Origin of the sequence: Gordonia amicalis NBRC 100051 = JCM 11271 (assembly GCF_000332995.1) — a bacterium.
GTDB lineage: Bacteria > Actinomycetota > Actinomycetes > Mycobacteriales > Mycobacteriaceae > Gordonia > Gordonia amicalis.
In genome coordinates, this window is the sequence record NZ_BANS01000027.1 from 56,942 (window position 1) to 102,258 (window position 45,317).

48 protein-coding genes, 2 tRNA genes and 2 pseudogenes (1 of these 52 cut by a window edge) are annotated in these 45,317 nt (G+C 67.1%); 35 read left to right on the forward strand and 17 right to left on the reverse strand.

Translation table 11 applies throughout. The features are described 5' to 3' along the window. The 8 genes from GOAMI_RS13885 to GOAMI_RS13920 form a co-directional block, all read right to left on the reverse strand. Positions 1–270 carry the beginning of an SDR family NAD(P)-dependent oxidoreductase gene (locus GOAMI_RS13885; protein WP_006437173.1) on the reverse strand. It extends 561 nt beyond the left edge of the window, so 270 of the gene's 831 nt are visible here — the first part of the coding sequence; it begins with the start codon at positions 268–270; its stop codon lies off the left edge, out of view. A gap of 87 nt (positions 271–357) precedes the next feature. Then, the gene (locus GOAMI_RS13890) at positions 358–1,356 is read right to left on the reverse strand and encodes a PDR/VanB family oxidoreductase (protein WP_006437174.1); all 999 of its coding nucleotides are present in this window, start codon (positions 1,354–1,356) and stop codon (positions 358–360) included. A 63-nt stretch (positions 1,357–1,419) separates the two neighbouring features. Further along, positions 1,420–2,640: a cytochrome P450 gene (locus GOAMI_RS13895; RefSeq protein ID WP_006437175.1), complete on the reverse strand. Its 1,221-nt coding sequence runs from the start codon at positions 2,638–2,640 to the stop codon at positions 1,420–1,422. A 623-nt stretch (positions 2,641–3,263) separates the two neighbouring features. Then, entirely contained in the window at positions 3,264–4,055 is a 792-nt protein-coding gene (locus GOAMI_RS13900; RefSeq protein WP_006437176.1) for an SDR family NAD(P)-dependent oxidoreductase, read from the reverse strand. Between the two features lie 31 nt (positions 4,056–4,086). Then, positions 4,087–5,316, reverse strand: a complete 1,230-nt coding sequence (locus GOAMI_RS13905; protein ID WP_006437177.1) for a TetR/AcrR family transcriptional regulator — start codon at positions 5,314–5,316, stop codon at positions 4,087–4,089. A 95-nt stretch (positions 5,317–5,411) separates the two neighbouring features. Further along, complete coding sequence (locus GOAMI_RS13910) at positions 5,412–5,816, reverse strand: MaoC/PaaZ C-terminal domain-containing protein (protein ID WP_006437178.1); 405 nt, start codon at positions 5,814–5,816, stop codon at positions 5,412–5,414. Then, the gene (locus tag GOAMI_RS13915; protein WP_006437179.1) at positions 5,813–6,268 is read right to left on the reverse strand and encodes a MaoC family dehydratase N-terminal domain-containing protein; all 456 of its coding nucleotides are present in this window, start codon (positions 6,266–6,268) and stop codon (positions 5,813–5,815) included. Before GOAMI_RS13915 ends, GOAMI_RS13910 begins: the two co-directional genes overlap by 4 nt. Beyond that, complete coding sequence (locus tag GOAMI_RS13920) at positions 6,268–7,452, reverse strand: lipid-transfer protein (protein ID WP_006437180.1); 1,185 nt, start codon at positions 7,450–7,452, stop codon at positions 6,268–6,270. The genes GOAMI_RS13915 and GOAMI_RS13920 overlap by 1 nt, the downstream gene beginning before the upstream one ends. A gap of 284 nt (positions 7,453–7,736) precedes the next feature. Between GOAMI_RS13920 and GOAMI_RS13925 the strand changes: the two genes are divergently transcribed. The 5 genes and pseudogenes from GOAMI_RS13925 to GOAMI_RS22960 all read left to right on the forward strand — a co-directional run bounded on the left by GOAMI_RS13925 (position 7,737) and on the right by GOAMI_RS22960 (position 10,650). Next, positions 7,737–8,561: an SDR family NAD(P)-dependent oxidoreductase gene (locus GOAMI_RS13925; protein ID WP_006437181.1), complete on the forward strand. Its 825-nt coding sequence runs from the start codon at positions 7,737–7,739 to the stop codon at positions 8,559–8,561. 101 nt (positions 8,562–8,662) lie between these two features. Further along, a pseudogene (locus tag GOAMI_RS23495) lies at positions 8,663–8,734 on the forward strand (hypothetical protein); the annotation flags it as partial. Between the two features lie 218 nt (positions 8,735–8,952). Next, positions 8,953–9,459, forward strand: a complete 507-nt coding sequence (locus GOAMI_RS23500) for an enoyl-CoA hydratase-related protein (RefSeq protein ID WP_255219195.1) — start codon at positions 8,953–8,955, stop codon at positions 9,457–9,459. Further along, positions 9,456–10,055: pseudogene (locus tag GOAMI_RS23960) on the forward strand (DUF7064 domain-containing protein); the annotation flags it as partial. The gene GOAMI_RS23500 and the pseudogene GOAMI_RS23960, both read left to right, overlap by 4 nt. A 46-nt stretch (positions 10,056–10,101) precedes the next feature. Beyond that, positions 10,102–10,650, forward strand: coding sequence for a 3,4-dihydroxy-2-butanone-4-phosphate synthase (locus GOAMI_RS22960; RefSeq protein WP_006437185.1), 549 nt, complete (start codon positions 10,102–10,104; stop codon positions 10,648–10,650). Positions 10,651–10,662: 12 nt separating this feature from the next. Here GOAMI_RS22960 and GOAMI_RS13945 read toward each other — a convergent pair whose 3' ends face one another. Next, positions 10,663–11,688 (reverse strand): M48 family metallopeptidase, encoded by a 1,026-nt coding sequence (locus tag GOAMI_RS13945; protein ID WP_040004839.1) that lies wholly within the window; start codon positions 11,686–11,688, stop codon positions 10,663–10,665. 22 nt (positions 11,689–11,710) lie between these two features. Between GOAMI_RS13945 and GOAMI_RS13950 the strand changes: the two genes are divergently transcribed. The 4 genes from GOAMI_RS13950 to GOAMI_RS13965 all read left to right on the forward strand — a co-directional run bounded on the left by GOAMI_RS13950 (position 11,711) and on the right by GOAMI_RS13965 (position 14,563). Next, on the forward strand, positions 11,711–12,190 hold the full coding sequence (locus GOAMI_RS13950; protein WP_006437187.1) for a ribose-5-phosphate isomerase: 480 nt from the start codon (positions 11,711–11,713) through the stop codon (positions 12,188–12,190). Between the two features lie 3 nt (positions 12,191–12,193). Continuing rightward, positions 12,194–12,997, forward strand: a complete 804-nt coding sequence (locus tag GOAMI_RS13955; RefSeq protein ID WP_006437188.1) for an Fpg/Nei family DNA glycosylase — start codon at positions 12,194–12,196, stop codon at positions 12,995–12,997. An 88-nt stretch (positions 12,998–13,085) separates the two neighbouring features. Continuing rightward, positions 13,086–13,523 (forward strand): cupin domain-containing protein, encoded by a 438-nt coding sequence (locus GOAMI_RS13960; protein ID WP_006437189.1) that lies wholly within the window; start codon positions 13,086–13,088, stop codon positions 13,521–13,523. Positions 13,524–13,606: 83 nt separating this feature from the next. Next, the gene (locus tag GOAMI_RS13965) at positions 13,607–14,563 is read left to right on the forward strand and encodes a PE-PPE domain-containing protein (RefSeq protein ID WP_006437190.1); all 957 of its coding nucleotides are present in this window, start codon (positions 13,607–13,609) and stop codon (positions 14,561–14,563) included. Positions 14,564–14,639: 76 nt separating this feature from the next. Here GOAMI_RS13965 and GOAMI_RS13970 read toward each other — a convergent pair whose 3' ends face one another. Then, positions 14,640–15,374, reverse strand: a complete 735-nt coding sequence (locus GOAMI_RS13970; protein WP_006437191.1) for a L,D-transpeptidase — start codon at positions 15,372–15,374, stop codon at positions 14,640–14,642. Positions 15,375–15,629: 255 nt separating this feature from the next. Next, a complete protein-coding gene (locus GOAMI_RS13975; protein ID WP_006437192.1) occupies positions 15,630–15,815 on the reverse strand; it encodes a hypothetical protein in 186 nt (61 codons plus the stop codon). Positions 15,816–16,013: 198 nt separating this feature from the next. Between GOAMI_RS13975 and GOAMI_RS13980 the strand changes: the two genes are divergently transcribed. Beyond that, entirely contained in the window at positions 16,014–16,304 is a 291-nt protein-coding gene (locus GOAMI_RS13980; RefSeq protein ID WP_081598249.1) for a hypothetical protein, read from the forward strand. 89 nt (positions 16,305–16,393) lie between these two features. Here GOAMI_RS13980 and GOAMI_RS13985 read toward each other — a convergent pair. Continuing rightward, positions 16,394–16,467: transfer RNA gene (locus GOAMI_RS13985), tRNA-Gly, on the reverse strand. Positions 16,468–16,663: 196 nt separating this feature from the next. Between GOAMI_RS13985 and GOAMI_RS13990 the strand changes: the two genes are divergently transcribed. The 6 genes from GOAMI_RS13990 to mobA all read left to right on the forward strand — a co-directional run bounded on the left by GOAMI_RS13990 (position 16,664) and on the right by mobA (position 22,044). Next, positions 16,664–16,737, forward strand: a tRNA-Pro gene (locus GOAMI_RS13990). A gap of 85 nt (positions 16,738–16,822) precedes the next feature. Continuing rightward, a complete protein-coding gene (gene tig / locus GOAMI_RS13995; protein ID WP_006437194.1) occupies positions 16,823–18,187 on the forward strand; it encodes a trigger factor in 1,365 nt (454 codons plus the stop codon). 259 nt (positions 18,188–18,446) lie between these two features. After that, the gene (locus GOAMI_RS14000) at positions 18,447–19,046 is read left to right on the forward strand and encodes an ATP-dependent Clp protease proteolytic subunit (protein WP_006437195.1); all 600 of its coding nucleotides are present in this window, start codon (positions 18,447–18,449) and stop codon (positions 19,044–19,046) included. A 55-nt stretch (positions 19,047–19,101) separates the two neighbouring features. After that, complete coding sequence (locus tag GOAMI_RS14005; protein ID WP_006437196.1) at positions 19,102–19,800, forward strand: ATP-dependent Clp protease proteolytic subunit; 699 nt, start codon at positions 19,102–19,104, stop codon at positions 19,798–19,800. A 196-nt stretch (positions 19,801–19,996) separates the two neighbouring features. Further along, positions 19,997–21,277 carry an ATP-dependent Clp protease ATP-binding subunit ClpX gene (gene clpX, locus GOAMI_RS14010; protein ID WP_006437197.1) on the forward strand — a complete coding sequence of 427 codons (1,281 nt, stop codon included), beginning with the start codon at positions 19,997–19,999 and terminating at the stop codon, positions 21,275–21,277. A gap of 119 nt (positions 21,278–21,396) precedes the next feature. After that, positions 21,397–22,044 (forward strand): molybdenum cofactor guanylyltransferase, encoded by a 648-nt coding sequence (gene mobA, locus GOAMI_RS14015; protein WP_006437198.1) that lies wholly within the window; start codon positions 21,397–21,399, stop codon positions 22,042–22,044. Between the two features lie 26 nt (positions 22,045–22,070). Here the strand turns inward: mobA and GOAMI_RS14020 are convergent, their stop codons facing one another. Then, entirely contained in the window at positions 22,071–22,715 is a 645-nt protein-coding gene (locus tag GOAMI_RS14020; RefSeq protein WP_006437199.1) for a TetR/AcrR family transcriptional regulator, read from the reverse strand. Positions 22,716–22,856: 141 nt separating this feature from the next. Between GOAMI_RS14020 and GOAMI_RS14025 the strand changes: the two genes are divergently transcribed. The 12 genes from GOAMI_RS14025 to proB all read left to right on the forward strand — a co-directional run bounded on the left by GOAMI_RS14025 (position 22,857) and on the right by proB (position 36,794). Next, positions 22,857–23,522 (forward strand): SDR family NAD(P)-dependent oxidoreductase, encoded by a 666-nt coding sequence (locus GOAMI_RS14025; RefSeq protein WP_006437200.1) that lies wholly within the window; start codon positions 22,857–22,859, stop codon positions 23,520–23,522. Beyond that, entirely contained in the window at positions 23,519–23,635 is a 117-nt protein-coding gene (locus tag GOAMI_RS23300) for a hypothetical protein (RefSeq protein WP_217996149.1), read from the forward strand. Before GOAMI_RS14025 ends, GOAMI_RS23300 begins: the two co-directional genes overlap by 4 nt. Positions 23,636–23,702: 67 nt before the next feature. After that, the gene (locus GOAMI_RS14030) at positions 23,703–26,375 is read left to right on the forward strand and encodes a valine--tRNA ligase (RefSeq protein ID WP_006437201.1); all 2,673 of its coding nucleotides are present in this window, start codon (positions 23,703–23,705) and stop codon (positions 26,373–26,375) included. Continuing rightward, entirely contained in the window at positions 26,372–27,898 is a 1,527-nt protein-coding gene (folC, locus tag GOAMI_RS14035; protein WP_006437202.1) for a bifunctional tetrahydrofolate synthase/dihydrofolate synthase, read from the forward strand. Before GOAMI_RS14030 ends, folC begins: the two co-directional genes overlap by 4 nt. After that, positions 27,895–28,284, forward strand: coding sequence for a DUF4233 domain-containing protein (locus GOAMI_RS14040; RefSeq protein WP_006437203.1), 390 nt, complete (start codon positions 27,895–27,897; stop codon positions 28,282–28,284). The genes folC and GOAMI_RS14040 overlap by 4 nt, the downstream gene beginning before the upstream one ends. 204 nt (positions 28,285–28,488) lie before the next feature. Then, a complete protein-coding gene (locus GOAMI_RS14045; protein ID WP_051995420.1) occupies positions 28,489–28,965 on the forward strand; it encodes a hypothetical protein in 477 nt (158 codons plus the stop codon). A 38-nt stretch (positions 28,966–29,003) separates the two neighbouring features. Then, a complete protein-coding gene (ndk, locus tag GOAMI_RS14050; protein ID WP_006437205.1) occupies positions 29,004–29,420 on the forward strand; it encodes a nucleoside-diphosphate kinase in 417 nt (138 codons plus the stop codon). 425 nt (positions 29,421–29,845) lie between these two features. Further along, on the forward strand, positions 29,846–33,196 hold the full coding sequence (locus GOAMI_RS14055) for a translation initiation factor IF-2 N-terminal domain-containing protein (RefSeq protein WP_040004841.1): 3,351 nt from the start codon (positions 29,846–29,848) through the stop codon (positions 33,194–33,196). Between the two features lie 279 nt (positions 33,197–33,475). Next, positions 33,476–33,787, forward strand: a complete 312-nt coding sequence (rplU, locus tag GOAMI_RS14060) for a 50S ribosomal protein L21 (RefSeq protein WP_006437207.1) — start codon at positions 33,476–33,478, stop codon at positions 33,785–33,787. Positions 33,788–33,825: 38 nt separating this feature from the next. Beyond that, positions 33,826–34,089 carry a 50S ribosomal protein L27 gene (rpmA, locus tag GOAMI_RS14065; RefSeq protein ID WP_005198946.1) on the forward strand — a complete coding sequence of 88 codons (264 nt, stop codon included), beginning with the start codon at positions 33,826–33,828 and terminating at the stop codon, positions 34,087–34,089. A gap of 96 nt (positions 34,090–34,185) precedes the next feature. Further along, positions 34,186–35,652, forward strand: coding sequence for a GTPase ObgE (gene obgE, locus GOAMI_RS14070; RefSeq protein WP_006437208.1), 1,467 nt, complete (start codon positions 34,186–34,188; stop codon positions 35,650–35,652). Continuing rightward, a complete protein-coding gene (gene proB / locus GOAMI_RS14075) occupies positions 35,649–36,794 on the forward strand; it encodes a glutamate 5-kinase (RefSeq protein ID WP_006437209.1) in 1,146 nt (381 codons plus the stop codon). The genes obgE and proB overlap by 4 nt, the downstream gene beginning before the upstream one ends. Positions 36,795–36,798: 4 nt before the next feature. Here proB and GOAMI_RS14080 read toward each other — a convergent pair whose 3' ends face one another. From GOAMI_RS14080 to ectA, 4 genes are all read right to left on the reverse strand, one after another. Next, positions 36,799–37,677, reverse strand: a complete 879-nt coding sequence (locus GOAMI_RS14080; protein ID WP_006437210.1) for a Sir2 family NAD-dependent protein deacetylase — start codon at positions 37,675–37,677, stop codon at positions 36,799–36,801. A gap of 55 nt (positions 37,678–37,732) precedes the next feature. Then, the gene (locus GOAMI_RS14085; RefSeq protein WP_006437211.1) at positions 37,733–38,167 is read right to left on the reverse strand and encodes an ectoine synthase; all 435 of its coding nucleotides are present in this window, start codon (positions 38,165–38,167) and stop codon (positions 37,733–37,735) included. Continuing rightward, positions 38,164–39,453: a diaminobutyrate--2-oxoglutarate transaminase gene (gene ectB, locus GOAMI_RS14090; protein ID WP_006437212.1), complete on the reverse strand. Its 1,290-nt coding sequence runs from the start codon at positions 39,451–39,453 to the stop codon at positions 38,164–38,166. Before ectB ends, GOAMI_RS14085 begins: the two co-directional genes overlap by 4 nt. A gap of 186 nt (positions 39,454–39,639) precedes the next feature. Continuing rightward, positions 39,640–40,167: a diaminobutyrate acetyltransferase gene (gene ectA, locus GOAMI_RS14095; RefSeq protein WP_006437213.1), complete on the reverse strand. Its 528-nt coding sequence runs from the start codon at positions 40,165–40,167 to the stop codon at positions 39,640–39,642. A gap of 164 nt (positions 40,168–40,331) precedes the next feature. Between ectA and rsmD the strand changes: the two genes are divergently transcribed. The 7 genes from rsmD to GOAMI_RS14130 form a co-directional block, all read left to right on the forward strand. Then, positions 40,332–40,892 (forward strand): 16S rRNA (guanine(966)-N(2))-methyltransferase RsmD, encoded by a 561-nt coding sequence (gene rsmD / locus GOAMI_RS14100; RefSeq protein WP_006437214.1) that lies wholly within the window; start codon positions 40,332–40,334, stop codon positions 40,890–40,892. Positions 40,893–40,952: 60 nt separating this feature from the next. Beyond that, positions 40,953–41,441, forward strand: coding sequence for a pantetheine-phosphate adenylyltransferase (gene coaD, locus GOAMI_RS14105; RefSeq protein WP_006437215.1), 489 nt, complete (start codon positions 40,953–40,955; stop codon positions 41,439–41,441). 124 nt (positions 41,442–41,565) lie between these two features. Further along, entirely contained in the window at positions 41,566–42,414 is an 849-nt protein-coding gene (locus tag GOAMI_RS14110) for a DivIVA domain-containing protein (RefSeq protein WP_006437216.1), read from the forward strand. A 42-nt stretch (positions 42,415–42,456) separates the two neighbouring features. Then, entirely contained in the window at positions 42,457–43,128 is a 672-nt protein-coding gene (locus GOAMI_RS14115; RefSeq protein ID WP_006437217.1) for a YceD family protein, read from the forward strand. Further along, a complete protein-coding gene (rnc, locus tag GOAMI_RS14120) occupies positions 43,121–43,849 on the forward strand; it encodes a ribonuclease III (RefSeq protein ID WP_006437218.1) in 729 nt (242 codons plus the stop codon). The genes GOAMI_RS14115 and rnc overlap by 8 nt, the downstream gene beginning before the upstream one ends. A 12-nt stretch (positions 43,850–43,861) precedes the next feature. Next, positions 43,862–44,737, forward strand: coding sequence for a bifunctional DNA-formamidopyrimidine glycosylase/DNA-(apurinic or apyrimidinic site) lyase (mutM, locus tag GOAMI_RS14125; protein ID WP_006437219.1), 876 nt, complete (start codon positions 43,862–43,864; stop codon positions 44,735–44,737). Positions 44,738–44,922: 185 nt separating this feature from the next. Beyond that, positions 44,923–45,317, forward strand: a 395-nt coding sequence (locus GOAMI_RS14130) for a DUF222 domain-containing protein (RefSeq protein WP_157228324.1), incomplete at its 3' end; no start/stop codon positions are given.

Below are 45,317 nucleotides of genomic sequence, written 5' to 3' on the forward strand. Positions count from 1 at the left end.
CCCGAAGGTCGAGACGGTCTGGGCGATCAGGGCCTCGATCTCGGACTCGTTGCGGAGGTCGAGTCCGTAAGGGAGAACGGTGTTCTCGCCGAACTTGTCGTTGAGGATCTTCGCGAGTGCCTCGGCGCCCGCGACGTTGATGTCGGCGACGACGACCTTCGCACCCTCGGCGGCGAGCTCGGTGGCGGTGGCACCTCCGATGTTCAGACCGCCCGCGTCGACATACGTCGCGCCGGTGACGATCGCGACCTTCCCCTGCACACGTCCCATGGTGATTCTCCTTCGGATGGTTGTTCTCTGTGGTGGCGGTCCGGCCCGGTGTCCGGGTCCGGAGGTCCGGTTTTCAGTGGTCCGGCGTCACAGGTCGATGACCAGACGGTCTCCGACACAGCGTGATACGCAGATGAGCATGAACTCGTTGGTGGCCCGCTCCTCGAGGGTGAGGATCGAGTCACGGTGATCGGGGATGCCGTCGAGGACATCGACCTCGCACCGTCCGCACATGCCCTGGTGGCAGGAGGACAGGGCGTCGATCCCGTTGGACTCCAGGGTGCCGAGGATGCTCTCGCCGGGTTTGATGGTGAAGCTCTTGCCCTGCCTGGCGAGTACCACCTCGAACTCGTGGTCGTCTGCCGACGATGCGTTGCCGCCGGCGAACCGTTCGGTGTGCAGCGACGCGACGACACCGTCCTTGTGAAGACGCTCGATCGCCTCCAGCAATCCCGCGGGCCCGCAGCAGTAGACGGCGGTGCCGTCCGCGAGGCCGGTGAGCTCACGCTCGAGATCGATCGGTCCGTCGCCGTCGTCGGTGTAGATCGCGACCTTCGGGCCGTACACCTCGAGCTCGTCGCGGAACGCCATGGTCTCGGCGCTCCGGCCGCCGTAGACCAGTCGCCAGGGGACCCCGCGCCGCTGTGCATCGGCGATCATCGGCAGGATCGGTGTGATCCCGATCCCGCCCGCGACGAAGACGAACGCCGGCGCATCGACGAGCTCGAAATTGTTGCGCGGCAACCCGACCCGTAGTTCGTTGCCGGTGTGGACGTCGGTGTGGATGTACTCCGAGCCGCCGCGGCCGCGGCCGATGGCCTCCCGGAGCACCGCGATGCGCCACGAGTGGTTGTCTTCGGGGTCGCCGCACAGCGAGTACTGACGCACGGCTCCCGACGGAAGGATGACGTCGACATGGGCGCCCGGCTGCCACGCGGGCAGCGGAGCCCCGTCGGCGGACTGCAGGGTCAGTGCCTTGATGTCCTTGGCGACGGTGATGGACTGTGCCACGACGACGTCGAGGTCGTCGGCGAGGTCCTCACCGAGACGGGTTCCGCCCGTGCGGGTTCCATCCGCCCGTGTCACATCATGCCTTTCGTCGAAATCCGTTGTCTTCTCAGGTGATCAGCGCGACCGGTGGCGCGGTGATCAGGCTCGATCCCAGGTGACCGGCACCGAGTGGGCACCTCGGATCCGCGCGTCGCCCTTGATCTGGACCTGATCGGCGGGAACCGCCAGGCGCAGCGTCGGGATGCGCTCGAGGAGCGTCGTGAAGACGACGTCGAGCTCGAGGCGGGCCAGCGGCGCGCCGAGGCAGGTGTGGATTCCGTGACCGAAGGTCAGGTGCCGGCTGGCGTCGCGGTGGATGTCGAAACGGTCCGGGTCCTCGAAGACCGCGGGGTCGCGGTTGCCGGCCTCGGTGGAGACCATCACCAGCGAACCGGCGGGAACGGTCTGTCCTTCGATCTCGATGTCCTCGGTCGCCATCCGCGGGAGGTTGCTGATGATGTCGAGGTGACGCAGCAGTTCCTCGATGGCCTGCGGCATCAGGGACGGGTCCTCGCGCAGTGCAGCCAGCTGGTCAGGGTGTTCGAGCAGCGCGAAGGTGCCCAGGCCGATCATGTTCGCGGTGGTCTCGTGGCCGGCCATGAGCAGCAGGCTCGCCATGCCGACGACGTCGGGCACGGAGACGGCGCCGGACTCGATGTGCTTGGTGAGCAGGCTCAACAGGTCGTCACCGGGCTCGGTCATCTTGATGGTGACGAGCTCACCGAGGTAGCCCATGACGGCACCGATCGCGGCGGCGATGTCCTCGGGGGTGCTGCCGCTGGCGAGGACCGCGCGGGTCTGCTCCTGGAAGAAGTCGTGCTTGTCGTAGGGGACGCCGAGCAGCTCACAGATGACCAGTGACGGCAGCGGAAGAGCAAGGGATTCCACCAGATCGACCGGTTCGGTCGAGGTGAGCATCTCGTCGATGAGCTCGTTGGCGATCCGCTCGACGTTCTCGCGCATGGCCTTCATGCGGCGGGGGGTGAACTCGCGGGCCAGGACCCGGCGGAGATCGTCGTGCTCCGGCGGGTCCATGGCGACGAAGAAGCCCGGCACTGCCGCTTCGCCGGCATCGCCGCGCGAGGCGTCGTCGATGCCGCGCACGCTCATGCGGGGGTCGCCCAGAACCGAGCGGACGTTGTTGTAGCCGGTGACGAGAGTGGCAGGGGTGCCGTTGAAGTCGACCTTGCGGAGGCGATCATCGGAGAAGTCCTGGTACTCCTCGGCGAGGCTGAACGGACACTTCTTGCGGCCGAACGGGTACGAGGGGAGTTCGCCGGATTCGTCGGGGGCGTACACGGTCTCGGGCTGAGTCGTCATGAGTTCTCCTGAATCGGGATGGGGACGTCGTCGTATCGACGGAGGTCCGTGAGAGGACCTGGAACTGACTGCAGTCGACTCACGGGGGAGTAGCTCACCCTCGTGATCTGCTGTGCGATGGGTCACACGTTGTGTTAACGGTCATATCGTCGCATGCTCGACGTGGATCGTCAATGAGTTTGGGCCATCTTGATTGCTGAGATTTGCGGCGCCGGTGTGTCGCACGGTCGGTACGGAAGCAGAAAAATGCGTCTGAACTTGGTTAACGGAAGTTTGTGCACGTTGCGGACGGGGCGATTCGGGCTGTCACGACCCGGCCCCGTGGACCGCCGGAGACGTTTGGAGAGGCGCTGAAGTTAGTAACAATTGTGAAAGTGTGCGGGGATGGGTGCCGCGGCCGTGCGGCCGGAGCCGGGAGCGCGGGCGAGTCGACCAGGTACGACGAAATGCCCGTCACACCCACCTCGGTGCCGTGGCCGGCCTGCCGGCCGTCGTGGAGGACGCCGCGAGTGGGGACGGGCGAAGCAACCCGACCCTTCGACGAGGTGCGAGTGCAGCAGGGGTTGGCCGTGCCGGTTCTCTCGGATCAGGGTGGGGCGGAACGGGTCCGGATGCGGCCGCCGTCAGACGGCGGCGCGGGTGAGGTGACCGAGGAGGTCGGGATAACACTTCAGATGTGCGCCACCGTTGAGATCGAGGGTGACGCCGGTGAGCCACGATGCGCCGGCCACATAAACCGCGGCCTCGGCGATGTCCTCCGGCGTGCCGGGGCGGCCGAGGGGCGTGTTGTCGAGGTAATCCTCTTCGAGTCCGGGGACGGACATGGAGGGGTTGGTCAGCGGTGTGTGGACGAGTCCCGGAGCGATTGCGTTGACACGGATTCCGCGCTCGGCGAGCTCGAGCGCGGCGATCTCGGTGAGCATCCCGAGGCCGGCCTTCGCGGAGCCGTACGCGGCCATCCCGGTGGCTGGCTGCCGCGCGTTCAGCGACGACAGCGAGATGATCGACCCGCCCTCGTCGAGGACCCGCCCGGCGTGCTTGATGACGAGGAAGGCGCCGTTCAGGCAGACGTCGACGACACGACGGAAGCGCTCGGCGTCGAGGTCGGTGACGGCGCCCGCCGCGGTGATGCCGGCGCTGTTCACCACTATGTCGAGACGTCCGTGGGATTCGCGCGCGGTCTCGAGGAGCGCGGCGACCGAGGCCTCGTCGGTGACGTTCACCGCGGCGGCATCATGAAGAGGTCCGAGATCGGAGGCGACCTCTTGCGCCAGAGCGGAATTGCGGTCGGCGACGGTGACGCTGACGCCGATCGAGGCGAACGCGCGGGCGATCGCGGCGCCGATTCCCGACGCTCCGCCGATGACAACCGCGTGGCGTCCGTCGCTCCGGTGGCGTCCTTCGTCGAGTGACATCTGTCAGTACCCTTCTATGTCTGTGTCCTGCTCATGAATCGATGAGTTCGGTCGGTAGTGCGATGGCATGCGCGAGGGCGACGAGCTCGTCGCCGATTCCCGGTCGTGCACGGAGATCCGGTGCCTGGGTGACATCGGTCAGGACGCCGATGACGGCGTGGGCCAGGGCTCTGGCCTCCGGTCCCGAGAGATTTCCCGAGAGCGTCCGGATGGCATCCACCCATTCGGCGACGTACTCGCGCTGCGTCTCGCGGAGAGAGACCTGCTCGTCCTCGGAGAGGTAGAGCAGGTCGCGTGTCAGGATGTGCATGATCCGTCCGTGGATGCCGAGTGCCTGCCGGACGTACACGCGGATGAGTGCGTCGAGTGCCTCGTGTGCATTCCCCGCCATCGCCAGTGCATCGGCCGAGACGTACAGCAGGCCTTCGGCTCCGCGCTCGAGGATGGCGCGAAGGACCTGTGCCTTGCCCGACACGTGCTGGTACAGGGTGGCCACCGACATCTCCGCGGCCCGGGCGATGTCGTCGATGCGGACATCGTAGAAGCCGCGCTCGTCGAACAACTGCGTCGAGACCTCGATGATCCTCTCCCGCCGCCCGGCCGGTCGCCAGGGGACCGGTTTCCGCTCCGGCTGCGCGTCCGGAGCGGGCTCGGGCAACGGGCAGGAGATGATCGCGTGGAAGACCGCCTTCTGCAATTGGATCAGTCTGTCCGGCTGGAGATTTCCGCGGATCGTCGACGTATTGGAGAACACCGTCAGGACCGCGAAACCGAGTAGCTCGGCGCGATCGGGGGTGACGGTGGGATCCGCGGCGACGATCTTGCCGGCGATGTAGTCGCGGAATCCGCGGAAGTAGTCGACCATCTCGTGTTGCTCGGCGACCTCCAGATGGCGTTGCTCGCGGCGCCACAGCGTCGACTCGTCGCCGTTGGCGGTGATGTCGGCGAGTCCGTCCAGGAACAGCTCGAGTTGCTGTGCGGGGGTCTCCCCGGTGGTGTCGGCGTGCAACGTCAACTGCTCCACCAGGTCGACCTGATCGCGCAGTGCGCGTACGAGGATTCCGTACTTGCCCTTGAAATGGCGGTACACCGCAGGCCCGGTCAACCCGACCGCGGCACCGATCTGGTCGATGCTCACGTTCTGGTATCCGGTCTCCTGGAAGAGGAACGCCGCGGCCCGGACGATCTGTTCGGACCGCTGCTGACCACGCGTGGTGGTGGGAACGGGGATCGTCCCTCCTCTGTTCGGCCGTGAGGTCACGGTTGCTCTGTCTGTTCCGTCATGCGGGCTCGCCATGTGTCAAGTCTCGCATCCGGAGGTACGGGCCGGGCACAACGAGGTCTAACAATCGGCCCTCACAGTGCGACGACCGCGGTGCCCTTGAGCGTCGTCGTCCCATCGGCGAGTTCGACCTCGAGGTCGAGCCGGGCACGTTCCTGGCCGTCGACGACCTCGGTGTCCCGGATCTCGGCGCGCAGGACCGGCTCGGCGTGGACCGGGGTGATCGCGGTGAACCTGGTGGTCAGCTCCAGAATCCGGGACTGCGGGATCCAGTCGGTGAGGAGCCGGCCGAGGTAGGCCATCGAGAGCATCCCGTGTGCGAACACATCGTCCATCCCCGATGCCTTCGCGGAGTCGATGTCGATGTGGATCGGGTTGTGGTCCCCAGAGGCGCCCGCGAACAGCGCGAGAGTGGTCCGGGTGATGGCACCCGGCCGCAGCTCGCTGATCGACGAGGGAACACTTGTCGGTGCGTTCATGAGGGACTCCCGGGATTCTTGATGACGCTGACGCTTTCGAGCTCCGCGACGACGTCGTCGCCGCGCGACACCGTCGTGCGACGCACCAGGAAGTCCAGTGCGCCACCGGCCTTGGAGTAGGCATCGACGTAGGCGGTCTCGAAGCGCACCCGGTCGCCGGCATGCACCGGCGCGAAGTACCGGAAACGCTGCTCGCCGTGGAGAACGTTGCCCAGGTCGACGCCGTGCGCGGCGAGATCGCCGAAGACGTCGGAATTCTCGAGTTCGAGGCCGAAGAGGAAGGTCGGCGGTGCGAGGACGTCCGGATGGCCGGCGGCGATCGCCGCCTCGCGGTCGGAGTAGATCGGGTTCGTCTCGCCGATCGCGTGTGCGAACTGCCGGATACGTCCGCGCTCCACGTCGACGGTGGCAACGGGAGGGGTCAGATCGAGGATGGCGTGGTCGAGTCCCATCACGACACCTTCTCGTACATGGTGACCACGCAGGCGCCGCCGAGTCCGAGATTGTGCTGCAACGCGATTCGGGCGTCGGTGACCTGGCGGTCGCCGGCCTGGCCGCGCAGCTGCCAGACCAGTTCGGCGCACTGTGCCAGACCGGTGGCGCCGAGCGGATGTCCCTTGGACAGCAGACCGCCGGAGGGGTTGGTCACCACACGTCCGCCGTAGGTGTTGTCGCCGTCGAGGATGAACTTCTCGGCCGTGCCCTCGGGGGTGAGGCCCAGCCCCTCGTAGGTGATGACCTCGTTGGTGCTGAAGCAGTCGTGCAGTTCGACCACGGGGATGTCGGTGGGCTCGACGCCGGACTGCTCGTAGACCTCCGCGGCGGCCTTGGCCGTCATGTCGTAGCCGGCGACACGCATCATGTCGGTGGTGTCGTAGGTGCCGGGCAGATCGGTGACCAGCGACTGGGCGCGGATACGAATGGTGGAGTCGATGCCGCGCGCACGTGCGAACTCTTCGCTGCACACGATCGCGGCGGCGGCGCCGTTGGTCGGCGGGCAGCACATGAGGAGGGTGAGCGGGCCCCAGATCTGCTTGGAGTTCATCACCGTGTCGAGATCGATGGGGTCACGGAACACCGCGTGCGGGTTGCGGCCGGCGTGCGTGCGGGCCTTCACCGACACCCGGCCGAAGATCTCGTTGGTGACGCCGTAACGGGACATGTACTCCACGCCCGCCCCACCGAACATCTTTGCGGCCATCGGAGCAGGCTGGTCACCGTTCGGGCGGGAGGCGGCGATGTTCTCCCCGCGTTCGGTGGGACTGGGCCGGTCGCCGTAACCGTTGACGAGGGCGCCGGGCTGCATCTGTTCGAAACCGAGGGCCAGCACGCAGTCGGCCTGACCGGAGGCGACTGCCTGCCGTGCGAGCCAGAGCGCCGAGGAACCCGTCGAACAGTTGTTGTTGACGTTCACGACCGGGATGCCGGTCATGCCGACCTCGTAGAGGGCGTTCTGGCCCGACGTCGAGTCGCCGTACACGTAGCCGACGTAGGCCTGCTGCACGTCGGAGTAGTCCAGGCCGGCGTCGGCCAAGGCCGATCTGGTTGCCGCAGCACCCATCTCGTTGTACGTGCCGCTCTTGCCGGGCTTGGTGAACGGGACCATCCCGACACCGCTGATGCAGACGTTTGCCATGGGCGTTCGTCCTTCCTGTGTGAGACTCAGAAGAGTGTGATGTGGAGCCTACTATAACGACGACTAACAAACGAGCGGATATCGCGACTAAAACTGGGGACTGACTCCAGATTTGCTTGTAGTTAGTATTCACCACGATTGTGACTCACGTCGCAGCAAGTCATGTAGGGCGGTGTCGCACACGCGAGCCCCGCCGGCGACGACCATCGCCGGCGCATCCACCATCCATCGATCAACGCCCGGCCGTTCGCCGAACGGGATCGATCAATCACGAGGAGAAACACGTGAACCAGCCGAAACTGCAGAACAAGGTGGCACTGGTGTCGGGATCCGGACGCGGGATCGGCCGGGCCGTCGCGCTGAAGCTGGCCTCGGAAGGCGCGAAGGTCGTCGTCAACGATCTCGATCCAGAGCCCGCCAAAGAGGTCATCGCCGAGATCGAGGCGCTCGGCGGACAGGCGGTGTCCTGCATCGGCAGCGTGACCGACGCGGATTTCGCCCAGCGGTTCGTCACCACTGCGACCGACAACTTCGGCGGTATCGACATCATCGTCAACAACGCCGGGTACACGTGGGACAACGTCATCCAGAAGATGACCGACCAGCAGTGGGAGGACATCATCGACGTCCACCTCACCGCACCGTTCCGCATCCTCCGCGCGGCCCAGCCGGTCATCAGTGCGGCGGTCAAGCGCGAGCGCGAGCAGGGTGCCGTCCCGTGCCGCAAGGTCGTCAACATCTCGTCGACCTCGGGCCTGCAGGGCAACCCCGGCCAGGCCAACTACTCGTCGGCCAAGGCCGGCATGATCGGCCTGACCAAGACGATCGCCAAGGAGTGGGGTCGCTACAACGTCACCGTCAACGCCGTGGCCTACGGCGTCATCAACACCCGGCTGACGTCGGTCACCACCCCGGCCAAGACCATCAAGGTCGAGGACCGCGACATCAAGGTCGGCGTCAACCCGGCGGTCATGGAGGCGGCGACCAAGCAGATCGCGCTCGGCCGGGCCGGCACCGTCGAGGAAGCGGCCGGCGCCGTCTACCTGCTCTGCAGCCCCGAGTCGAGCTACATCACCGGCGAGACGATCGTCTGCGGCGGCGGGCTGTGACCACGAGCGTGCACACCCGGCACGCGGGGCAGGAGTACATCGAGATCTCCTACGAGGCGGCCGACGGTGTCGCGGTCATCACTCTCGACGCGCCGGACCGGATGAATGCCTTCCGGGTGCCGATGCTGGTGGACCTGCTGCGTGCGCTCGCAGTCGCCGAAGAGGATCCGGACGTGCGGGCAGTCATCGTCACCGGCGCGGGCAGGGCCTTCTCCGTGGGGGCCGCACTCGACGGTCCCGACACGCTGACCAAGGCGCTCGCCGAGGATGTCGACGGGCACACCCCGACGGGTTACCGCGAACCCGCGGGCCGGATCAGCGAGTTCCTCTTCACCATGCGCAGCCGGTCATCGCCGCGTTCAACGGGCACGCGATCGGCGGCGGCGCGACCATCGCCGCGGCGATGGACATCCGGATCGCCAGTGAGAAGGCGCGTTTCGGGTTCGTCTTCAATCGTCGCGGGGTGGTCCCCGAAGGCGGATCGTCGTGGTTCCTGCCCCGTCTGGTCGGGATCGGACGCGCCACCGACTGGATCCTGTCCGGTCGGGTGTTCGGAGCCGACGAGGCCCTCGCGGCCGGATTCCTCACCAAGGTGGTGCCCGCGGATCAGGTGCTGGCCGCGGCCCACGAATACGCCCAGCAGTTCGTGCGGGACACCTCGCCGACGTCGGTGGCTCTGGCCAAGCACCTCATCGCCAACAGCTGGCGTCACGACCATCCGGCGGCGGCCGCGGCCGACGAGTCCCGTGCGTACGCCGCACGTGTCGAATCCGTGGATGCCGGCGAGGGGATCATGTCGTTCATCGAGCATCGCGATGCGACCTTCCCCGCGCTGGATGCCGAGGCCTACCAGTCGATCCTGGATCTCAACGACGCTCATCGAGGAGCATCATCATGACGACCGACTTCACCGTCTGCAAGTACGGCGCCGACGCCGAGGGCACACACGAGTACGCCGGGGTCCACAACTTCAACGAGAGTGTGTACTTCAATTTCGTCGATCCCATCTCGCAACTCGGCGGACTGGTCCGCATCGGCAATCGCCCCGGACTGGGCTACAGCGAGACGTCGGTCCAGCTGACCCTGCCGGGCGGGGCGATCGCGTTCCGTGCGGGACGGATCAAGCGGGAGGACAACGACGATTTCCGCGGTGGGCAGGGGCTCGACATCGTCATCACCGAGCCCACCCGCAAGGCCGAGATCACCTAGCGCAATTCTGTTGCGCGGGTGGTTCATCCGTCGCTGATGGCCGAGAACGGCCGGATCGCCCTGAAGAACGCACCGGCCGAGGAATGCGAGATCTCGCTGTCCTATGAGGCGTCGACCCCGATGTTCACGATCCGCGGCGACGGCGACTGCACCCCGGGCAGTTCCACGATCGCCAGTGACCACTACGAGCAGTTCGGCCACCTGTCGGGGAGTATCCGCGTCGGCGGCCGCACCTGGGTGCTGGACAAGGTGACCTCGTTCCGGGACCACTCCTGGGGTCCTCGCGAGTGGGCTTCCTACACAGGCCCTCGCCGAGATCGGCGCCGGACGTGTGGTCGTCCTCGCCGACCCGCCCAGCGGACGGTCGTATCTGCTCCTCGCCGGCGAGGTGGCGACCACCGAATCGCTGGCATTCGTCATCCGGCACGGTTCCGGTCTGGTGCAGGTGGCGATGGCGTTCGAGGATTGCGTCCGACTGCAGCTTCCGCCGATGTGGCCGCTCGCCGAGCAGCCGGGTGGAGCGTTCCAGACGGTCGCGGTCGACGCCGCGACGGGCATCGGGACCGGCATCTCCGCGGCGGATCGGGCGCACACGGTCCGCACGCTCGCCGACCCCACGACCACGGCGTCGGATCTGACGCGGCCGGGTCATGTCGTCCCGCTGCTGGTCCGATCCGATGTACCGGGCCCGGAAGCAGCGGCCCTCCGGTTCGCGGCCACGGCCGGTGTCCGCCCTGCGATGGCGTTGTGTGAACTGGTCTCTCACGTCGACGAGACCGCGATGGCCGGCGTCGACGAGGCACTGGTCTTCGCCCGGGATTTCGCGCTGAGCGCGGTGTTCACCTCCGACCTCGAGGAGGTCCTGCTGCGGGCGTCGTGACCCCTCGGCGCTTCAGAACCGGGGCGGGAGTTCGAGACCGTTCGGGAGCGAACCGGGCGGCACCGAGGCCGGGTGCGGTGGCGGCGGCACGGCCACGACGTTCCCGCTGCCGACGCCGCGGACGATCCGGCGCGGCCGGAGCAGCATCGCTCCGGCCCGGGTGCGGTCACGAAGAGCCGCGGCGCGCCAGGTGAGGACCGGATGAGTCGAGACCGCGTTGACCAGATGCACGAAGAATCCGCGTTCGTGGGTGGCGCGGTCGGCGAACTGGTCGAAATCGACCGCGGACAGCATGTACTTTCCGGCGGCCAGGACACCGATCGCCCCCGGTGCGCCCACCGGTTTCGCGTAGTAGCCGTAGTTGTCGGCGCTGTACTCCTGTGCTCGCGAGAGGGCACCGCCGAGCAGCGGGATGCTCGTCCCGAGGACCGTCGCCAACTGACGCCAGTACGACGTGTGACCGGCCGCGATGTGCCCGATCTCGTGGCCGATGATGAACTCCAGCGCCTCCGGGCTGCGGGCGGCACCGCCGACCTCGAACAGGTCGGAGTAGACCACGACGAATCGCCGGAACCCGTGGCCGGACGCGAAGGCATTGATCTGCCCGTTGCCGAGTACGACGTAGGCGTCCGGCACGTACTCCAGACCGAAGCGGGCGGCGGCCTCGACCACCATCCGATAGCCCTCCGGGAACTGGGTGGGCGTCATCTGCACACCGTTCACCCGCGGCGTCGCATAGGTGAGACCGCGGATCACGAACAGCACCAACGGAAAGGCCAACGCGCCCAACAGGATCTGGTTCACCATGCCGAGTGCGACGAGGATGATGATCGCCGCGTAGAGCACCGTCGTGGTCAGGATGACGAGGATCAGGACGGGGATCTCCCAGGGATGCAGTTGCGGACGCACGGCGAAGCGGGCCGCTCGCAGCCAGTGTCGTGACGGATCGGGGGCTGTTTCCGGGAGGGGATCGACGACCCCGGGCACGTTCGGGATCGGGTTCATCGACGCTCGGGGGATGGGCGCAGGCGTGTCCACGCCCTCAATCTATAGTGGCGCCATGCGTGTCTATCTCGGTGCCGACCATGCCGGATTCGAACTCAAGAACCAGATCGCCGACCATCTGAAGGCGAACGGCCACGAGGTGGTGGACTGCGGCGCCCACGTCTACGACGCCCTCGACGACTATCCGGCCTTCTGCATCGACGCCGCGGCTCGGACCGTGGCCGATCCCGGCAGCCTGGGCATCGTGCTCGGCGGAAGCGGCAACGGCGAGCAGATCGCGGCCAACAAGGTGCCCGGCGCCCGCTGCGCATTGGCCTGGAGCGTGGAGACCGCGCAGCTCGCCCGCCAGCACAACAACGCCCAGCTGATCGGCATCGGAGGGCGCATGCACTCGACCGAGGAAGCCCTCGCCATCGTCGACGCCTTCCTGGCCACTTCGTGGTCGGAGGAGCCCCGTCACCAGCGCCGCATCGACATCCTCGCCGAGTACGAGCGCACCGGCGTGGCTCCCGAGGTCCCGCGGCCGCCGGCCTGACCGGTGCCCGAGGGCCACACCCTGCACCGGCTCGCCCGCCGGCAGCAGCGACTCTTCGGAGGTCGCCGGGTCCGGGTGAGCAGCCCTCAGGGGCGATTCGCCGACGGCGCGGCCGCCGTGGACGGGATGACCTTCCACGCTGCGGAGGCGTGGGGCAAACACCTGCTGCACCGCTATCGCGACGGTCGGACCGAGCGGATGGTGCACATCCACCTCGGCCTCTACGGTGCCTTCACCGAGCTGACCGCACCGTTGCCCGAACCGGTCGGACAGGTTCGGCTGCGCATCGAGAGCGAGGAGACCGGTACCGATCTGCGCGGTCCGACGGCGTGTGAGCTCTACCACCCCACCGACCTCGACGCTCTGATCGCGAGGCTGGGTCCGGATCCTCTCCGCCGTGACGCCGACCCGGAACGGGCGTGGGCGGCCATCTCCCGGTCGTCGCGCCCGATCGGTGCGCTGCTGATGGACCAGAAAGTCATCGCGGGCATCGGGAACGTGTATCGCGCCGAAGTGCTCTTCCGCGCCGGGATCGATCCCATGCGTCCCGGAAATCGGCTTCTCCGAAGCGAATTCGACGAGATGTGGCACGACCTCGTGGCGTTGATGAAGGTTGGCGTGCGTCGGGGACGTATCCATGTGGTCCGTCCTGAGGACGACCACGGAGCGCCGTCGTATGCGGCGAACCGTCCCCGGACCTATGTCTATCGCCGGGCGGGGGAGCCGTGTCGCATCTGCGGTACACCGGTCCTGCTCGCCGAACTCGATGCGCGCAAGATCTATTGGTGCCCCGTCTGCCAGACGTGACGCGACGCCGAGTAGAAAGGCTAGGCAAACCTCAGTAATATCTCGGGAGGATCGGGGCAGGGCGCCCCATGCCGAGACTGGGGGAAGTGTGTCGATAGCCGAGGACTCCCGTGTCCACGCGGGTCTGATCTCACGCGGTGAGATCTCGCCACTGAAGGACGTGCCGTTTCACGGCGCGTCCGAAGCGCCGGTCACCCGACGCGTGCTCGCCGGGGGCGATCTGTTCCCCGAAGCCGAGAAGCGCGTCGTCGCCCACGAGATGCGGGCCGTGTCGGCCGGGAACCGGGATTACTGCGAACCGCACGTGCACGACTGTCCCGAGATCAACATCCTCCTGTCCCTCGATCATCTGGTGTACGAGATCACCTTGGGCGACGAGTCGTATGTGGTGGAGGCGCCGGCGAGCATCTACATCCCGGCCGGACTGGTCCACAGCGCGAACGTGATCGAGGGGAGCGGATTCTTCATCGCGATCATCGAGACGGCCGACTACGTCGCCAAGCCGCCACCCGGCGGCATGCTCTGATCCTCCCCGTCGGGGGACGCGCTCGCGGATCTCAGCGAACCCACAGCGTCGTCTGACGTCCGCTCACATGTGCGGCCGCCACGATGGATGGGGTGTACAGCGACGATCAGACCCGCGATCACGTCGTCGATGACGCCGCGCCGGCGGGTATCACGGTGTTCGTGGTGGGCGGAACCGGTGAGTCGTACCCCGGCGATGTCCGTACCGAGGTCACCGGTCTCCTCTCGGCGGTGACCGATGAACTCGACGAACGATTCGACTCCCGCTGGGTCGCCTACCCGGCGAGCTACGGTCCGGCACCCCACCCCGGCGGCATGAGCTTCGCCGACAGCGTGGCGATCGGCGCCCGACGACTGTCCGGGCTGCTCGAGCGGACCGCGGGACCGGTTGCCCTGCTGGGCTATTCGCAGGGCGCCGTGGTGATCCGGGCTGCGCTCGCCGGGTTGTGGACGCGGGGTGATCCCGTCGTCACGCGTCTTCTCGGCGTCGGACTCGTCGCGGACCCGCACCAGCCGCCCGGTGCGGTACCCGGCTGCGACGGATGGGGTGTCGCGGGTCCCGGTGCGGAACTGCCGCCAGGACTCCCGGTGATGTGGGTGGGCGCTCCCGACGACGTGATCTGCAACGCGCGTGCCGACTCACTCGTCCGTGACTTCGCCGACCTGACGCGGGCGATGACCTTCGCCGCACTGGGCCGGTGGGGATGCAATGCGTGGGAGGTGCTGCGTCGCAATGCTTTCCAGAACGCGCGCCGCACCGCGGTGCGCCCGTCGCAGTGGCGGCGCGACGTTCACCGACTGGCCTCGGCTTGGTGGGAGATCCGCTGCTATCTGCCGTCGATGATGCGCATTCTCGGGATCGTGCTGACGAACTCGCCGGGCGGACGCCACACCTCGTACCAGTACGAGCCGTACCGTCGCGGATCCGTCACCGATCCCGCCTCGACCGGATGCCAGGTGATCGCGGGTTGGCTCCAGGTGCAGGCGACCTTCGCCGATGAGGTCCCCGCTGTTTCCCCGGGCCCCGTCCGGGCCGCATGAGGAATCCATACGACGACGAGGGCCGGTCACCGTGTCGGTGACCGGCCCTCGTCGGAGTCGGATGCGGGGGAGAGGGTCAGTCGCCCTGGTACTGGCCGCCGACGGTGTTGCGCACCACGATCGGGGTCCCGCGCGGGACGTTGTCGTAAACCCACTTGCCGTACTCGGTCGTGACGTTGATGCAGCCGTGGCTCACATTGCTGTTGCCCTGCTGTGCGACCGACCACGGTGCGGCATGGATGAAGATGCCGTCCCAGGACATGCGGGTCGCGTACTCGACGTAGGTGCGGTAGCCCTCGGCGGAGTCGACCGGCACGCCGTACGTGGACGAGTCCATGTACATGTCGCGGTACTTCTCCTTGGTGTGGTAGACGCCGTTCGGGGTGGGGTGTTTGTCCGAACCCATCGAGATCGGCATCTTCTTCACGACCTCGCCGTTCTTCCACCAGGTGATGGTGTGGGTCTTGTCGTCGGCGAGTGCGATGTAGCCGGTCGGGGTCTTCACGTTCGGGATCGCCGGGTCGGCCGGCTTCTCCGGAGTGGTGCTGCTCGACGGCGGTTCCGGAGCCTTCGGGGCGCTCGGTGCCGGCGGAGTGGGCAGACCGGGGATCGCCGGGATCTCCACCGGGGGCAGACCCGGGATCACGGTGACTGGTGCAGCGTTCGCGACGCCGGGGAGGGCGAGAGCCATGGCGAGGACGCCGACGGCGATCCCGGTGAGGCGTCGAGTCGAGCGTCGACGAGACCGCGTGATCGGCACTGTATTGGTCTGCACTAGTCGTACCTTCGGTTCGATGAATGTCTCGCGCATAACATCTGAAAGCGCGAATCCATCGTTACACAACCGTTGTCGGGCGGCCAAAGAATGCCGACGCCGCACGGGTGCCGCGATCGCAAACAGTGGGTGCGGGCTGGCAATAACCCGTGGTGAGCGCATCGACCGTGCTGCGTGTGACGGTCGTCACAAATCGGCGGCAGGTTGAACCGATCATCTCGACGACCTACATCATCGTCCCTGTCGCGATGGTGTCAACCCGATCGCTTGTCCCAGAGCGGCGTCGGAGGGTCAGGCGGGTTGCGTGTGCTCGGTGCGCAGGTGGCGGACCGGCTCGGTACATGCCTCGTCGCGACAGACGAGCATGACGTCGACCCGGCTGACGCCGGTCTCGGATTCGGTGATGTCCCTGCGTAGATACAGCGGCGCCCCGCAGGTCGGACACTTTCGCTGGGTTTTGGTGTGTGAAGAGGACATGGCCCCACCTTACGCGGAATGTGTCGTGGGTCACAGCCTGGTTTCAGGTTCGCGAACGTTGCCCGATCTCGCGGCCCGGGGGAGCAACGTATATGACGGCACTCGGGAAGGACGGGGCGCGTGAACGGGGGAGGCACGCAGGTCGGGAGACATTTCCGCGCGGAGGGGGGTGCTGAGCTTCGATGAGAGATCAGACCCATGAACCGAGCTTTGATGGGGTCGACCGTCACTCTTGCTGCCTTCGCCGGCGTCCTCGTCATGGGCGCCGGATATGCAGGAGCGGAAGACAAGCCCTGCCAGATGTACATCGAGAACGGTCAGTACGCGCCGTGTCCTCCGCCGGTCATTTCGACGGGCCCCGGTGACGATTCGCCGGATTCGAACCCTGAGGTGGAACGATCCCGTCCGCAGGACTACGAGTACCCGTGGGACTACTACCGTCCGTACCCGTATTGGTACGAATGGGAGTTTCACGACTACCAGTACTGAACGCACCCGACGGATCGGCGAGTGCACGCTGACTCAGGCGGTCGGCGTGCACTCTCGTCGAGGCCGCCGGAGCCGGCGTGGGCTCGTTGTGGAGCGGGTGACGGGAATCGAACCCGCGTAGCTAGTTTGGAAGACTAGGGCTCTACCATTGAGCTACACCCGCGTGCTCGCGATCACCGGTAACCCGGTACGCCGCGTGCGATGAGTGAGTGTACCTGGCGGCGCGCCGGATCTGGAAATCGGGGTGGGCGTCGGTGCGGTGGGCACCCGTTGGTCGTGGCGCTGGAGGCGCCCCGTACTATCTTCTGTTGGCCCTGATGCGCGGTCGGCCATGAGGCCTACACCGCGACCACGGACCGCGGGATGTGGCGCAGCTTGGTAGCGCATCCGCTTTGGGAGCGGAGGGTCGCAGGTTCAAATCCTGTCATCCCGACTTGTCGATGTGACCGCGTAGGTCGCGGCGGCACAACCGCCGAACCGAACTTTCATCACCACCGCAGATATAAGGAGCACCAGGCGTGAAGAGCACTGTCGAGCAACTCACCCCGACCCGAGTGAAGCTCAACGTCGAGGTCCCGTTCGAGGAGCTGTCCGCAGACTTCGACCGGGCATACCGGTCGTTGGCCCAGCAGATCCGGATTCCCGGCTTCCGTCCGGGCAAGGCGCCCGCCAAGCTGATCGAGGCCCGCGTCGGTCGCGACTCGATCCTGGCGCAGGTCGTCAACGACGCCATCCCTGCGAAGTACTCGGAGGCCGTCGCCGAGACCGAGACCAAGGCCATCGGCCAGCCGGAGATCGATCTGTCGGAGCTGAAGTACGGCGAGTCCGTCACCTTCAGCGCCGAGGTCGACGTACGCCCGGAGATCACCCTGCCCGACTACTCGACCCTCTCGGTCGAGGTCGACGCCATCGAGATCGACGACGCCGCCGTCGACGAGCAGCTCGAGGGCCTGCGCGCCCGCTTCGGCACCCTCAAGGGTGTCGAGCGCGGCATCGAGAACGGTGACTTCGTCTCGATCGATCTCGAGGCCACCGTCGACGGCGAGGCTGTCGAGGAGGCGACCACCGAGGGGCTTTCTCACGAGGTCGGCTCCGGTCAGCTCATCGACGGACTCGACGACGCCCTCATCGGTCTGAAGGCCGGCGAGAGCAAGGAATTCACCACCAAGCTCGTCGCCGGCGACCACGCCGGTGAGGAGGCTTTGGTGAAGGTCACCGTGCAGTCGGTCAAGGAGCGCGAGCTCCCCGAGGTCGACGACGAGTTCGCCCAGATGGCCAGCGAGTTCGACACCGTCGAGGAGCTGCGTGCGAGCCTGGCGGAGCGCGTCGAGCAGTCGGCGAAGCTCGAGCAGGCCAACAAGATCCGCGACGCCGTGCTCGAGAAGCTGATCGAGACCGTCGAGGTCCCGTTGCCGGAGAAGGTCGTCGAGGAAGAGATCGAGGGCCAGCAGCACCAGATCGTCCACGCTCTCGGCCATGACGACGAGCAGGTCGCGAAGTTCCTCGAGGCGCAGGGCAAGACCCGCGAGGAGTGGGACGCCGAGGCCCGCGAGGAGGCCGAGAAGTCGGTCAAGCAGCAGCTGCTCCTCGACGCGATCGCCGACCAGCAGGAGACCGAGGTCAGCCAGGACGAGCTGACCCAGCAGATCATCTTCACCGCGCAGCGCTACGGCATGCAGCCGCAGGAGTTCATCCAGCAGCTGACGCAGGCCAACCAGGTGGGCGCGGTCTACGCCGACGTCCGTCGCGGCAAGTCGCTGGCGGGCATCGTCGGCGAGTTCACCGTCACCGACAGCAAGGGCGCGACCGTCGACACCTCCGAGTTCTTCGGGGGCAAGGACGAGGACGGCGATTCGGACGAAGCCGCCGACACCGACAACTGAGTCGGCCGGAGCCTCCACTCCCACCACCGATCGCCGGTCCCCGTTCGCGGGGGCCGGCGATCGTCGTCGAATCCGTCGAACTGCATTCGCCATTCATTGTGATGGCCCGTTCTGCTCTCAGCGAATAGACGTGTCCTCGGGAGTGCCGGGGGGTGTGGATTGGTTAGTGTCGGTGAGGACGTCATCAGACAGATCGGAACGTGTGCGACGCCCGAGACGGCGCGCACAGGTCATGACAACAAGGCAAAGGTAGGAACCCGTGAGTGAGCCGACCATCCACACACCCTCGATGAGTTCGGGTGTGGCTGGGTTGAACCTGACCGATTCGGTGTTCGAGCGTCTGCTGCGCGAACGCATCATCTTCCTGGGCACCCAGGTGGACGACGACATCGCCAACCGGCTGTGCGCGCAGATCCTGCTGCTCGCCGCCGAGGACCCGACCAAGGACATCCACCTCTACATCAACTCGCCCGGTGGCTCGGTCACCGCGGGCATGGCCATCTTCGACACCATGCAGCTCGCCGAGTGCGACGTCGCCACCTACGCGATGGGCATGGCGGCATCGATGGGGCAGTTCCTCCTCGCGGCCGGCGCCAAGGGCAAGCGCCACGCCCTGCCCCACGCGCGGATCATGATGCACCAGCCGTCGGCCGGTATCGGTGGTACCGCCGCCGACATCGCCATCCAGGCCGAGCAGTTCGCGCTCACCAAGAAGGAGATGAACCGGCTCAACGCCGAGTTCAGTGGTCAGCCGCTCGAGAAGATCGAGGCCGACGCGGATCGCGACAAGTGGTTCACCGCCGAGGAGGCCAAAGAGTACGGCTTCGTCGACAAGGTGATCTCGCGTCCGGGGCAGTGATCCGGCCCCGAGCATCCAGCCACCTCCGAGCCACACCTACTCATTGGAGCAACAGATGACCAACTCCCTTTCCCTGGACGGCATGCCCGCCGAGGTCGCCGCCGGAATCCCCGCGTCGGCGTTGGCGCTCAAGAACATCGAGGCGCGCTACATCCTGCCGCAGTTCATCGAGCACACCCCGAACGGTCAGCGTCAGTACGACCCCTACGCCAAGCTGTTCGAGGAGCGCATCGTCTTCGTCGGCACCCCGATCGACCAGGTCGTGTCCAACGACGTGATGGCCCAGCTGCTCGTCCTCGAGTCGCAGGACCCCGATCGCGACATCACGATGTACATCAACTCGCCCGGCGGCAGCGTGCCCGACATGCTCGCCATCTACGACACGATGCAGTACGTCCACTGCGACATCGTGACGGTGTGCCTGGGTGAGGCCGCCTCGGCCGCGGCGATCCTGCTCGCGGGTGGCACCCCGGGCAAGCGCGCCGCGCTGCCCAACGCGACCGTCCTGATCCACCAGCCGCGCACCGGCGGCGCCTACCAGGGCCAGGTCTCCGACCTCGAGATCCAGGCCGCCGAGATCGAGCGCATCCGCGACCGGCTCGACGAGATCCTGGCCGGCCACACCGGGCAGGACAAGGAGAAGATCCGCAAGGACACCGACCGCGACAACATCCTGACCGCCGCGGCGGCCAAGGAATACGGAATCATCGACGAGGTCTTCGAATACCGCAAGAAGTCGATGAAGAAGTCCTAGCGGCAACGCAACCAGCACAGGAGTCGCGGGATTTTCTGTCGCGACATTTGGCCTTATCGGTCGAAGTTCGAGCGGTGCGCGGGTACCGTCGGGTTACTGGGCATTCGGATGTCGTTCAGATGACCCGTGCCCGGCTGCGTGCGACGCGACGGACCATGACGACAGTCCGGCAACGAGGAAGTAGGTACTACGCGAGATGGCACGAATCGGAGACGGCGGCGACCTGCTGAAGTGCTCTTTCTGCGGGAAGAGTCAGAAGCAGGTGAAGAAGCTCATCGCCGGTCCCGGCGTGTACATCTGCGATGAGTGCATCGACCTCTGCAACGAGATCATCGAGGAGGAGCTCGCCGAGAACGGCGACGTGAAACTCGACGAACTCCCGAAGCCCGCGGAGATCCGCGACTTCCTCGAGAAGTACGTCATCGGTCAGGACACCGCCAAGCGCACGCTCGCGGTGGCCGTCTACAACCACTACAAGCGCATCCAGGCGGGGGAGAAGAAGGACTCCCGCACGGGTGAGACCGTCGAGCTGATGAAGTCGAACATCCTGATGCTCGGCCCGACCGGATGTGGCAAGACGTACCTCGCGCAGACACTGGCCAAGATGCTGAACGTGCCGTTCGCCATCGCCGACGCGACCGCCCTCACCGAGGCCGGTTATGTCGGTGAGGATGTCGAGAACATCCTGCTGAAGCTGATCCAGGCCGCCGACTACGACGTCAAGCGCGCCGAGACCGGCATCATCTACATCGACGAGGTCGACAAGATCGCCCGCAAGAGCGAGAACCCGTCGATCACCCGCGATGTGTCCGGCGAGGGCGTTCAGCAGGCTCTGCTGAAGATCCTCGAGGGCACTCAGGCGTCGGTGCCGCCCCAGGGTGGGCGCAAGCATCCCCATCAGGAGTTCATCCAGATCGACACAACCAACGTGTTGTTCATCGTCGCGGGTGCGTTCGCGGGTCTCGAGAAGATCGTGTCCGAGCGAATCGGCAAGCGGGGCTTGGGCTTCGGCAACGACGTGGCGAGCAAGGACGACGTCGACACGACCGATCAGTTCGCCGACGTCATGCCCGAGGACCTGATCAAGTTCGGTCTGATCCCGGAGTTCATCGGCCGTCTGCCGGTCGTCGCGTCGGTGACCAACCTCGACAAGGCCTCGCTGGTGAGCATCCTGTCGGAGCCGAAGAACGCACTGGTGAAGCAGTACACCCGACTGTTCGAGATGGACAACGTCGAACTCGAGTTCACGCAGGACGCTCTCGAGGCCGTCGCCGACCAGGCGATCCATCGGGGCACCGGTGCTCGTGGTCTGCGCGCCATCATGGAAGAGGTGCTGCTCCCGGTGATGTACGACATCCCGAGCCGCGACGACGTCGAGAAGGTCGTCGTCACCGGTGAGACGGTGCGCGACAACGTGTTGCCGACGATCGTGCCGCGCAAGGCGTCGAGCGACGAGCGTCGCGACAAGAGCGCCTGACGCACAGGCTTCGTCGAAGACGACAATCCCCGCCCGGTGGCCCGGGCGGGGATTCTTCGTCGTGGGGCATGATGACCATCTCGCCTCGCCGCGGTGACGGATCACGCACACTGGGAGCTGTGACTCAAGACACGGGATCAGACGGTTCGAAACTCGCGGCGATCGTGCTGGCCGGCGGGCGCTCACGGCGGATGGGCAGCGACAAGGCGGCATTGGACTGGGAAGGCGAGCCGATGCTCGCCCGCGTCGTGCGGGTCGTCGCGCAGCGGTGCGACCCGGTGCTGGTGGTGGCCGGCGAGACGTCCGCGGCCTTCCGCAGCATCGACGACATCCGCGACCGCGCCGCCCCTGGCATCGACCGGTCCAAGGTGCACTGGGTGACCGACGAACAGGAGGGGACCGGCCCTCTGGGTGGCCTGGTCGCGGGCCTGGCCAAGGCCGCCGCGGCAGGCGCCGACCTCGCCTTCGTGTGCGCCACCGACATGCCGCTCATCGCCCCCGAACTCATCGACGAACTACGGCGGGGGCTGACCGGCTCGACCCAGGCGGTGATCGCCCGCGACGCACAGCGCGACCATCCGATGGCCGGGATCTACCGGACCGACGCGGGCCCGGTGATCGCCGATCTCGTGGCCGGCGGCGAACGCCGGATGCTCGGTGCGATCGACGCCCTCAACGCCCATCGGGTGGGCGTCTCCGACGCCGACTGGCTCGTGAACGTGAACGCGCCGGAGGACGTGCACCGGCTGCGTGTGTCGACGAGTTGACGGCGTGGCCGAGTCCGATCGAGGACTCAGTCGTGGGTGGTCGTCCCCGACCCGGTCGTGGCGTATCGGGCGACGGTGGTGCGGACGGCCTCGTCGACCACCTCTGCGACGCGTTCGGCGCTGACCTCCCATCCAGGAACCAGGAGTGTCGGCCAGAAGACGTAATTGGAGATCATCCCCAGGAACTGGGTGGCTGCGAGCTCCACGTCCTCGACCCGTACCGTTCCCGCCTCGTGTTCGGCCAGGAGGTAGGTGCGCACGGACTCGAAGTAGGGCATCTTTCCGTGCGCGAACTGCGCGTCGGCCAACTCGGGGAACCGCGGGAGCTCGGAGATGACGATCCGGAACAGGTCGGTCATCCGCGGACGGCGCAGCAGTTCGGCGTAACGGCGACCGATGGTGCTCAGCCCGTCGATGATGTCGCCCGCCGGGGGAGTGTCCTCCTCGCTGGCGGTCGACCAGGATTCGGTCACCATGGCGTCGAACAGGGCGGCCTTGCTCGGGAACTGTTTGAACAGCGTGGCCCGTGAGACGCCTGAGCGTTCCGCGATTCGCGCCAGCGACGTTCGGTCGTAGCCCAGCTCGAGGAACAGCGCGTTCGCGGCCGTCAGGATCAGCGCGCGCTTCTCCTGTGCGATGCGCTGGTGATAGGTCGTCCCGGCTCCGGTCATGATCAGAGCATATGAGGTGAGTGGCTTGACTCACCATTCACACGGGCCTAGCGTCAATGGTGAGTTAGTCAACTCACCATCGACCGCGGACCGTCATCGCCGATGTCCCCGGTCGCCGCCCAGTGACCGGAGGAACCTCAGATGCGCCGATTCGACGACCAGACCGTGCTCGTGACCGGTGGGACCGGTGGACAGGGAGCGAGCCATGTACGCGCTTTTCACGCGGAGGGGGCGAACGTGGTGATCGGCGCGCGCGACGCCGAGCGCGGCGCGGCTCTCGCCGACGAGCTCGGGGCCAGGGCCTGCGCGATCCCCCTCGACGTCACAGACGAGAGCTCGTGGTCGAGCGCCCTTCAGGCCGCCGAGAACGCGTTCGGCGGCCTGAACGTGCTCGTCAACAACGCGGGCGTCCAGAACCCGCCTGCGTTGCTCGAGGACACGGACGAGGCCACGTGGTCGCGCATTCTCGGCACCAACTTGACCGGGACCTTCTTGGGCATCAGGGCCGCCGTACCGGCGCTGCGCCGCGCGGGAGGTGGAGCGATCGTCAACATCGGCTCGACAATGGGACTGGGCGGCACTGCGCTCTACGCGCCATACGTCGCCGGCAAGTGGGCCGTTCGTGGTCTCACCCGAACGGCAGCGCTCGAGCTCGGCCGCGACCGTATCCGCGTGAACGCCATCCACCCCGGCGTGATCGCGACGTCATTCATCCGAGAGCCGGCAGCCGGTGCCACGGCGGCGATCGCCGATTCCTACTCACCTGAGCCGTTCGCCTCCCGCGACTCGGCGAACCGACCGACGTGACCCGGCTTCTCCTGTTCCTCACGTCGTCAGACGCGTCGTTCATCACGGGATCGGAGTACGTCATCGACGGCGGACTTCTCCTCGGGCCGGCCCTTCCGGCCGAGACCGCATGAACCGACGCGCCGCTGCCGGGTACTGACGTGAGGTCCGGGGCGAGGTCACACCCGGCGGAAACATAGAATGGCGGCCGTGACATCACTCGACCCCACATCCGCGCCGCCCGAGAACGAGTTGCCGAAATCCTGGGACCCCGCCCAGCACGAGGCGACGCTCTACCAGGGCTGGGTCGATGCCGGCTACTTCACCGCCGACGCCAAGAGTGACAAGCCCCCGTTCTCCATCGTGATCCCGCCGCCCAACGTCAACGGGTCGCTGCACATGGGTCACGCGTATGAGCACGTCCTCATGGACGCGTTGTCGCGCCGTCGCCGGATGCAGGGCTACGAGGTGCTGTGGCTGCCCGGCATGGACCACGCGGCGATCGCGATGCAGACGATGGTCGAGCGCAAGCTGGCCACCGAGGGCAAAACCCGCGACGACCTGGGCCGCGACGCCTTCATCGAGCGCGTCTGGGCCGAGAAGGCCGAGATCGGCGGCAACATCGGCGAGCAGATGCGTCGCCTCGGTGACGGCGTGGACTGGTCGCGCGAGCGCTTCACGATGGACGAGGGTCTGTCGCGCGCGGTGCACACCGTCTTCAAGAAGATGTTCGACGACGGGCTGATCTACCAGGCCGAGCGTCTGGTCAACTGGTCTCCGGTCCTCAAGACCGCGGTCAGTGACATCGAGGTCAGCTACGCCGACGTCGAGGGTGAACTCGTCAGCTTCCGCTACGGCTCCCTCGACGACTCCGAACCCCACATCGTGGTGGCCACGACGCGTCTGGAGACGATGCTCGGCGACACCGCGATCGCCGTGCACCCCGACGACGAGCGCTATGCGCATCTGATCGGCACCGAACTGCCACACCCTTTCCTCGATCGGAAGATCCCGGTCGTCGCCGACGACTACGTCGACCCCGAATTCGGCAGCGGCGCAGTGAAGATCACCCCGGCGCACGACCCCAACGACTTCGCGCTCGGCCAGCGGCACAACTTGCCGATGCCGACGATCATGGACGAATCGGCCCGAATCGCCGACACGGGAACGCAATTCGACGGCATGGACCGTTTCGAGGCGCGGGTCAAGGTCCGCGAGGCCCTCGCCGAGCAGGGGCGCATCGTCAAGGAGGTGCGTCCGTACCTGCACAGCGTCGGACACTCCGAGCGCACCGGTGAGCCGATCGAACCCCGACTGTCGATGCAGTGGTGGGTCGACGTCTCGTCGCTGGCGCAGGCCGCCGGCGACGCCGTCCGGGACGGGTCCACGGTGATCCACCCGAAGTCGATGGAGCCGCGCTGGTTCGGCTGGGTCGACGACATGCACGACTGGTGCATCTCGCGTCAGCTGTGGTGGGGACATCGCATCCCGATCTGGTACGGCCCGGACGGCGAGGTCGTGTGCGTCGGACCCGATGAGGAGGCCCCGGAGGGGTACGTCCAGGAAACCGACGTCCTCGACACCTGGTTCTCCTCGGGCCTGTGGCCGTTCTCCACCATGGGCTGGCCGGAGAAGACCGACGACCTCGAGAAGTTCTATCCCACCTCGGTTCTCGTCACCGGATACGACATCCTGTTCTTCTGGGTGGCGCGGATGATGATGTTCGGGACCTACGTCGGCAAGGATCTGGGTCCGGGTAACGAGATACCGTTCCACAATTTGTTCCTGCACGGCCTGGTCCGCGACGAGCACGGCCGCAAGATGTCGAAGTCGAAGGGCAACGGCATCGATCCGCTCGACTGGGTCGAGCGCTTCGGGGCCGACGCGCTGCGCTTCACCCTGGCTCGCGGTGCCAACCCGGGCGCGGACATCTCGGTGGGCGAGGATCACGCCCAGTCGTCGCGCAACTTCGCGACCAAGCTGTACAACGCGACCAAGTTCGCGCTGATGAACGGCGCCAAGGTCGCCGAGCTCCCCGATGCGTCGGCCCTGACCGACGCCGACCGGTGGATTCTCGGCCGTCTCGACGAGGTGCTCGCCGAGGTCGACGCCGGCTTCGAGTCCTACGAGTTCTCCAAGGCCTGTGAGTCGCTCTATCACTTCGCCTGGGACGAGGTGTGCGACTGGTACCTCGAGCTGGCCAAGGTCCAGTTCGCCGAGAATGACGAGAAGCGTTCGGAGACAACATCTGTCGTGCTCGGTGCGGTTCTCGAACCGCTGCTGCGCGCGCTGTCGCCGGTGATGCCCTTCGTCACCGAGGTGCTGTGGAAGACGCTCACCGGGGGCGAATCGCTCGTCATCGCCGAGTGGCCGACCCCGTCGGGACGCGACTGGTCGAGCGATTCGGCGGCTCGCATCGCCGATCTGCAGCGCCTCATCACCGAGGTGCGCCGCTTCCGCAGCGACCAGGGACTGCGTCCGGGGCAGCGGGTCGCCGCCCAGTTCGACGGACTGGGGGAGTCCGGCCTCGAGCCGTTGCTGCCCTACGTGCAGTCGCTGGCGCGTCTCGATGCCGCCGGACCCGGCTTCGGGGCCACCGCGACCATCGAGGTCCGCCTGTCCGTCGCAACCGTCACCGTCGCCATCGACACCTCCGGAACCGTGGACGTCGAAGCCGAACGGAAGCGTCTCACCAAGGACCTGGCGGTCGCCGAGAAGGAACTGGCGACCACCTCGGCCAAACTCGGCAACGAGCAGTTCCTGTCCAAGGCTCCCGACCAGGTGGTGAGCAAGATCCGGAACCGCCAGCGGATCGCCACCGAAGAGGTCGAGCGGCTGAACGCGAAGCTGGCGAGTCTGGCCGGCGGCGCGTGAGCGACGAGACCGGCTTCCCGGAAGAGGATCCCGCCGTCGTCGGCGAGGACCCGCTGGGATTGTCGGAGCTGCTCGACGCCGAGGAACGAGCGGCAGACGCCGAGACCGACCGGCCGCCGCTGACCGTCCACGACAGTGCAGACGATCTCGCCGAACTCGCCGAGGTCGAGGCCGAACTCGACACCCGCTGGCCCGAGACCAGGATCGAACCGTCGCTGACGCGCATCGCGGCCCTGATGGACCTGCTCGGGTCGCCCCAGCACAGCTACCCGGCGATCCACGTCGCGGGTACCAACGGCAAGACGTCGGTGACGCGGATGATCGATGCGCTGATGACCGCTCTGCACCGCCGGACCGGCCGGATCACGAGCCCGCACCTGCAGCGGGTCACCGAGCGGATCTCGGTCGACGGCAAGCCGATCCGCGCGCGGACCTACATCGACACCTACCGCGAGCTCGAGCCGTACATCACGATGGTCGACGACAGCTCGACCGCCGCGGGCGGCCCGCGGATGAGCAAGTTCGAGGTGCTGACCGCGATGGCCTACGCGGTCTTCGCCGAGGCCCCGGTCGACGTCGCGGTGGTCGAGACCGGCATGGGTGGACGCTGGGACGCCACCAACGTCATCGACGGAATCGTTTCGGTCATCACGCCGATCGCGATGGACCACGCCGACTACCTCGGCGACACGCTCACCGCCATCGCGGGGGAGAAGGCAGGGATCATCAAACCCGGCGAGCCCGGCGCACTCGGCGCCGTCGACCCGGTCACGATCATCGCCGAGCAGAGCCCCGAGGTGATGGACGTGCTGCTGCGCGCTGCCGTCGAGGCGGGCACGGTCGTCGCCCGTCAGGGTTCGGAGTTCGCGGTTCTCGACTCCGCCACCGCCGTCGGCGGCCAGATGCTGAGAATCCAGGGACTCGGCGGCGTCTACGACGAGGTCTTCCTGCCGTTGCACGGCGCCCACCAGGCCGCCAACGCATCTCTGGCCCTCGCCGCGGTGGAGGCGTTCTTCGGGGCCGGCCCCGATCGCCAGCTCGACATCGACGCGATCCGGAGCGGGTTCGCCGCCGTCGGCAACCCCGGACGGCTCGAGCGGCTGCGCAGTGCACCGACGGTCTTCGCCGACGCCGCACACAACCCGCACGGTGCGACCGCATTGGCTCAGGCGCTGGCCGAGGAATTCGACTTCCGCCGCCTCATCGGCGTCATCGGAGTGCTCGGCGACAAGGACGCCCGAGGACTACTCGAGGCTCTCGAGCCCGTGTTCGACGCCGTCGTCATCACCAACAACGGCTCGCCGCGTGCCCTCGACGCCGAGACGCTCGCAGAGTACGCACACGAGGTGTTCGGCGAGGAACGGGTCGTCGTCAAGCCGTTCCTGCCCGACGCCGTCGAAGAAGCCATCGCCCTCGCGGAGGACTCCGAAGGTCAGCGTGTCTCGGGTGCGGGAGTCGTCATCACCGGGTCGGTCGTGACCGCCGGCGCCGCCCGCACCCTGTTCGGTAAGGAACCCTCATGACCCGGTACACGCCGCCCACCAACGACCCGTGGAAGGGCCTGCGCGGGGTGATGGCCGGCACGATGATCCTCGAGGTCATCGTGATCATCCTGGCGTTCCCGATCGTCTGGCGACTCGGCGGCGGCCTGACCTGGCTGTCCGGCGGCTACCTGACCCTCCTCGTGCTCGCGATGATCGCGGCCGCAGGGATGCAGGGCCGCCCGTACGCGCTGAAGCTCGACCTCGGCCTGCAGGTGGCGGTGATCGTCGGTGGCATCTTCCACTGGTCCATCGCCGTCGTCGGTGTGGTCTTCGGATCGGTCTGGCTCTACATCGTCTACATCAAGCGAGATGTGGAGAAACGCGTCGAACTGGGCATGCTCCCCGGTCAGGAACCGATCGACTGACGCGCGTTCCACCTGGGGAGTCAACGCTGTCCCGACGGCGGTTTGGTGGTCGCAAGACCTGTGTCCGGACCGTTATCGGCGAACGGGAGCGGACCGGGAGGGTTGCTGCAACAATGGCGCAAGCCGTGGGGAGCCGGCGAGTTCCCGCCTGGCTTCATCCCACCGCAACCCGCCATCGTGACGACATCCAACGTGAGGACGTACGTGCAGTTCCTGTTTTCCCGGACCCCCGCCGGTTCTGATCGCCCCCGCACCTCCGCTCGAATCGGCCGCTCGGCCGGAATGGCCCTCGTCGGTGCGGCGGCATTCGCTCTGACCGCGCCCGCCGTCGCCTCGGCGGCACCCGCACCAGAGCAGACGCCGCCGGCCCTGGAAGCGTTCGCGGTACCCGAGGCAGGCGCTCCGGTGCCCGTTTCGCAGGGTGAGTTCAGCTACCTTGCGACCCACTCCGTCACCAAGCGCGCGGCCGGCATGAAGGCGCCCGAGGCCATCGCGACGTTGCCGGTGCCCGCCCAGTACCGTCCGGCGAATCTCGCTCTCGCGCAACAATTCGACCTCGCTCTCGCCGGTGCGTTGGCCTCGCCCGGTGGGTGTCTCCAGGTCGTCGTCGACCCGCAGTCGCGGTCGGGCAGCCTGTTCAACTACGGCTTCTTCCCGGTCGCCGGTGAGTACTGCTCCTGACCGTCGGAATCCGGTCGCCGGTCGTTAAGGTGTGAGTCGTGACTGAACGCACTCTCGTACTCATCAAGCCGGACGGCGTCCAACGCTTGCTCGTCGGCGACATCATCAGCCGCATCGAGCGCAAGGGGCTCACTCTTGTGGCTCTCGAGCTCAAGACCGCAAGCGACGAGGTCGCCCGCGGCCACTACGCGGAACACGAGGGCAAGCCCTTCTACCCCTCGTTGCTGGAGTTCATCACCTCCGGCCCGCTGGTCGCGGCCGTCCTCGAGGGGCCGCGCGCCGTCGCGGCCTTCCGGCAGATCGCCGGCGGCACCGATCCCGTCGAGAAGGCGGTGCCCGGCACCATCCGCGCGGACTACGCCCTGAACACCCAGTACAACCTGGTCCACGGCTCGGACTCGCCGGAATCGGCCGAGCGTGAGATCGCTCTCTGGTTCCCCGAACTCGCAGGCTGACCGGGGTTCCCTCGGTTCGACGCGCGGCTCAAACGCGCATACTTTGCGGTCATCCGACCACCGTGTGGGATACTTGCAGGGTTATCGTCGGCACACTTTGCCGACGATGGCCGGATGACGCGCCCTGGTTCGGCGCGTCTCGGTGCGGTAGGTCCGCATCGCGACGCCCACAACCACAGCTGATCCCGCCGAGGTTCGTACTGCTGCCAGCAGCCGAACACTCAGGCTCTGCCCTGTGCCCGGTGGCGTGGAAGGCGCCCGGGATGCGGTCATCGACACAGCAAGAGCGTTCTCTGCTGAACCGACTCTCGGATCAGCGTGATGACGCGGAGACCACACAACACCGGTCATACGTGACCGGGACACAGAGCAGACCCTCGCGTGGCCGCGTCAGCCCGACGCGCCCGGGGGTTCGAGGAGACTGAGTGACCGACAACGGGTCACCGGCTGACGCGAACGCAGCGTCAGAACCGGTGGAAGAATTTCCCAGCAAACTTCGTGTGCACGCACTGGCCCGCTTCCTGGGCCTGACGAGTCGGCAGGTGCTGGCGCACCTGGCCAATCTCGGGGTGCAGACGCGCAGCCCGCAATCCAGCGTCGACCGTGAGTTGGCGCAGGCCGTGGCCGAACGGGTGCGGGCCAACGTGGAGGCGGACGAGGCGGTGACGCCGGTCCCGGCCGAAGAGGCCACCCCCGAGGCGCCGCAGGTCGAAGAACCGGCCCCCGAGGCCCCGAAGGTCGAAGAGGCCACCCTTGAGGCCCCGACGGTCGAAGAGCCGGCCGTCGAGGTTCCGAAGGTCGAGGAGCCGCCGAGTCTGTTCTCGGCCGCGGCTACCCGCTACGACGAGCCGGTCGCCGCGCAGGCCGCCGAGGACGACACGTCCTTCGGCACCCAGCCGCTGTTCCTCCAGCCACAGGCGCCCGCCGAGAAGCCGAAGACCGCACGTGCGGCGAAGCAGGCCGAGAAGCCGGCGCAGCCCGAGAAGCCGGCGCAGCCCGAGAAGCCAGCGCAGCCCGAGAAGTCAGAGCAGCCCGACAAGCCGGCGAAAGCCGAGAAGAAGGCGCCGCCGACCGGCGCACCTTCTGCCGACACCTCCGCTGACGACCAGGCTCCCGAAGAGGACGCCGACGAGACCGACACCGACAGCACCGACGCCGACGACTCGGGTTCGGGTCGTAGCCGTCGTCGCCGTCGCGGACGTCGTGGTCGTGGTCGCGGCCGCGGTGACCAGGGCGAGTCCGGCGATTCGTCGGATGACACCGAGTCGGACGAGACCGGTGACCGCGCCGAGGACTCGGCAACCGACTCCGAGTCGACGGCCGACGAGTCCGGCGACGAGAAGAAGACGGATGAGTCGCAGTCCGAGGAGTCTGCCGCCGGTGATGGCGAGCCGACCGGACGCCGACGTCGTCGCAGCCGGCGGTCAGCCGGAGAGAACTCGGAGGAGGCCGATCAGAAGGAGGCCGCTTCCGCGGATGTGTCGGAGGGCGACTCCTCGACGGCCACCGATTCCGGTGACGACACCGAGTCGGACGACGGTGAAGGCGACGACTCGGATGAGGCGTCCTCGACCCGCCGTCGGCGTCGCCGCCGTCGGCGCAAGGGCGGGGGGGAGCCCGACGAGGGTTCGCCGGACGATCCGCCGAACACGGTGGTCCACGAACGCGAGCCCCGGAGCAAGCGTGCGCGCGACGAGGTGCAGGGCATCTCCGGTTCGACCCGGCTCGAGGCCAAGCGTCAGCGCCGTCGCGACGGACGCGACGCGGGCCGTCGACGCCCGCCGATCCTGACCGAGTCGGAGTTCCTCGCCCGTCGCGAGGCCGTCGACCGCGTGATGGTGGTGCGCGAGCGCAGCGCCAACAGCAGCATCTCCGACGGCGACGGCCACGAGCTCGCCGCGGTGGAGGACTACACCCAGGTCGCGGTGCTCGAGGACGGCGTCCTCGTCGAGCACTTCGTCACCACGGCGACGTCGTCGTCGATGGTGGGCAACATCTACCTCGGCCGCGTGCAGAACGTGCTTCCCGGCATGGAGGCGGCTTTCGTCGACATCGGCCGCGGCCGCAACGGTGTGCTGTACGCCGGCGAGGTCAACTGGGATGCTGCCGGACTCGACGGCGGCTCGCGGAAGATCGAGCAGGCGCTCAAGCCCGGCGACAACGTGCTGGTGCAGGTCAGCAAGGACCCGGTGGGACACAAGGGCGCCCGCCTGACCACGCAGATCTCGCTGGCCGGCCGGTACCTCGTCTACGTGCCGGGCGGGTCGTCGACCGGTATCAGCCGCAAGCTGCCCGACGTCGAGCGCAAGCGTCTCAAGCAGATCCTGGCGAAGCTCGTGCCCGACGAGGCCGGGGTGATCATCCGCACCGCCTCGGAAGGCGTCAGTGCCGAGGAGCTCGGTGCCGACATCGCTCGTCTCGAATCGCAGTGGAAGTCGATCGAGGAATCGGTCGCGCAGGCCAAGAAGGGTGGCTCGTCGGCTCCGCGTGCGCTGTACGAGGAGCCCGATCTGCTGGTTCGCGTGGTGCGTGACCTGTTCAACGAAGACTTCAAGAAGCTCGTCGTGGAGGGCGACAAGGCGTGGAACCTCGTCGAGGGTTACGTCAGTTCCGTCGCACCCGACCTCATGGAGCGGGTCGAGCAGTTCAGCAAGCCGCACGCCGATGCACCCGACTCGTTCGTGGTCCATCGCATCGACGAGCAACTGGCAAAGGCGCTCGACCGCAAGGTGTGGCTGCCGTCGGGCGGCACGCTGATCATCGAGCACACCGAGGCCATGACGGTCGTCGACGTCAACACCGGCAAGTTCACCGGTTCGGGGGGCAACCTCGAGGAGACGGTCACCCGCAACAACCTCGAGGCGGCCGAGGAGATCGTGCGGCAGATGCGCCTGCGCGACATCGGCGGCATGATCATCGTCGACTTCATCGACATGGTCCTCGAGTCCAACCGTGACCTGGTGCTGCGTCGCCTCACCGAGGCCCTGGCTCGGGACCGAACCCGCCACCAGGTGTCGGAGGTGACCTCGCTCGGCCTGGTGCAGATGACCCGCAAGCGTCTCGGAACCGGTCTGCTCGAGGCGTTCTCGACCCCGTGCTCGACGTGCGGCGGTCGCGGCCTGATCGTGCACACCAACCCGGTCGAGGTGCGCGGCGACGACTCGGCGCGTTCGGAGAGCGCCGGTCCCAAGCGTTCGCGCCGCGGCAAGAAGAAGTCGGAGGCACCCGCCGAGACCAAGCCGGCGCCGCAGCCGGCACACAAGCCCGCTGCCGAACACCCGTTGTTCCGGGCCATGGCCGCACACAACCACGACGACGAGCACCCCGAGGGCGAGTACCACGAGGGTGATCACACCGAGGGCGCGCCCGAGGAGTCGACCGCCGCCGGCGCCCCAGTGGCGACGGAAGCGACCGAGACGAAGGCGCCGTCCGAGAAGCCGGAGAAGCCCGAGCCGGTGGCCGAGACCGTGTCGGAACCGGACACCGCGGAACCGGAAGCGGCGGAAGCGGAGCCGGTGAAGGTCGAGGAACCGGTCGTGTCGACCGACGGGCAGGCTCCCGCGGTGGCCAAGCGCCGCCGCCGGGTGGTCCGGCGCCCGGCGCAGACGACCACCGCACCGGAGAACGTGGTGATGACGGCCGTCGACGCGGCACCGGAGGCGCCCAAGACGACCTTCGGTCCGGTCTCCACCGGGGAGTCCGTGGTCGCGGTCCGCCGGCGCCCGCGGAAGCGCACGGCGGGCCGGCCCGCCGGACCGCCGCCGACCGACAGCTGATCGCCGAGGGACGGGCCGGCGGGGCTGGTTTGACCCGGCCACCGCCGTTCCCGTAACCTTGGAAAGTCGCCTCCCGCGGAGGGTCTGCGCTGTTCTGCGTGCCACGTGCACCGGCGGCGGCGCGAATCCCGTGGCAGGCCCTCTGGTGTGATCTGCAGCCACTCCCGGTCAGCTGACTGGGTCGACTGCGGCCCGCGCCGGGATGCACTACACGAACGCCTTCGAGAGCGCCTCGGCGCTGGCGAGGGCCCGACCAGACGAGTAAGAGGAAGAACTTCGATGGCAACGTACGCGATCGTCAAGACCGGCGGTAAGCAGTACAAGGTCGCTGAGGGCGACATTGTCAAGGTCGAGAAGATCGACGAGAAGGTCGGCTCCACGGTGAGCCTGCCGGTCGCGTTGGTCGTCGACGGCTCGACCCTGACCACCGACGCCGACAAGCTGGCCAAGATCTCGGTCACCGGCGAGGTCGTGGAGCACGTCAAGGGCCCCAAGATCCGCATCCACAAGTTCAAGAACAAGACCGGCTACCACAAGCGCCAGGGTCACCGTCAGAAGCTGACGCTCCTGAAGGTCACCGGGATCAAGTAGTTCGACCAGCTTCGCGAAGACCTCAGGAGGACTGACACATGGCACATAAGAAGGGCGCATCGAGCTCGCGCAACGGTCGCGATTCCAATGCCCAGCGACTCGGGGTGAAGCGCTTCGGCGGCCAGCAGGTGAGCGCGGGAGAGATCCTGGTTCGTCAGCGCGGCACCAAGTTCCACCCCGGCGTGAACGTCGGTCGCGGTGGCGACGACACCCTGTTCGCGCTCGCCGCAGGCGCGGTGGAGTTCGGCAGCAAGCGTGGCCGCAAGACGGTCAACATCGTCCCGGAAACCGCTCAGGTCTGACCCGAGCTATCCGGCACGACAAGCCTTTTCGCAGGGCGGGCAGGGTCATCACGTACCCGGCCCGCCCTGTTCTTTTTTGGATGGAAGAAGGATTCGATGTCACGGTTCGTCGACCGCGTGACCATTCACGTCGCGGCGGGCAACGGTGGCCACGGCTGCGCCTCGGTCCACCGGGAGAAGTTCAAACCTCTCGGCGGCCCGGACGGCGGTAATGGCGGGAACGGCGGGTCGGTGCGCCTCGTCGTCGACCCGCAGGTGCACACTCTGCTCGACTTCCACTTCCGTCCGCATGCCAAGGCGAGCAACGGCAAACCCGGTGCCGGCGACAACCGTGACGGCGCCAACGGCGAGGATCTCGTCCTCAAGGTGCCCGACGGTACCGTCGTGCTCGACGAGAACGGCACCATTCTCGCCGACCTGGTCGGCGCCGGAACGACTTTCGAGGCGGCACAGGGCGGTCGAGGCGGCCTCGGCAACGCCTCGCTCGCGTCGAAGGCCCGCAAGGCCCCCGGCTTCGCCCTCCTCGGTGAGGACGGCCAGGAACGTTCCCTCGTTCTCGAGCTGAAGTCCGTGGCCGACGTCGGTCTCGTCGGCTTCCCGTCGGCGGGTAAGTCGTCGCTGGTGTCGGTGCTGTCGGCGGCCAAGCCGAAGATCGCCGACTATCCGTTCACCACCCTCGTGCCGAATCTCGGTGTGGTCCAGACCGCCGGTGAGGTGTTCACCATCGCCGACGTGCCCGGCCTGATCCCAGGTGCGTCGACCGGCCGTGGTCTCGGACTCGAGTTCCTGCGCCACCTCGAGCGGTGCGCCGTCCTCGCGCATGTCGTGGACTGCGCGACCCTCGAACCCGGTCGCGACCCGGTGTCCGACATCGATGCCCTCGAGGCCGAACTCGCCGCCTACCGCCCGGCGCTCGACGCCGATCACGGTCTGGGCGACCTGGCCGAGCGTCCGCGTGTGGTGATCCTCAACAAGATCGACGTCCCCGATGCCGCCGAACTCGCCGACCTCGTCGAACCCGAACTCGCCGAACGCGGTTGGCCGGTCTTCCGGATCTCGGCCGTGGCCCACGAGGGTCTGCGCGAACTGACCTTCGCACTGGCGAAGATGGTCCGCGAGTACCGGGAAGCCCAGCCCGCCAAGGTGCCCCGCCGCGCGATCATCCGTCCGAAGGCTGTCGACGACACCGGGTTCACCATCGTCCGCGATCCGGAGATCGAGGGCGGTTTCATCGTGCGCGGTTCACGTCCGGAGCGCTGGATCGCGCAGACGCAGTTCGACAACGACGAGGCCGTCGGCTACCTGGCGGACCGCCTCAACCGGCTCGGCGTCGAAGACGAACTGGTGAAGCTGGGTGCGGAGCCCGGTGCGCCGGTCACCATCGGTGCGGTCACCTTCGACTGGGAGCCGAGCACGCCCATGGGCGAGGACGTCCCGGTCACCGGACGCGGCACCGACATCCGACTCGACCGCAACGATCGCGTGGGCGCCGCCGAACGTAAGCAGGCGCGCCGGCTGCGCCGCGGGCTGCCCGTCGAGGACGGAGAGCAGGACCAGTCGTGACCGCGGAAGCCCGCATCGAGGTTCGGGGCGTTCGGGAACAGATCGCGCACGCGCGCAGCGTCGTGGTGAAGATCGGCTCGTCGGCTCTGACCGACCTGACCGAGGGACTCGATCGGGATCGGCTCAACGCCTTGGCCGACGCGCTCGAAGCGCGGATGCGTGCCGGCTCCGATGTCATCGTGGTGTCGTCGGGTGCGATCGGCGCGGGTATCGCCCCGCTGGGTCTCAAGAAGCGTCCGACGGACCTCGCAACCAAGCAGGCCGCGGCAAGCGTCGGACAACTGGCGCTGGCGCATGCCTGGGGGACCTCGTTCGCCCGCTACGGCCGCACCGTGGGGCAGGTCCTGCTGACCGCAGACGACATCTCCAACCGGTCGCATCACGCCAACGCCCAACGCACGCTTGATCGTCTGCGGTCGTTGGGTGCGGTGGCCGTGGTCAACGAGAACGACACGGTGGCGACGAACGAGATCAGGTTCGGCGACAACGACCGGCTCGCCGCCCTCGTCGCCCACCTCAGCGGCGCCGACGCGCTCGTGCTGCTCTCCGATGTCGACGGACTCTACGACGGCGACCCGCGCAAGGTGGGCGTCGACGGTCGACGTGCCCGTCTGATCCCCGAGGTGAATGGGCCCGAGGATCTCGACGGCGTCATCGCCGGGTCGGGGGGAGCGCTCGGTACCGGCGGGATGGCCTCGAAACTGGCCGCGGCCCGCCTGTCCGCGGATGCCGGTGTCCCGGTCCTGCTGGCCGCCGCCTCGTCGGCGGCGCAAGCTCTCGCCGACGCCTCGGTGGGTACGGTGTTCGCCGCCCGCGAGGAGCGGTTGTCCGCACGTCGGTTCTGGGTGCGTCACGCCGCGGACACGCGGGGTCGGATCGTCCTCGACGACGGTGCGGTGGCTGCGGTATCCCATCGGCGTCGTTCGCTTCTCGCCGCCGGCGTGGTCGGCGTCGAGGGCCGGTTCTTCGATGGCGACGTCGTCGAACTGGTGGACCAGCGCGGGGCGGTGAAGGCGCGCGGGGTCGCCTCGTATGACTCCGACGACGTCACCTCGATGGTCGGCCGCCAGACCGACGAACTCCCGGCCGAACTGCAGCGGCCCGTCGTGCACGCCGACGACCTGGTCGTCGTGTCGCGCTGAACTTCTAGCCTGCAGCCAGGGCCGGCAGCACGACCCCGGCCCGATGGTCGATCTTGAGCACGGCCAGCTCGTCGGCGCGGGTGTGTCCGCGGTTCACGATGATCAGCGGCTTACCGGCGCGATGGGCCCGGCGCGCGAACCGCAGGCCGGACATGACCGTCAGGGACGACCCCACCACCAGCAGCGCGTCGGACTCGTCGACCGCGGAGAATGCCTGGGCGACAAGTGGTTTCGGAACCGTCTCGCCGAAGTAGACGATGTCGGGTTTGAGGATGCCCCCGCAGTGCGGGCAGTCGATCATCACGAAGTCGGAGGTGTCGGAGAGCGTCGCATCCGCATCGGGTGCCACCTCGATGGCGCCGCGTCCCGCGACCCGGTCGGCGAAGCCGGTGTTGACCTTCTCGAGCTCCTCTGCGAGCCGGTGCCGGGAGATCCGCCAGTCGCAGGTCAGGCAGCGTACGCGCCCATAGCACCCGTGGAGTTCCAGCACTCCCTTCGTCCCGGCCTTCGTGTGCAGCATGTCGACGTTCTGAGTGATCACCGTCGAGACCGCGCCGCGGCGTTGCAGTTCGGTGAGCGCCAGATGCGCCGTGTTGGGTAGTGCGGCGTCCATGTGACGCCAGCCGAGATGATTACGCGCCCAGTAGTGCCGGCGGAACTCGGGGGAGGACAGGAACATCTCCAGGGTCATCGGCGTGCGTGGCGGTGAACCCGGGCTGCGGTAGTCGGGTATTCCCGAGTCGGTGGAGATGCCGGCTCCGGTCAGGACCGCGACGCGACGCCCGGCCAGGATGTCGGACGCGAGCTCGATGCGCTCGGCGACATCATCGTCGAGGGGCGTGTGTTCGGCCGGGGCGTGGCCGAGCTGAAGACGAGTGCGCACCCTGCCCAGGATAGGCAGGGTGCGCACTCGGAATGCTCTTCTGAGCTGGCGTCCGTCAGGACACGACGGTCTCCTCGGCATGTTTGCCGGCCGGCTGCGGCACGGCGACCAGCGGGTACACGCCGTTCTCGTCGTGCACCTCGGTGCCGACGACCGGCGGATTGAACACGCACAGCATCCGCATCTGCGTGTCGGCGGTGACCGTGTGGCGTTCGTGACCGTTCAGCAGGTACATCGTGCCGGGGGCCAGCGGATAGGTCTCGCCGGTCTCCCGGTCGAGCAGGGTACCCGTGCCCTCGACGAGCCAGACGGCCTCGATGTGGTTGGCGTAGTGGAATTCGTTCACGCTGCCGGCGGCGATGGTGGTCTCGTGGAACGAGAACCCCACGCCGTCGCCGCCGAGGACGATGCGCTTGGAGACCCAGTTGCCCTTGGGGTCCGCGACATCGCGATCGGTACCGGTGATCTCCTGGGTGGTTCGGACGATCATCCGATCACCTCCTTGACTGCGTCGGAAAGGATGGACAGGCCGCGGTCGAGGTCCTCGCGGGAGATGGTCAGCGGCGGGAGCAGCTTGACGACCTCGTCGGACGGACCCGACGTCTCGGCGAGCAACCCGGCGCCGAAGGCCTGCGCACAGACCTTCCCGGCTGCCGTGTGATCGTCGAACGCCAGGCCGCGGACCATGCCGCGACCGCGGGTCGAGATGCCCTCGTAACGGTTGCAGAGCTCGGAGAAGACCTCGTGGATGCGCTCACCCTTCGCGTGGATCTCCCGGGTCAGGGTGTCGTCGGACCAGTAGGTCTCGATGGCCTTGGCGGCGGTGACGAAGGCGGGGTTGTTGCCGCGGAACGTGCCGTTGTGTTCGCCGGGGGTCCAGACGTCGAGCTCGGGCTTGAACAGGGTCAGCGCGAAGGGCAGACCGTAGCCGCTGATCGACTTGGACAGCGTGACGATGTCGGGCTTGATGCCGGCCTCCTCGAACGAGAAGAACTCGCCGGTCCGGCCGCAGCCCATCTGGACGTCGTCGACGATGAGCAGGATGTCGCGGCGCTCGCACAGGTCCGACAGCGCGCGCAGCCACTCGGCGCGTGCGACGTTGACGCCGCCCTCGCCCTGCACGGTCTCGACGATCACCGCGGCGGGACGGTTCAGGCCGCTGCCCGAGTCGTCGAGGACGCGCTCGAACCAGGCGAAGTCCTCCATGACGCCGCCGAAGTAGTTGTCGAACGGCATCGGGGTGGCGTGGACCAGGGGGATACCGGCGCCCGCGCGCTTCATCGAGTTGCCGGTGACCGACAGCGAACCCAGGGTCATGCCGTGGAAGGCGTTGGTGAAGCTGATGATCGACTCACGGCCGGTCACCTTGCGGGCCAGCTTGAGGGCCGACTCGACGGCGTTGGTGCCCGTCGGACCGGGGAACTGGATCTTGTAGTCGAGTCCGCGCGGCTGAAGGATGTGCTGGTGGAACTTCTCGATGAAGTTCCCCTTGGCGACGGTGGCCATGTCCAGGCCGTGGGTGATGCCGTCGGACTCGATGTACTCGATCAGAGCCTTCTTAAGCGCGGGGTTGTTGTGCCCGTAGTTCAGCGAACCGGCGCCCGCGAAGAAGTCCAGGTACTCCCGACCGTTCTGGTCGGTGATGTAGGAACCCTTGGCGGTGGTGAAGACCGCAGGCCAGTTGCGGCAGTAGCTGCGCACCTCGGATTCGTGGGTCGTGAAGATGGAATCGTCGAAGGACTTTTCCAGAACGGGGGTGGCGTCGAGAAGTTGCATATCGGTGCTTCCTTCTATGGGTGACATCGTGAGTTCGGTGCCCATCGGCGATATGAACTCGAAAAGCGGCGTCGCGCAGCGACGCTGTGGTGGATCAGCGCCAACGATGTTGCGGCACTGCGCATCCGGAAACCGTCGGTCAGGGGCTGTGCCGCGGTCCGGGGTGCTGAGGGATCACGCGCGAGCTCAGGGCTCGGGGATCTCCGGTTCCAGCATGTAGAGGTCCTCGGGCTCGTGCGAGTCCGGGAAAGCGTTGGCGGCGAACAGATCACGGCGTTCGAAACGCAGGCCGCGAGCCTTCGCCACCGACTCGAACAGTCGCTGCGACGGAATGTTGTCGGGACTGATCGTGGTGTGCATCGCCACCATGCCGAGGCGGTTCACGCGATCGAAGAGGTGGTGCAGCATGGACCCGGCGATGCCGTGTCCGCGCATCGAGTCGTCGACGGCGACCTGCCACACCATGAGGGTGGATGGATCGTTCTGGCGACGATATCCGGTGACGAAACCGACCGGACGGCCATCGACTTCGGCGATGATCGAGGTCTGGGCGAAGTCGTGACACCACAGCACATAGGAATACGACGAGTTGACGTCGAGAACCTTTGAGTCCGAGGCGATTTCCCAGAGGCGGGTACCGTCGGCGACAGTCGGCATCCGATAGTCGACGGTAAGGACAGTTGTTGGGGCCGTTCTTGTTTGTGAAGGGCTCATAACGCCATCGACGTTAACAACGCGTGTCGGCGAAGTCACCCACCTGCGGAAATTGCCTCGTCGAACCCCTACCTTCTACCTGATCAGACATGCAATGTGAAGTGAGTCACAAGAGTGTCACCCACGGGTGTCATCGGGGCTTCACGGGAGAGCAGAATGGCCCCATGACGAGGATTATCGCGGGCGAGCTGCGGGGGAGACGGCTCCGCGTTCCGGGCGAGGGAACTCGTCCCACTTCCGATCGTGTGCGGGAGTCGGTATTCAACATCCTCGACGCCCGATTCGATCTCGACGGGCTCTGGGTTCTCGATCTGTACGCCGGTTCCGGCGCCCTCGGCATCGAGGCGGTCTCACGAGGAGCGGCCGGCGCGACCTTCGTCGACTCGGCACGGAAGGCGGCCGCGGTCATCGGGGCCAATGTGCAGGCCTGTGGCATCGCCTCGTCGACCACGGTACTGACGAGACCGGTGTCCGCCTATCTGTCCTCGCCGCCCGAACGGAAGTACGACCTCGTGTTCTCCGACCCGCCGTACGCGGTCGACGCGACGGCGCTCTCCGAGGACCTGACCAGACTGGCCGCGACACGGCTCGCCGACGATGCCCTGGTGGTCGTGGAGCGCTCCGCCCGCTCCACCGGCCGGATCTGGCCCGCCGGCTTCGAGGTGTTGGTGGACAAGAACTACGGCGACACCCGGGTCGAGGTCGCAGAGTTCACCGGTGCCTGAGACGCCGCCGCGCAGCTCCTGACGACACTGAGGCGTAGGACCTGACGGTAAGTTCAGGCCATGACGACGGCAGTGTGTCCCGGTTCCTTCGATCCCTTCACCCTCGGCCACCGTTACGTGGTCGAACGCGCCGCGGCGTGTTTCGACGAGGTGGTCATCACCGTGGTGGTCAATCCCAACAAGCGCGGGATGTTCAGCGTCGAGGAGCGGATCGCGCTCATCGAGGAGGATTGTGCCGATCTGCCCGGCGTGCGGGTCGATCGCTGGGAAGGGCTTCTCGTCGACTATCTGAAGCAGGAGTCGATCCACACGATCGTCAAGGGCCTCCGGTCGGCGGTCGACTTCGACTACGAGGTTCCGATGGCCCAGATGAACCGCGCGCTCGCCGATGTGGAGACGGTCTTCCTTCTCACCGATCCCCGGTTCGCGCATGTCTCGAGTTCGCTCGTCAAAGAGGTGGCCAAGCTCGGCGGCGACGTCGCGCCGTTCTTGTCGTCGCACATCCACAAGCGCCTCACGGCAAAGCTGACCGGTGAGCGGTCCGTCTGAGGAATCACCTGGGGAAACCCGCGACACACCCCACGCGCTTCACTAATCACAGGCGCAACATTCGGCACAATAGTCACAGATTCACCAACTGTTGCAAACAGGCAAGCGCCGGATTGGAGTGGCTGTGTACCGGGTATTTGAGGCTCTCGACGAGCTCGTGGCGATTGTCGAGGAGGCACGGAGTGTGCCGATGACCGCGGGTTGCGTCGTGCCGCGTGGTGACGTGCTCGAACTCCTCGACGACATCAAGGACTCGATCCCGGGCGAGCTCGACGACGCTCAGGACGTCCTCGACCAGCGCGACACGCTCATCGGTGATGCGCGTGAGCACGCCGAGACGACGGTCGCCAAGGCCGACTCCGAATCCGAGGCCGTCCTCGCCCACGCCCGGGCGGAGGCCGATCGCATCCTGTCCGAGGCCAAGGCTCAGGCCGATCGCATGGTCGACGAGGCGAGCTCGCATTCGCACTCGCTCGTCGAGGATGCCACCGAAGAGGCACGCCGGCTCCAGACCAGTGCTGCCCGCGAATTCGAGGCCGTCACCGGGCGCGCACGGGCCGAGGCGCAGCGCACCATCGACGCGGCGAACAACACCTACGACAAGTCGGTGGCCGACGGCATCGCCGAACAGCAGCGCCTCGTCTCCGAGACCGAGGTCGTCGGCGCCGCCAAGTCGGAGGCCGAGCGCATCATCGACGCCGCGCACGCCGAGGCGGACCGTCTGCGTGGCGACTGCGACGTCTACGTCGACGAGAAGCTGGCCCAGTTCGAGGAGATCCTCACCGGGACACTGCGTTCGGTGAACCGCGGACGGCACCAGCTGCGCACCGGCGCCGGCATGCACGACTACGTCGAATACCCACGCAGCGTGGACGATGCGGCACGCGACTCGCGCGGCGACCACTCGCGGTCGCGCGAGACGTCGACCCGGAATTCCTACGACCGTGACCAGGGATCCCCGCTGGCGGTGTGACCGGTCGGGCGACCGACCCGGCACACACCGTGGCGTCAGTCGATGATTCGCGATCGCGAGCGTATGGTGCAGTTTGTGTCTGATCATGCTGTGACATCAGAACCGTCGCACGGTCCCGATTCCGCGCCACGGCGCGATCCCTTCGTCCTCGACGTCCGGTCGCTGGGTCGTCGCCCGGGCACCATGTCAGAGGTGCACCGGACGGTGGCGACCCCGGACAAGCTCGGAGTCGAGATGATCGGCATCCCGGCCGGCTCGGACGTCGATCTCGACCTCCGGCTCGAGTCGGTGAGCGAGGGAATCCTGGTGACCGGCACCGCGTGCGGCGAGACCGCGGGGCAGTGTTCGCGCTGCCTCGAGCCGATCGACGGCACGGTGACGGTGTTCCTCACCGAACTGTTCGCGTACCCGGACAGTGTGACCGAGCAGACCACCGAGGAAGACGACGTGCACCGCATCGTCGACGACCGCATCGATCTCGAACAGTCGATCATCGACGCGGTGGCGCTGGAACTCCCGATGTCGCCGCTGTGTTCACCGGACTGCCCCGGGCTCTGCCAGGTGTGCGGTATCCGGTTGGCGGTCGCCGAACCCGGCCACGCGCACGAGCTGATCGACCCTCGGTGGGCCGGTCTCGCTAACAAGTTCTCCGAGCTCGCAGAGGAAGACAAGGCGGACGAGGACAAACCGGGCGATCAGGAACGTCGTGACTGAGACCACTCGCGAGGACGGTCGGCGTGCCGCGCTGCTCGCCGCTCTCGACACCGACATCCCCGAACACCTTCTGACACTGGCGCTCACGCACCGTTCCTATGCCTACGAGCACGGCGGGCTGCCGACCAACGAGCGCCTCGAGTTCCTCGGGGACTCCGTTCTCGGTGTGGTGATCACCGAACGCCTGTACCTCCGATTCCCGGACCGCCCCGAGGGTGAGCTCGCCAAGATCCGTGCCAGCGTGGTGAACATGCACGCGCTCGCCGACGTGGCCCGCGGGCTCGGCGACGAGGGCGGCCTGGGCAAGTACCTGTATCTCGGCCGCGGCGAGGAGATGACCGGCGGCCGCGACAAGGACTCGATCCTCGCGGACGGCCTCGAATCGCTGTTCGGCGCAGTGTTTCTCAGTCACGGGCTGGAGACCTCGCAGCGGATCATCCTGCGACTCTTCGACGAACGCATCGAGAAGGCCGGGCAACTCGGCGCGGGGCTGGACTGGAAGACCTCGCTGCAGGAGCTGAGCTCGGAACGCGGTTACGGCCCGCCGCAGTACCAGATCTCGTCCACCGGACCGGACCACAACAAGGAGTTCACCGCGATCGCGATGGTCGCGGGGGAGAACCTGGGCGAGGGCGTCGGACGCACCAAGAAAGAGGCCGAGCAGCAGGCGGCGGCCCTCGCGTGGACGGCGCTCACCGAACGCGCCGCCGCCTCCTCGTGACACCGGCAGTCCATGCCTGAACTACCCGAGGTCGAGACCGTGCGCATGGGTCTCGAGAAGCATCTGACCGGGCGCACGGTGACCTCGGTCGAGGTACGCCATCCGCGTGCCGCGCGTCGCCACGTCGGCGGCGAACCGGACCTGATCGGTCGCCTGTCCGGCAAACGTGTCACCGGGGTGCGTCGTCGCGGCAAGTACATGTGGATCGATGTCGCCGACGACACCGACCGCGCCGCCCTCGTGGTGCATCTCGGCATGAGCGGTCAGATGCTGATCGCCCGCGACGGGGCACCCGATCACACCCACCTGCGCATCCGCGCCGCCCTCGACGACGACAACGAGTTGCGTTTCGTCGACCAGCGAACCTTCGGCGGATGGCATCTCGACGACTACGCGGTGTCCGAGGGCGCCGACGACATCCCGGTGTCGGTCGCGCACATCGCGCCCGACCCGTTCGACCCGGCCTTCGACGCGGCAGCGGTCGTGACCCGGATGCGCGCCAAACACTCGGAGATCAAGCGCGTCCTGCTCGACCAGACCGTCATCTCCGGGGTCGGCAACATCTACGCCGACGAGGCGCTGTGGCGTGCGCGACTGCACGGCGCACGTATCGCGGAGACGATCTCGCGCAAGAAGCTGCTCGAACTGATCGACGCGGCGACCGCGGTGATGACCGAGGCGGTGGAGGTCGGGGGTACGTCCTTCGACGCGCTGTACGTCAACGTCAACGGCCAGTCGGGCTACTTCGAACGCTCGCTCAACGCCTACGGACGCGAGGGGCTGCCGTGCCGCCGCTGCGGGGCGATCATGCGCCGGGAGTCGTTCATGAACCGCAGCTCGTACTTCTGCCCGAAGTGCCAGACCGTGCCTCGGCGCCGTGCACGTTGAGTCACTGATACTTCCTGCGCAGCTCTGACGCGTCCGGTGAAGGTGACGAGCGTTCCGCGGAACGCTCGAAGCGCCGTGACCAGCTACTTTGTCGGTGGGCGCCGATACGTTGTTCGTATATCCGTTCGAACGGCTGGGGGCCTGGGGTGTCTGTTTCGGTGCTGCACGGTGAGAACGTGTCGTCGATGTTCGATGGCGCGGATCCGGCGTCTCTGTCAGATGACGCGCTGGAAAGACGAGTACTCGGTTATGCCGCGCAGATCACCGCGCTCACCGCCGAGTTCTTGTCTCTGGTGGCGGAATTGGATGAGCGGCAGTCGTGGAGGGGGCCGGGTGTTCATTCGCTCGCGCACTGGATGTCGTGGAAGGCAGGTGTCTCTCAGCGCACGGCGCAGGAGCAGATACGGGTGGCGAAGGCATTGACGGAGTTGCCGCTGATCCGGGAGGCGTTCGGTGCGGGGCGGTTGTCGTATTCGAAGGTGCGGGCGCTGACGCGGGTCGCGACCTCGTTGCGGGAGAAGGAGCTGGTGAATCTGGCGTTGTCCTGTACGGCGTCGCAGCTGGAGCGGGCGGTACGTGT

Bases quoted from the DNA above. Each gene is read 5' to 3' on its own strand.
- GOAMI_RS13895 (WP_006437175.1), bottom strand. From the start codon at position 2,640: ATGACGACTCAGCCCGAGACCGTGTACGCCCCCGACGAATCCGGCGAA.
- GOAMI_RS13900 (WP_006437176.1), bottom strand. From the start codon at position 4,055: ATGTCACTCGACGAAGGACGCCACCGGAGCGACGGACGCCACGCGGTT.
- GOAMI_RS13910 (WP_006437178.1), bottom strand. From the start codon at position 5,816: ATGAACGCACCGACAAGTGTTCCCTCGTCGATCAGCGAGCTGCGGCCG.
- GOAMI_RS13915 (WP_006437179.1), bottom strand. From the start codon at position 6,268: ATGGGACTCGACCACGCCATCCTCGATCTGACCCCTCCCGTTGCCACC.
- GOAMI_RS13920 (WP_006437180.1), bottom strand. From the start codon at position 7,452: ATGGCAAACGTCTGCATCAGCGGTGTCGGGATGGTCCCGTTCACCAAG.
- GOAMI_RS13950 (WP_006437187.1), top strand. From the start codon at position 11,711: ATGCGTGTCTATCTCGGTGCCGACCATGCCGGATTCGAACTCAAGAAC.
- GOAMI_RS13965 (WP_006437190.1), top strand. From the start codon at position 13,607: ATGGATGGGGTGTACAGCGACGATCAGACCCGCGATCACGTCGTCGAT.
- GOAMI_RS13970 (WP_006437191.1), bottom strand. From the start codon at position 15,374: ATGCGCGAGACATTCATCGAACCGAAGGTACGACTAGTGCAGACCAAT.
- GOAMI_RS13975 (WP_006437192.1), bottom strand. From the start codon at position 15,815: ATGTCCTCTTCACACACCAAAACCCAGCGAAAGTGTCCGACCTGCGGG.
- GOAMI_RS13980 (WP_081598249.1), top strand. From the start codon at position 16,014: ATGAACCGAGCTTTGATGGGGTCGACCGTCACTCTTGCTGCCTTCGCC.
- GOAMI_RS14005 (WP_006437196.1), top strand. From the start codon at position 19,102: ATGACCAACTCCCTTTCCCTGGACGGCATGCCCGCCGAGGTCGCCGCC.
- clpX (WP_006437197.1), top strand. From the start codon at position 19,997: ATGGCACGAATCGGAGACGGCGGCGACCTGCTGAAGTGCTCTTTCTGC.
- GOAMI_RS14020 (WP_006437199.1), bottom strand. From the start codon at position 22,715: ATGACCGGAGCCGGGACGACCTATCACCAGCGCATCGCACAGGAGAAG.
- GOAMI_RS14025 (WP_006437200.1), top strand. From the start codon at position 22,857: ATGCGCCGATTCGACGACCAGACCGTGCTCGTGACCGGTGGGACCGGT.
- GOAMI_RS14030 (WP_006437201.1), top strand. From the start codon at position 23,703: ATGGCGGCCGTGACATCACTCGACCCCACATCCGCGCCGCCCGAGAAC.
- GOAMI_RS14040 (WP_006437203.1), top strand. From the start codon at position 27,895: ATGACCCGGTACACGCCGCCCACCAACGACCCGTGGAAGGGCCTGCGC.
- rplU (WP_006437207.1), top strand. From the start codon at position 33,476: ATGGCAACGTACGCGATCGTCAAGACCGGCGGTAAGCAGTACAAGGTC.
- rpmA (WP_005198946.1), top strand. From the start codon at position 33,826: ATGGCACATAAGAAGGGCGCATCGAGCTCGCGCAACGGTCGCGATTCC.
- obgE (WP_006437208.1), top strand. From the start codon at position 34,186: ATGTCACGGTTCGTCGACCGCGTGACCATTCACGTCGCGGCGGGCAAC.
- GOAMI_RS14085 (WP_006437211.1), bottom strand. From the start codon at position 38,167: ATGATCGTCCGAACCACCCAGGAGATCACCGGTACCGATCGCGATGTC.
- ectB (WP_006437212.1), bottom strand. From the start codon at position 39,453: ATGCAACTTCTCGACGCCACCCCCGTTCTGGAAAAGTCCTTCGACGAT.
- ectA (WP_006437213.1), bottom strand. From the start codon at position 40,167: ATGAGCCCTTCACAAACAAGAACGGCCCCAACAACTGTCCTTACCGTC.
- rsmD (WP_006437214.1), top strand. From the start codon at position 40,332: ATGACGAGGATTATCGCGGGCGAGCTGCGGGGGAGACGGCTCCGCGTT.
- coaD (WP_006437215.1), top strand. From the start codon at position 40,953: ATGACGACGGCAGTGTGTCCCGGTTCCTTCGATCCCTTCACCCTCGGC.
- GOAMI_RS14115 (WP_006437217.1), top strand. From the start codon at position 42,457: ATGATTCGCGATCGCGAGCGTATGGTGCAGTTTGTGTCTGATCATGCT.
- mutM (WP_006437219.1), top strand. From the start codon at position 43,862: ATGCCTGAACTACCCGAGGTCGAGACCGTGCGCATGGGTCTCGAGAAG.